We start from the raw sequence: 57,671 nt of genomic DNA on the forward strand, positions 1-57,671 counted from the left end.
GGTCGCGCCGGCCGGGGCCCCGACCGCGGAACGCACTGCCTTCGTCTACGCGCTGGAGGCGAGCGCATCCGGCTCCTCCGGCTCGTACAAGGCGACCGATCTGCTGAACTCGGCAGACTGGTCAGTGAGCGGAAACTCCGGAGCCTTCACGTACACCTATCCGCTGTCCGCGCCTCCGGCGCCGGGCGGGGACCCGCTGAAGCTGGCACTGCACTACAACTCGCAGTCCGTGGACGGCCGTACCTCGGCTCAGAACGCCCAGCCGTCCTGGGTGGGCCAGGGATGGGACATCGCGCCGGGCTTCATCGAACGCCGCTACCACTCCTGCACGAGCGACGGGCAAAGCTCCGCTGACCTGTGCTGGAAGGACTACGACCAGGTTGCGATCAGCCTGGGAGGACGCTCCACCCAGCTCATACCCCTGGACGCGGGCCGGACCAAATGGCGGCTGCGGGACGACCCGGGATGGTCGGTGACCCGGGAAACGGGCACCACCAACGGTGACAACGACGGCGAGTTCTGGTGGGTGAAAGCACCGGACGGGACCCAGTACCGGTTCGGCGGCGAGACCGACTTCGGCGGCGGAGACCTGAACTCCGCCTGGACCGTACCGGTCTACGGCGACGACTCCGGCGAGCCCTGCCACACCAGCACCTTCAGCGGCAGCTGGTGCAACCAGGCATGGCGCTGGAACCTGGACATGGTGGTCGACCCCAACAACAACATGACCGTGCTCCACTGGGGAGAAGCCGTCGACGGCTACGGGAGGAACGGCTCCACCACCCGCACGGACTACGTACGGGGAGGCTGGCTCAACGCCGTGGAGTACGGACGGAAGTGGGGCGACAGCCCCACCACCACCCCGGCCACCGGCAAGCTCGCCTTCACGACCGACTTCCGGTGCACGGAGAACACAACCTGCCCATCGATCGAAAACAACCCCGGCTCCTACCCAGACGTGCCGACCGACCTCATCTGCTGGCGCGAGCCCTGTACTGAGCACGCGCCGACATTCTTCAGCACGATCCGACTGAAGCACATCACCCTGACCTCCGGCGGCAGGGCCATCGCCAAGTGGGAGCTCGGCAAACAGTTCCCCGCACCCGGCGACGGCAGCGACCCCTCACTGTGGCTAAGCAAGATCCAGCGCTACGGCAGCAGCGACGGCGGCGCGACCTGGCAGGCCACGCCGGCCCTCTCCACCTACGGCACCGCACTGGACAACCGGATGGACTACAACACGTCCGCCGGTGTGCTGCCCATGAAGATGTACCGGATCACCAAGCTCCAGACCGAACTGGGCGGCCTCATCGAGGTCGCCTACACCCGGCCGAACCCGTGCACCTCCGTGCCGTCGAACGCCGCGACCAACACCAAGGACTGCTTCCCGCAGTACCACGTGCCTGAGTCCGGCCCCGCGGGATGGGGCTGGTTCCACAAGTACCTGGTGGACAAGGTCACCGTCCGCGACCCGCACACAAGCTCACCGGACCAGGTCACCGACTACGTCTACTACGGAACCCCGGCCTGGCACCACGACGAGTTCTCCCTCGCGCCCGCGAGCGCCCAGTCCTGGTCCCAGTGGCGAGGCTACCCGCAGGTCACAGTGGTCAAGGGCAGCGGCTCCACCCGCACCACCACCTCCTCCACCTACTTCCGAGGCATGCACGGCGACAGCGACGGCTCCGGCGGAACGAAAACCGTGAAAGTCACCGACTCCGAAGGCAACGCCCTCTACGACCATATCTACCTGACCGGCCGCGTCCGGGAGACCACCACCTGGGGGCTGGACACCAACAACGCCCCCACCGTCCCGCTGACCAAGGACTTCTCCACATACACCGGTCCGCGCACCATCGACCACGCCGGCGGTGACGCCAGAGACGCGATCATGCTCGCCGAGACCACCCACGAGACCTGGGCGAAGACCTCCACAGGTGGGCGGTGGACCAAGACCGTACGGGCCTTCGACGACACGTACAACCAGCTGACCAGCGAGTACGAGTACGGTGACATGGCGGTCACCGGCGACGAGCGGTGCACCACCACCGGCTACATCCACGGCGGCGCGGCCTACATGTACTACCCGTACCAGTCCGAGGTCCACGGCGGTGACTGTGCCGCCACAGTCGTCTCGCGCACCCAGACCTGGTACGACGGACACACCTCACTGACCACCGACCCGGTGACCGACGGCAACCCGACCCAGGTGCGCACCTTCACCAGCGACACCGCCTACGTGGACACCAAGGCCACATACGACACCTACGGACGTGCCCTCACCCAGACCGACGGGCGCGGCCACACCACGACCACGGCCTACAGCCCGGCGAAGGGCAACCCCACCACGGTCACCGTGACCAACCCCAAGGGGCACACGGTCACCACCAGCATGGACCCGGCCTTCGCCGTCCCCACCAAGGTGACGGACGCCAACGGCAGGGTCACCACCAGCGGTTACGATGAGTTCGGTCGGCTTACCACCGTGCGGCTCCCCGGCACCGCCGCAAGCGATGCCGCCGACTGGGTCTTCACCTACCAGGTGAACCAGGGCGCGCCCAGCCGGATCTCGACCAGCCGCATCACCGACCGGGCCACTGGCACGTACATACCGGAGTACACCTTCCTGGACGGACTCGGCCGGACCACCGAGACGCAGACCCTTTCCCCGTCCGGCTCCGGGCGGATCGTCACACAGACCCGCTACGACAACCAGGGACGCACGGCCGCGGTCACCGCGCCGATGCACATGGCCGGCACGGCCGGATCGACACTCGCTGTCCCGGTGGTGTCGGAGATCCACTCCGAGACCCGCACCGGCTACGACACGCTCGGCCGGACCATCGAAACCGCGCTATGGTCCGGAGGCGTCAAGAAGCACGCCACCACCACGGCCTGGTACGCCGACCTGTCCACGGTCAACCCTCCGGTCGGTCAACCCACGACCTACCACCTGGACGCGCTCGGCCGCACCGCCAAAGTCGTGGAAACGCTCGACTCCGGCACGGCCACGACCACCTACGGCTACGACCGACAGGACCGCCTCACCCGCATCACCGACGCGAAAGGCAACATCACCGACTACACCTATGACTGGCTCGGCCGCCGCCTGACCGGCGACGACCCGGACACGGGCCTGACCACCACTGCGTACGACGGCAACGGCAACCCCACCAAGTCCACCGACGCCCGCGGCCAGACCGTAGTCTCGGCATACGACGAGCTGAACCGGCGCACCCAGCTTCGCAAGGACTCCGCCACCGGTACCCTGCTCGCTGAATGGCTCTACGACCCCCTCGGCGACAAGGGCGCACTCGACCGGACGATCCGTCACACCAACGGCGGCGACTACGCAGTGGCCCACGTCTACGACACCGTCCGGGGCCAACTCGCCTCCACCACTTGGACGCTCCCGGCAGGCGAGGGCGCACTGGCTGGCGCGTACATCCAGACCTACGAGTACGACGACGCGGATCGCCTGAAGTCCACCACCTACCCGGCCGCCGGGGGGCTCCCCGCCGAGACGGTAACCCAGACCTACACCGCTCTCGGCCTGCCGGCCCGGCTCTCCTCACCCCTGAGCACATACGTAGACGGCACCGGCTTCGCCGCCGACGGCAAGCTCACCAGCCGCACCCTCGGCTCGAGCAGCGGCACCCACCGCGTCGACCGCAGCTACGCCTACGACCCGGCGACGCTCAAGGTCACCAACGTCAAGGCCACCCTCGGAGCCGCCGCCACGGTGATCCAGGACGACACCTACAGCCACGACGCCATCGGCAACGTCCTGCGGATCACCGACAACAGCCCCTCGGGCGCCGGCCAGTCCCAGTGCTACGACCACGACGGACGCAACCGTCTCCTCTCCGCCTGGACCACCCCGATCAGCACCTGCTCCGCCGCCACGAGAGTCGGATGGAACGCACCGCCGGGACCGGCCCGATACCGACAGGACTTCACGTACGACACCATCGGCAACATCACGTCCCGGGCCGACAACGGCGGCACCGCCACAGCGTACGGATACCCGGCCTCCGGCCCCACGTCGGTCCGCCCACACGCCGTCACATCCGTCGGTGGCGACAGCTACGGCTACGACGCGGCAGGCAACATGACCAGCCGCACTGTCGCCGGTGCTGCCTCCACCTACACCTGGGACGAGACCGGACAGCTCGTCAAGGCCATCGTCGATGGCCAGAGCACCGACTTCGTCTACGACGCCGACGGCAACCGGCTCATCCGCCGAACCCCCGACGGCGACCGCACCGCCTACATCGCCGGCACCGAGGTCACCGCGGACGCCGCAGGGCCGGTCACCGCGCGCCGCTACTACACCAGCGGCGGCACGACGGTCGCGATCCGCACCACGGACGGCGGCGACGGCACCGTGCACTGGCTACTCGGCGACACCCAGGGCTCCGCGCACCTCGCGGTCAACGCCGACACCGGCACCGTCTCGCGCCAGCGCTACCTGCCGTTCGGTGCACACCGCGGCACCCCCGACGCCCTGGGATCGACCACCGACCGCGGCTTCCTCGGCAAGACCGAGGACGACAGCACCGGCCTGGTCCACCTCGGCGCCCGCTTCTACGACCCGACCATCGGGCGGTTCCTCAGCCCCGACCCCGTCAACCGGCCCTACGAGCCGCACGGCCTCAACGCGTACACCTACAGCGCAAACAACCCCGCGACCTTCTCCGACCCGAACGGTCTCCGTGAGTGCCAGGACCGCTGCGCGCCGGGCGAGGACTGGGTTGGCGGCCCCAACGCCACTGTCCACCACATCGACACCTGGGCGGAGGCCGAACAGAAGCGCAAGCGTGGCAGCGCGGCGGGCAAGTCCCCCGCTGGCAAGGCCAGGTCCGCCAGCAAGGGCAGGCCCGGAGTGCAAGGCGCGGGCAAGGCCGAAAAGCCTGCGGTCCCCAGCGCGAAGGAGGTTCTCAAGAAGGTGTTTGCGGACACTCCAGACGGCGACATCGTACGTTCCTTCGGCATCTGCCAGTCGTTCGGCGGGTTCTTCGGGACACTGCTCGGCGGGACGGGCTCCTGCCTCGTCGTCACACCGACCGACTGGGGAATGACCATCGGATACGGAGGCGGGTTCGCCGCGCCCGGCATCGGCTCCGACGCCTCCGTCAGCTTCATGTGGTCCAACGCCGAGAAACTGGAGCATTTCGACGGCACGGACATGGAGGTCAGCCTCTCGGGCGGTGAGGGGATCATCGGCGGTGTGAGCCACTCCTGGAGCGTCGGGACGGGGGGCGGCAAGCCCACGAGAACGTCGACTGGCCACCGGGTCTGGGCCAGTCAGGCCTCAGTGGGCCTCGGCTTCGAGTCCACCACGCTCGGGCCGATCCCGGCCCTGCCGATCTCGGTCGGCTGGCGCCTGGTTCAGGGAACGGTCCTGCGCCTGGGCACGATCGGGCCTGTCAAGGAGGGCGCTTCGGCCGGAGTTCTGAGACACACAGCTCCGCAATGACCCGGAAGGCAACAGCAGCGGTCCTGGACACCCGGTCGGGCGCCAGGGCCGCCGCCTTCAAGGTCGCCGGGCGCAAGGCTTCCGGCCGCATCGCGATGCCTTTGCCGTCGGGCCTGAGGTGTCACACCAAAGGAGTTGCCTGGAAGAGTCATTCGACCAAGTCGAATACTGCGCTGCACCAGATACTGGAGCCGGACACGGGCGCGGCTTGCCTGCCCGGCGGCACTCCCGAACTCCAGGACCGCGGCGACCCTGTGCTCACACTGCGCCGGGAGACCCGCGAGGAGGCCGCAGCCGAGGTCGGGGAACCGCTGTTCATCGGGCACCTTGCCGCCCCCGACGAAACGTGCTCCCGTCTGCGGTACGCCGCCGCCCTCACCCGCCTGGGGCCTGCGCCTGTCGATCCGGCCACCGGCCGCACCTACATCCGCATCCTGGCTATACCTGAACAGGCTCTGGAGCTCTTCGACTGGGGCGAGTCGGCCGCCGACCAGCTCGCCGCCCTCCACCAGGCCCGCACCCGGCTCGGCATCCCCAAGGCCGTACGCCAGCCCCTCACCGAACCGGCAGCTGACGCGTTCACCCTCTGATAGCCCCCGCCCGGTCCCAGGAGGGTCGGGCCCACATCGAAGCGAGGACCCCAATGACCAGCTCATCACCTACCCTCGGCAAGCCGCCCACGCCCACTTCGCCGCTGCCGGCCGAGCCTGCCCACAGCCTGTCGCCGAACACCGCCTCCGCCACCGGTCCCCAGGCGCCGGTCCGGACGGGGCACTGCGCGTGCGGCCGCCTCTTCTACCAGGTCAGCGGCGTTCCGGACGATCCGCACTTGTGCTCCTGTGAGCGAGACACTCGGGTGTCCGGCGGGCCCGCCGTGCTGTGGGTGGGGTTCCCCAAGGACTCCCTCATCTGGACGAAGTCCGGCGAGGAGCCGAAATGGTGGTACCCCTACCCCACCCTTCGCTGCGGTTTCTGCCCCGACTGCGCATCACAGCTGGTATCCGAAGCTGAAGGGTCCGACATGGTGATGGTGAACGGGTTCAGTCTCACCGACCAGAGCGGCATCGAGCCGGTCGGCCACTCCTACCGTGAGAGGGCCGCGCCCTGGATGCATGTCGCTCTCGCCTCGGCCCCCATCCTCGGCCCTGGCCCCAACCCCGTCCTCGACTAGGTTTCCCCTCCCGAGCTCGACGGGGCGTCGTGCCGTACGAGGCGTCCGTGTCCAGCAGCGTCAAGCTGCCGCAGCAGTGCGTGCCGTGGCGATTCAGCGAGCCCGTGCCGAGCGTGCCGGACGGCCGGTGCTGGCTGCGCCCACGCTTTGCGTCAGGCAGGGTAAGTACTCCTGCCGCCCGCGTACGACGGGGGCGAACGTGGTGATCGGCTGCGAAGCCGACGAGTCTGGTGGCACGCTGAGTTGAGAAGAAAGGTGGGGGTTCGTGCGTGGTGACAGGCGCCAGATTCAGACGGCGGTTCTGGGCAACGCGGCCTCGGAAGAGCCGCTGATGCTGCCGTTGGAGGCGATCGAGCTGGACGCCTTTCGCCGACGGCACGAGCACGACACGTACTGGTGCGGACTGCTGCTCGGAGGCTGCGGCATGCAGCTGACCACCAAGCTGTACACCGATCGCGTCTGCCACTTCGCACACCACCCCGGCCCCGACGGTCACCCTCACCTGTGCGGACGCCGCGCCCGGGGCGTGGCGAGCGCCGACCACCTGTATGTGAAGTCTGCCGCCCGGTCCTGGCTCCATGCCCGCGGAGAAGAGGCCGACTTCGATTTCGCCCGGCCGGACGGTGCGGCAATCGGATCAGTGCTCGACATCCGCTTCAAGGCGCGCGGGCTGCGCGTGCACCTGGACCAGACGGTGGTGCCCGTGTGGGACGAGGACGGCGTGGAGCCGGTGCTGGGGGTGTCCGTGCCGGTGGACCGGGACACCCTGATCCGGCGTTGGTATGTCCACCGGGTCCGTCTGGACAGCGAGGGTACCGCCCGCCGGGTGCGGATCGGTACGGAGGCGTTCGCGCGGCCCACCGAGTGGTTCACGCTGGATGAGTGCAAGATGACCGAGCGAGGGTTGTCGACGCCGGCGGTGGAGCAGATCGTGCGCTCCCGCAGCACCCGCCCCACCTCCACGTGGAGTGCGGTCAAGACGGTGAAGGTGCCGCCCGCGCAGGCGCGGGCCCAGACACTGCTGCGCAAGCTGGACGAAGCCCGCCTGGTGGGATCCGTGGTCGTCGTGGCCCGGGTGCGCCGCGAGATCGCCGCCCTCACAGGGGTGGAAGGAGAGCTTCAGGACCAGCTGGTTGCCGCCATCGCGGACGCGGACCGTTGGCTGGAGGAACAGGCGCAGGCGCGGCAGGAGCTGTTTCACGACCTGGAGCAAGCCGTTGCCGAGCAGGAGGCTGGCCTGGTCCGGCCTCTGCTGGTGCGTGCCAACGCCGTCGCGAGTCACGACCGTACCGAAGCCGAAACGGCCATCGCTGATGCCGCAGCCGAGTGCCTGGCCTCCCACGCGCGCCAGCGGCAGGCCGAGGTGGCAGTTGTGCGGGCCGCGCAGGCGGAGGAGCGGGCACGGGGCGAAGCGGAGCGTGTCAAGGAACTGCTGGCCGCTTTGGAGAGCCGTGGGATCGGGCAGCCGCGGCGGGCGATGCGCGAGATGGTGCAGAACCTCGTCCGCGCAGCCGCCGGAGCCGGAGCGTATGTGGACGCTCAGCAGCGCAGGCAGATCGAGGTCTGGACAAGGCGCGCGGAGGGCGCCGGGGCGCTGGCGCAGATCGCCCGCCAGAAGAAAGCCCCGCTCCCGCCGCGTGCGGCACGGCCGAAACGGACCTCGCTGCTGCATGAACAGGTGGGGCGCCGCTCCTGGTTCAAAGAACCCTGCCCCCGCTGCCAAGCCCCCAAGGGCAGGTACTGCTTCAACGACGACGACAGCGGCGGCAGGGACCGGCGGCCGCTCCCTCACGAAGAACGGCTCAAGCTGATCATCAGCACGCGGAACGCACGTCCCAAACAGACCGCGCAGCGACTCCCTGCGCAGCCGCAGCCCGCCTCTCCCACATGGCAGGTCAGGGATGTCGCCTGTCCTGAGTGTGATGCCGCGCCTGGGAGAAATTGCACGACCTCGGACGGCCGCCCGCACCAGTGCCGCACAGAGCACTTCCGGCGCCGTTTCCCTTCAGCCTGACCCGCGCTCCTGAGCATTCCAAAGCTATCCATGATGTTGTGATCGGCACAGGGCTGGTGGACCGGGCAAACCCGGCATCGAGGAACACGCGAAGGCGGCGGAGGCAACATGCGAGCTCGCGGACACTCGGGGCGGCGGTCATTGGCAGGGCGCCTGCGGTGTGAGACGGCGACGCGTACGGCGGCCGGTGCAGATGGTGGGGGGCCCACGATCAGGCGTGGGTATTGAGCCACGCTGCCGACCGAGCATCAGTCCGCGTCTACATGGCGAGCAGGTCTCCCCTGTCGAGGGCCCGACGCAGCACGGTGGAGATCTCCTGGGGCAGCAGGTTCAGGTTGGCGATGGCCTTGGTGGTGAGCGAACGGCCACGGCCCCTGGGCCTGAGGCGGGCTACACGAGCAGGCCAGTGTGGGGGTGGGACGCCGGCTGCTGCCGGATGACCGGGGACGTACGAGCGGATCGGCTCGTAGCCGCAAGCGGTGTACAGGCCGAGGGCGGCGACGTTGCGTATGCCGGTTTCCAGCAGGACCTCGGTGGGGCCGCGGCCGCGCACGTCCTGTTCCAGAGCGGCGAGGATCCGGCGCCCGAGCCCCTGCCCGCGAGCGGGTGGCGCGACGTACATCCGTTTGATCTCGGCGGCCGAGGTGTTGAGGGTGCGCCAGCCCCCGCAGGCCAGTGCCGGTCCGTCCCCGAGCCGGGCGACGAGGAACAGGCCGTTGGGGCGTCGAATTCTGCGTCCTCGGTGGCTTCGGGGTCGTCGGCGGTGCCGTAGGTGGCCAGCTGCTCCTGGTGGAGGGCTTGGGCGAGGGTTCGGGCGTTGGGGCTGCCGTAGGGGACGGCGGTGAGCGTCCATTGGGGGGCGGCCTGGAGCAGCGAGGTCATGGTGTCGATAGTGCCGTGCGGAGGGCGTCCAGCGCATCGCTGTGTCCGGCGGCGCGCAGTTGCCAGCCGGCGGCTCACCGCTCGTTGCCTGCCGTCCCTGAGCCAGGCCGCCCTACCGTACGCCGGCCGCGACCTGCTCGATGTACGTCTCCAGCGGCGCGAACCCCCACGCCGCCCGCAGCTCCTCAACCTCGTCCGGGTTTGCAACGGGGTACGGGACGAGCGTGCCGTCGGATCCCTGGGTCAGCTGGGTGCCGAAGATCTGCTGCTGTCCTCGGGCGATCCGTACCCGGTCCTCCAGCAGGGCGCCGTGCTGCGGTTCGGCGTCACCTGCGGTCACGGCGGCCGAGAGCAGCTCCAGGCACTCCTGCTGGAAGTCGGGCTGCCGGTCGGCATGCTGGGCGATCAGCCAGGCGGCCCCGGCGGCCTGCCGCCCGACCATCGCCTCGCCCGGCCACCCGCGCGCGGTGATCAGCTCTCGCAGCCAGGCTGTGTTCGCCTCGTCGACGGCCCGCCACCGCTCCATCAGCTCCGGCGTCCGTTCGGCCACCGGGACCAGCCGTACGGCTTGATCTTCCTCCTGGCGCCGGAGCAGCTCGGCAGCCAGGCGCTTGTCGACCGCTGGTCGGGGACGCGCGGCCGCAACGCGGTCGATCATCTCGAACAGCTCGCCGGCCAACACCCGCGTGTCCTCGGCAAGGTTCAGCCGGTCGAGCGCACCATGCTCCACCCAGCGGACCGTGTGCTCGGGCGTCCCGTGCACGGCGAACGGCCGGTCGATAGCACCGACGACGATGTGGTCCCGGTGTACGTGGTTCCGACCGCAGCGGTTGTCCGGGGCGGCTGGCATCGACGCGACATGCCACACCGACGCTTCCGCCGGGTGCGGATACCCCTCGGGAAGCGGTGGCGGCAGCAGGCGCACTCGGTGCCCCGTCTCCTCCAACACCTCCCGTACCGCAGTCGCAAGCGCATCCTCTCCAGCCTCGGCGTGCCCACCGGGGACGAGTTCACCCCCGAGGCGCGGGTGCTCGATCACGCACAGCCGCCACTGCCGGCCGAACCGCGCGAAGGCGTAGCAGCTCGCCGTCTCATGCACCACCAGATCACTCATGCACCCGATTCTCAGCTCCATAGGCCATCCGCTGAACCGCTTCCGGACAAACTCCGTCGGATCAGCGTCGGTCCGGACCCGCGATCGCTGCTGCCCCTGCCCTACTCGTACGTCAAGCACTCTCCGGCGGCCTGCGGCCACCGAAAGGCCACCTCGCGGAGACTCGCGCCTTCTCCGTTCGCAGGGTCGGAAAGCGCGCCAGTCAGGCAGGCTCCGGGCCGTTCCCGCTCAGGAACTCGCGGGCGCCGCGGAGCCGGGTGCGCAGCTTCTGCTGGGTGGCGCGGCTGTCGAGTCGTACGTCGAGCCCGCCGGGCAGTCCCGTATCGGAGCGGCGCGCCGAGGGCAGCCGGGCAGGGTCGAGGCCGTCGCGGCGGGCGATGAGCTCGCCCAGCTCGTAGCGGCTCAGGGCGTCCGGGCCGGCCAGGTGGAACACGCCGGCGGCGTCGGATCGAGTGATCTCCCACAGGGCGGCGGCCAGGTCCTCCACGTGTACGGGGCAGCGGATGTCGTCGGTGTACAAGGCGCCCTGCCGGGTGCCGGCGGCCAGCGCGTGCACCAGCTGCTCGTGCTCGGAGCGGCCATTGCCGATGATCAGCGAGGTGCGGGCGACGGCCGCGTGGGTGCACAGGAGGCGTACGGCGGTCTCGGCGGCCGCCTTCGCGGCCCCGTACGGGGTGAGGGGGTCCGGAAGGCACGACTCGTCGTACCAGTCGCGGCCCGTGCCGGAGAAGACGGCGTCGCTGGAGACGTGCACCAGGCGGATGCTGCGCTTGGCCGCGGCTTGGGCGAGGTGGATCCCGCCTTCGGCGGTGATCGCCCAGTCCGCGCCGCCGCTCGTCGCGTTGATCACCGCGGCCGGAGCCACCGTGTCGAGGACCTCCCCCAGGCGGAAGGAATCACGAAGGTCGAGGTGATGCCATGCCGCTCCGTCGTCGCTGCCGGGGCGGGAGTGGAAGGTGGCGGCCGGGCGACGGCCTGCGGACACTGCCTGGCGTACCAGCTCGGCACCCAGGAAGCCGTTGCCGCCGATGATCAGCACAGTCATGCCGCTTCACGTTACGGGCGACGGGTGCCGCCCAGAGCGGCTTTGGCGGGATCCGCTGGTGCCCTGGAGCCGGGCAACTCGGCCGAGTCGGGAGGCGGGGGCGGTCCATGACCCAGAGGCGCAAGTAGAGGCTTCGAAGACCGCGCACGTAAGGGTTGCCGTCCGGCTGACTGGCCGGCGGCGCCTCCCCCCGGGGAGTGGACACCTTGATCCGGCCTCTGACCTGGGGCCGTGGAGGAGATGTCCCTTATGGTGATGAAGTTCTACTCGCTGGAGTTCAAGGCGGATGCCGTCGCGCTGTACCTGTCTGATCCGGACCTGACCCTGGCCGGGGTCGCGGAGGACCTGGGCGTGAGCCGGGGCACACTGCGGGACTGGGTGCGGGCCGAGCGGTCCCGCCGCAGCGAGCTGGGCACGACCATGAGCACGACGAGGAAGACCAAGGAGCCGGCCACGGTGAGCGAGCCCACCCGCGAAGAACTACAGGCCGAGATAGCGGCCCTGCGCACCGAGCTGAAGCAGGTGCGCAAGCAGAACGCGACGCTCGCAGAGGAACGCGACATCCTGCGCAAGGCCACGAAGTTTTTCGCGACCGAGATGACCTGGTGAACCGCTGCCAGTTCATCGAGGACCACCGGCAGACCCACGAGGTCCAGCGGTTGTGCCGACTCCTTGAGGTGGCCCGCTCCAGCTACTACAAGTGGCGAGACGGGCGTGACGCCCGCGCCGAGCGCGAGCAGGCCGACGAGGATCTGGCCGAGAAGATCCGGGCCATCCACACAGACTCCGACGGGACGTATGGCGCCCCGCGGATCACGGCCGAGCTCCGTGACACCCACGGCATGGTGATCAACGAGAAGAAGGTCGCGCGCGTCATGCGCAAGTTCCGCATCACCGGCGTGCGCCTGCGCAAGCGCGTGCGTACGACCGTGCCGGAACCGTCACAGACGCCGGTACCGGACCTGTTCAAGCGGGACTTCACCGCTCACGCGCCGAACTTGAAGTACATGGGCGACGTGACGTACCTGCCGGTCGGCGACGGCGAGCATCTCTATCTCGCGACGGTCCTGGACTGCTTCTCACGCCGGATCGTGGGCTGGTCGATCGCCGATCACATGCGCACCGACCTGGTCGCCGACGCGCTGACGATGGCTGCCGCCACCCGCGGCAGCCTCGATGGCGCCATCTTCCACAGCGATCACGGAGCGCAATACGGATCACGACAATTCGCTGATCTGTGCGCCGAGTTGGGCGTCATCCAATCCATGGGCGCGGTCGGCACCAGCGCGGACAACGCCGCCTGCGAGTCCTTCCACGCCTCCCTGAAACGCGAGACACTCCAAGGCGCCCGCCGCTTCGGCGGGCCCGGCGCCTGCCGGCGCCGCGTCTTCAAATGGCTGACGCGTTACAACATCAGACGCCGTCACTCGGCGAACGGGCAACTCAGCCCCGTCGCCTACGAGCAGCGATCAGCTACTCTGACACTCGCCGCATAACCACACGAACTGGTGTCCACTTTCCGGGTGGAAGGCCCGGCCTGTCGACAGCGCGTTCAACCAGTCTCCCGACGTGCTGCGGGTGACACTGACGGTATGCCCGACCGATCGACGCTCCACCAGGTTCCCTACTACTCGCAGTGGGAATCACCCGGTCTCGTCCCGGAGTTCGTCGCCGGGACGAGACCGGTCCGTGACGACCCCCTGTGGCAGAAGTCCGGCGCCGCCGACCCTGACGAGTACGCGTTCTGGGCCGACCGCACCTGCGGCATCGCCTGCCTGCGCATGGCCCTGGACTACTTCGGTGAGCAGGTCCCGCCCGTCATGCCGCTCGTGACTGACCTGTGCGAGGTCGGGGCCTATGCACGCGCCGACGACACCGTGAGGGGTCTGATCTACCGGCCCTTCGCCGTGTACGTCACCCGCCGATGGCCTGCGATTACCGCCACCGTCCACACCGACCTGGGTGAGACGCAGATCGCCGACGCTCTTCACGCCGGATCCCTCGTCGTCATCTCGGTCCACAAGACGATCCGGACACTTGCCCCGCACCCCGCCTCCCGGGGCGGCCACCTTGTCCTGGCCGTCGGCGCCGACAAGACGGCCCTGCGCATCAACAACCCCAGCGGTCTTCCCGACCACAGCCAGCGCGCCCACCGCGTCCCCTGGGCCGACCTGCCCCGCTTCTACGCCCGCCGCGGCATCGTCCTGTCGCACACCGAGGAGCCGGTCCGATGATCCCCATGACCCTCGCCGAGATCGCCGCCGCCACCGGGGGCGTACTCGACACCACCGACGGCACCCCCGTGGTCGACGCGCCGCTCGCGTTCGACTCCCGCCATCCCGCCCCCGGCGCCCTGTTCGCCTGCCTCACCGGCGCTCTGGTCGACGGCCACGACTTCGCCGCCCTCGCCGTCGAGCAGGGAGCCGTCGCCGCGCTCGCCCAACGCCCGGTGCACGTCCCGGCCGTCCTTGTCCCCGACGTCCTGACCGCCATGTCCGACCTCGCCCGCGCCGTCCACCAGCGCTACGACGGCGTCACCATCGGCATCACCGGCTCGGCGGGCAAGACCACCACCAAGGACCTCCTCGCCCACGTCCTGGCCGCTCACGCCCCCACCGTCGCCAACCGGGCCTCCTTCAACAACGAGATCGGCTTCCCTGTCACCGTGAGCTCCGTCCGGCCCGGTACCCGGTACCTCGTGCTGGAGATGGGCGCGCGCGGCAAGGGCCACATCCAGGCCCTGTGCGTCATCGCCCGCCCCGGTATCTCCACTGTCCTGGGTATCGGTTCCGCGCATGTCGGGGAGTTCGGCTCCCGGGATGCCATCGCGGATGCCAAGGCCGAGATCGTCCGCGCCCTCCCGGCGACTGGCACAGCCGTTCTCAACGCCGACGACCCGCTCGTGGCCGCCATGCGCCGGGAACACGACGGCCGGATCCTCACCTTCGGAACCGACGAGGGCGCCGACGTGCGCGCCACCGACATCACCACCGACAAGGGCCGCCCGACCTTCACCCTCCACCACCAGGGCCAGACCGCGCCCGTCCAACTCACCGTCTACGGCAGGCACAACGTCACAAACGCGCTGGCCGCCGCCGCGACCGCGCTCGCCGCCGGAGTGTCCTTCGACACCGTCGCCACGGCCCTGTCCGAGGCCCGGATGGCCACCGGAGGACGCATGGCCGTCACCACCCGCACCGACGGTGTCAGCGTCATCAACGACGCCTTCAACGCCTCCCCCGAGTCCGTCCTGGCCGCCCTCGACGCCCTGACCGAAGTGGGGCGCGGTCGTCGACGGATCGCGGTCCTGGGCGAGATGGCCGAGCTCGGCGACGCCTCCGTCGAGTGGCACCGGCGCGTCGCTGACGCCGCCGCCCGCGCCGGCCTCGCCCACCTCCTTGTCGTCGGCACCGGAGAGGACGCCGACGTCCTGACCGACACCTACACCGCCGCCACCGGTACCGCCCCCGACCGGCATACCGCCGACACGGTCAGCGCCGCCGTCCGCGCCATCCTCCTCCCAGGCGACGTCCTGCTCGTCAAGGGCGCCCACGCCCTGGGCCTGGACGCCGTCGCCGACCAGCTCCTCACCGTCTGATCCACCACAGGGTCCGCAGGCACCCGTTCGGATGGCCATCTGCCGCCGGCCCCGGCCCGCTCGGAGCTGCGGGTGGCCGGTGTCGAGGCCGGTTCTCCTGGGCGAGTGCGGTCGCCAGGCCGGAACGGCCGGTCGGATCCTCCACCTCGTTCACCTGTGGGAACGGATGTCCGGACGGTAACCGGACAGCGTCCGGCGACGTTCCGCCAACGTTCACCGACCCGCTGCGATCCGGCCGCCTGATCGGCTGCACTGTTCCCCGGCCCCTTCAGGGCAGCCAGAACAGTGCAGGAGACGAGGGCGGGGCGGGAGCGGAATTCGCATGATGACGATCAACGTGGGGGTGCTGCTCGCGGTCATCGTGGTGATGCGGTTACGCCGCAGGACCCAGGCCAGAAGCCGCGTCGAGGAACGCAACACCGCCCTCTTCGTCCTGGCCCTGGGCATCGTGATCGCGCCAACCCCGCTGGGCCAGAGCATCTTCAACGTGATCAAGCAGCTGGTGACCGGCATCTCGCAGGCCGGCACATGAGCCCACGACCCCGGCAGGGCACTCGCCGCTCCCCCGCCCGACGCCCAAGCCGTACGTCTCCCGCCTCTCAACGCCGGTCCGCGCCGAGGCGTCGCCCCGCTTCCTACCGCCGAAGGCGGACGCCTGGCTGGGAGCAGGCTGGCCTGCTGCTCCTCGTGCTCGCCGTGGTGTGGAGCCTGCCCGTCGGCGCGTTGCAGTGGCTGGCCGCACACCCCTGGGTGCCGATCGTCCTGCTGTTGATCGCGGCGGCAGCCGGTGGGGTGTGGCTGCACCGGCGCCGGGAGACCGCCCGCTGGAACCGGGTGCGGGAGCGGGGCCTGCGCTACGCGCTGCCGCAGATCGACGCCCTGCACCACCGGCAGTTCGAGGAAGCCGTACGGGATCTGATGCGCCGCGACGGCTGCCCCGAGGCGATCCGGGTCGGCGACAACGGCGCCGACGTGAAGGCCACGGACCCCTTCGGCCGCCTGTGGGTGATCCAATGTAAGCACCGCAAGGCCGGACTGGCCGGCTCCGCAGTCGGAACCCCGGACCTGCACGTCCTCAATGGCACCGGCAGGCCCGTCCACAACGGCGATGTCGTCGTGCTGGTCACCAACGGCCGCTTCACGGACAAAGCCGTCGCCTTCGCCCGCTCCCAGCGACTCCACCTGGTCGACCGCCACCTGCTCGCCCAGTGGGCCGCCGGCTCCCCACCGCTGTGGGAACTCCTGAGCGCGGTACCCTCCCCTCGCCGTCCCACCTCCGGGTCCTGATCCCTGCCGAGGCACGGCGGCGTCAGGCGGCCGCACGGCCAGACTGGCGGCGCCGTCTGACTTCCTCAACGCTCCATCCCACCACTGCGGCCACGTCCTCGACCGGGGCGCTCACAGGCACAGCCAGTCCAGCAGTGCCTTGGGCAGGCCATCGGGTCGTCCCCAACCGGATCCGGATCCGGCGCAGTAATCGGATGCATCGCAGCGAGGTAGGAAGCAGTTGGTCGGACCGTCGCCCTCGATATCGCGGCCACAGCCGTCTAGCTACCGGAAGCCTCTGGAGCAGCACGTAGGGCCCCTGCCCGGGCCATGAGCGCTCGTAGACGTTGACCGGCTCGGTGGAGCCGTCTTTGGTGCCGGTGAGCTGGACGATGGGGTGCGCGACAGAACATCTTCCACCGCAGCCAGCGGCCGGGCAAGGTGGTGAAGCCGGTGATCATCCACGCCACGAGGGCGAGAGTAAGCACGATCTGGACAACGGACAGCGCGGATTCGCGCATAGCGAGGACCTCCGTGTCGGGAGGGCAAAGGCGACGGCGGCAGACCCCCAGGGCCGGGGGCGCCGCGGGGGTCAGCGCTCGGGCTTGGGGGGCCGCTGCAACAGCGCGGACGCGGCCTCGTCGAGCGTGACCTTCTCGTGCAACAGGTCGGAGACGATCTCGGTGATCGGCATCTCGACGTCGTGGGCGCGTGCCAGGGCGAGGATTGCCTCGGCGCTCTTGACGCCCTCGGTGGTCTGGCGGGTGGCCGCGGTCGCCTCGGCCACGGTCAGGCCATGGCCGAGGTGGGTGCCGAAGGTGCGTTCTTCACGCTCAACATGTCTCATGAGACATCCGGCGAGAAGTGAGGGGGGTGTGACCTGGGGCCTGAGGTTCGCCTCGTGCGGCTATGGCACTGCCCGCAGCGTAATTGTTGCCTGGCAGAAGTGGAATGCGCTTCTGCCAGTTCGCCACGGGACAGGTAGTCAGATACGTTCCCGCCGTAGGAGAAGAGAGAAGAAGGGGGCTGCGATGAGCGACGCAGACCGTGCGGAGCAGGATGGGATGGACCTGACGGACGCAATCACGCTGCTACGAGATCAGATCGCCGTAGCGCAGAAGCGGATCGCTACTCCTCCCGGTACTGGGGACGACCCCACCAAGCAGGTGCTATTCACTCTTGGGGAGATCACGGTAGAGCTCGGTATGGAGCTGGCGCACACCCGAGAGAAGAACGGTGGGCTGAGGTGGAGCGTTGTCAGCTTGGGAGGGAAGAAGAGCACCGCAGACCGGGCGACCCACACGGTCACGGTGAAGTTGCAGCCGCACCAGCCAGGCGGCGGCGACATCGACGTTAGCGACGAGGAGTAGATCCGGCCTACTGATGATCTTCGTGTGATGTCGCGTTGCGGTTGCCCTTCTTTGCAGGTCAGGGGGCGCGCTCCAGCGACATCACGCGGCGACACTCAGTAGTTCGGCATCTATGGGAATCTGAGGGGCGAGGGCTGTGGTGGAGCTAGACCGCAGGGTTCAGATCCGGGTCCGCAAGCCCGGCAAGGATAAGCGAGGCTTCGGCACTGGCTATCTGCTGGCGCCGCGCCTGGTACTGACAGCCGCACATGTCCTTGACGGCATGTCCACGATGGAGCGAGACGCGGTGACTGTGTCTCGCCCGGACGTGGGAGACGAAGAGTTTTCCGCGGCCGTTTGCTGGCAGCGAAACGATGACATGGTGGATGCCGCGCTGATCGAAGTCAACAACGGTCACGGCTGGCATACGCCTGAGTCGCTAAGTGATCTACTCGCCCGGCCGCCCCAGCGGTTCGGCCGCCTGATCGGCACGCGCCCGCACCCGGTCACCCTGGTCGGGTTTCCCCGCATGCAGAAAGCCCCTGGCGACGGGCGCCGCTTGGATGAACAGCTTGTCGGGCACATTCTTCCTGGCACTGGTTCCCTCGCCGGCCGCTACGAAGTCTCTAGCACCGTGCCCACCTTGCCCGCCGCCGTGAGCGACAGCCGTTGGTCCGGGGTATCGGGAGCCGCAGTCCTTAGCGACGACCCCTTCGGGGAGGAGCTGTTGTGCGGGGTCATCCGTCGCGACCGACAGAGCGACGACGGAACCCGTCTGTCTGCCACTCCCACTGCCCACCTCTTGGCCGACGAGGACTTCTACGCACTGATCACCCGGCATACCGGCTGGGAACCGGTTCTGGAACCGGCCGAGGCAGTCAGCCTGTTCGCTCCGGCCGCCTCTGAACGCGATCTAAACTCAACGGCCGCTCTGCTGCGCGCGGATGCTGAAGTCGTGGCCTTCCACGGCCGTGAGAGTGAACTCGCCGACCTGCGCACTTGGTGCGAGACAGGGTCGGTCTCCCTGTCGGTGCGGGTGTTGACCGGTCCCGGCGGCCAGGGCAAGACCCGCCTGGCCCGCCGCCTAGCCGACATCCTCAGTCAACAGGGCTGGGCCACTGGACATCTGCGTTCCGAGCTCGTGGACCATGACACCCCGCCCGACTTCTCCACGCTAGCCACGGCCTTGCCCCTGCTGGTCGTCGTCGACTATGCCGAAACCCGTCCCCGGTTGATCCGCCGCCTCGCGGACCAGCTGCGGCGCTCCCGTCACCGCGTGCGGCTGCTGCTAATCGCCCGCTCCGACGGCGAGTGGCGCACAGACGCGCTCAACGCTGCCCCGGCTGTCCGTACTCTGCTCACTACGGCCGTCACGACGCCACTCGCTCCCCTCATCCCTCGCACTCAGCCTGTCAAAGAACGTCTGAGCGCCTTCACTCGCGCCGCCCGAGATCTTGCCCGTTTGTTGCCCCGCGTCCGCACTGTTCCCGCGTATGACTGGGAAGCTCTGGCTTCCGCTCTACAGCCACCTGACGACCTGGGCGATCCTCGCTACGACAACGCCCTTACCCTGCAGATGACGGCACTGGTCACCCTGTTGCAGCGTGGCCCCAATCCCGCCGACACCGCACCAGAGGCTCCCGCGGAAGAGATCCTCCTGCTGCACGAAGAAAGTTTCTGGGAGGAGAGCGCCGAAGCCCCCGCTCACAAGCTGGGCCTGGCTACCCCTGCCCTGGCCGCAGCCGTTGCCGTCGCTGCTATGTGCGGGGCCACCAGCGAGGAGGAGGCTGCCGCCGTCATCAACACGGTTCCGGGCCTGCCCGCCGACAGGACGCTCCGTACCGCGTACTGGCTTTCCAAGCTCTACCCGGCCGATGCCAGCCGCTACTGGGGTTCCTTGCAGCCTGACCGTATCGCGGAATACCACGCTTCGTGCACTCTGGCCCGGGGTGGCATTCGCCTGCCCGCTCTCCTCGAAGCGGCCACATCGAGGCAACAGATCCAACTCATCACAGTGCTGGCTCGTGCCGCCGTCGCCCACCACAACGTCGGCCGCATCATCGACAGCAGCCAGCTCCTCCAAACCGTCGACGCTGCCCTGGACAAAGCCACGCTCACCTATCAAACCGTTGAGGCTACAACAGTCGCATTGCCCGACTCGTCCCGCGTCATTGCCCTGCTCGCACTGAGATTCACCGCCAGCCTCGTCGAAGCTGACCGACAGCTCGCACGGGATGACCCGGGCCAGTACGAGCCCTACCTGGCTGCCGCACTGTGCAACTTCGCCATGCGGTTGTCGAATGTGGGGCGTAGGGCTGAGGCTTTGACCATTGGACAGGAGGCGGTGGATATCCAGCGTCGCTTGGTCTCGGACAACCCGTCCGAGTACGAGCCCGACCTTGCCGTGTCACTCTCCAGTCTTGGTCTTAAGTTGTCGGATGTGGGGCGTGAGGCCGAAGCTGTGACCATTGGACAGGAGGCGGTGGATATCCGGCGTCGGTTGGTTGAGGATAACCCAGCCGAATACGCGTCTCACCTGGCCTCCGCCCTGTCCAACCTCGGCATCCCCCTATCGAGATTGGGGCGGCATATCGAAGCGGCCGCCGCTGAGCAGGAGGCGGTGGATATCCGGCGTCGGATGGTTGAGGATAACCCAGCCGCGTACGAGCCCGACCTCGCCCGGTCGTTGTCCAATCTCAGCAACCGTCTCTGTGAGTTGGGACGTGGGGCCGAAGCTCTCGCCGCCGTGAAGGAGGCGGTGGATATTCAGCATCGGTTGGCAGCGGATAACCCGGATGCGTACGAGCCTGAACTCGCCCGGTCGCTGTCCAACCTCAGCCTTCGGTTGGGTGAGGCGCAGTTGGAAGGCGAAGGGCTCACCGCTGCAGAACAGGCGGTGAAGATCTACCGCCGGTTGGCAGCGGATAGCCCGGGCTTGTACGCAGCCACCTTCGCCGTTTCGCTGTCCAACCTTGGCATCCGGTTCTCGGCAGCAGACCGTGGGACCGAAGCTCTCGCCGTCTTGAAGGAAGCGGTAAGGATCCAGCGTGGGTTGGTCGAGGATAATCCCGCTGCGTACGAGTCTCACCTCGCCGCCTCCCTGACCAATCTGAGTGCTGAGCTATCGGGTGCCGAAGGGCTCACCGTTGCAGAACAGGCCGTGGAGATCTATCACCGGTTGGCGGTGAATAACCCGGCGACATATGAGCCTTACCTCGCCACCTCGCTGACCGCTCTTTTCCAGCGATTGTCGGAGATGGGGCGAAGAGGCGAGGCCCTCATCGTCGCGGAGCGCGTTATGGAAATTAGAAGTCGACTGACGACAGATAACCCCAATGCGTGAGAGTCTGATCTTGCCCGTCACTGGCCCTCCTGACATTCACTTCGGGAAAGGAAAAGGCAGCCGATACGATGCCCCGACCCGACGGCCATCCCGACCAGAGGACCTCGCAGTGACCCAGCACGATTCCGCCCGCGCGGCAGTGTTCTCGGCCGGGTCCTGGGGCACCGCCGTCGCCAAGATTTTGGCCGACGCCGGCACTAGCGTCATCGTGCACGCCGGCGCGGCGAGATCGCCGACGCGATCAACACGCAGCACTGCAACCCCGGCTACTTTCCGGACCACGAACTGCCCGCCTCTCTGACCGCGACGACCAACCCGGCCGCCGCGCTGGACGGCGCGGACTTCCTGGTGCTGTCCATCCCCGCGCAGACCCTGCGGGCCAACCACGAACAGGTCGTGGGCCTTGCGCTCCAGGGTCCGGGCCGCCCTGCGAACGATGTCCGGACGCTCAAGCAGGCAGAAGAGGTCGGCGGACGCGACGGCGTCCTCGGGGACATAGATCGGGCGGGCTTTGCCGTATTTCGCGACGGCTTGGACGGTGTACTCGGCTGCCCCTCCCGGCATTCCTGGCCAGAGTCCGATCTCGGGAAGCAGCACGGTCGCCCACTCCCGCCAGCGTGCCCCCGTGCCCAGGGCGATGTCGCTGCCCGCGCGGCCGCGCAGCGGGGACCATCCGCGGAAGGCCGGATCCACCTGGGCGTTGGGCAGTTGCCCGCCCAGCCCGACGTCCCGGAGGTAGCGGTACTGCTCGAACGTGAGGTGTCGGATGTCCATGCCCGACCGGACCCGTGGCGCCAGCGCGTTGCGTCCCCGCGCAGCCAGCCTCGCCGGGCGGTGCGGCAAGATCTTCCGGTCGACGAGGAAGCCGTAGAAGTCGTCCAGGACGAACGATTCCCGGCTCCAGACCGACGCTCCGACCGGCTTCTTCTGCCGCTGAGTCCGGTGGCCCCGGTACGAGACGAGATCAGACTCCGACGCTGACAGCACATCGCTGTCCAGACCGGCAACATGGTCGTCCAGCCGGCCGATCACCCGCCCGTAGTCCTTCAGCGTGGTCTCGTCCAGCAGTGCCGTCGACAGATACCTGCCGAACTCGCACAGGGGCGGGACCGGCATCTGTGTCTCCTCGTCGAGGTACACCGGCGTCCCATCGAGGACGCCCCGCCGTTCCAGCAAGGCGGTCACCCTCGCAGCGGAGATCACATCAGAATCCAGGTACTTCCCCAGCAGCCCGGACTGCACAAAGGCAAGATCCACACTCGCCCCTCCCCAGGGGCTGGAGAGGAACTCCCATCAGCTCACCTGTCTCGTGTCGACGATCAAGTTTTTCCCCAGGTTGGGCGGTTTGAGCGTCATGTAATTCCCCATCCGGAATTCTCCTAATTGGCCATGGGTAGCGCGGAGGTCGGGATCGAGGGACCTGGTCGTCGCGGAGCTGCTCACGTTCCTCGTCCCTTGGTTCGGATGGCCGATGGGCAGCCCGGATGGCGAGGAGAACGTTCGTCGTGGTCGACATCACCGAGATCTACGTCCACTGGTACGCAGGCCGCTCGAAGAGCGAGCTGGCCGCGTCACTGGGGGTGGACCGCAAGACGGTCAGGAAGTACCTGGCCCCAGCGGAAGCGGCCGGGATCAGCCCCGGCGGGCCGCCAATGAGCGAGGCCGACTGGTCGAAGCTCATCAAGGAGTGGTTCCCCGGACTCATCGACAGAAGGCTCAGGCAGGTGACCTGGCCGGAGATCGACCAGCACCGCGACTACATCCAGAGCCTGCTCGGGACGGTCACCGTCTCGACGATCCACCAGCGGCTTCGTGACGAGCACAAGCTTCAGGTGTCGATCTCCTCGTTCCGCCGGTGGATGCATGCGACGCTGCCGGACGAGGTGGCAAAGTCGCAGGTCACCGTGTTGCGCGACGAGATCGAGCCCGGATCGGAGGCCCAGATCGACTACGGCTTCCTCGGACAGTGGATCGATCCGCGGTCCGGCAAACGCCACCGGGTCTGGGCGTTCGTCATGGTCCTGCCGTGTTCGCGGCACATGTTCGTCCGGCCGGTGCTGCATCTGGACCAGCATGCGTGGACGGAAGCGCACGTCGCGGCCTTCCGCTACTTCGGCGGCGTCCCGCGCCGGCTCGTCCCGGACAACCTGAAGACCGGGGTCGACAAGCCCGACCTCTACGACCCGAAGATCAACAAAGCCTATGCGGAACTGGCCACTCACTACGGCGCGTTGGTCGATCCGGCCCGGGCGGCGAAGCCGAAGGACAAGCCGCGGGTCGAACGGCCGATGCCCTATGTCCGCGACTCGTTCTGGCGAGGCCGCGAGTTCACCTCGATCGAGCACATGCAGGTCGAAGCCGTGACCTGGAGCCAACAGGTCGCCGGGCGGCGGAAGTGCCGGCCGCTGAGCGGAGCTGCCCCGATGACCGTGTTCGACGCGCTGGAGGCATCCGAGCTGCTGCCTTTGCCGCCGACTCCGTTCGTGCTGGCCCGCTGGTCGACGGCCACGGTCGGACCGGACATCCACATCAAGGTCGCCCGGACCCTCTACTCGGTTCCGTGGAAGCTGATCGGCCGCCGGGTCGATGTCCGCTCGACCGCCACGATGGTCCAGGTCTTCCACGACGGCCAGCTCGTCAAGACTCACACCGCCCTTGACCAGGGGAAACGCACGGACAAGAGCGACTATCCGCCGGAGAAGATCGCCTTCCAGATGCGGACGCCAGTCTGGTGCCGCAGCCAGGCATCCGAGGTCGGCGATGCCTGCCGCGAGGTGGTCGACCAGCTGTTGGAGGTCAATGTCCTCTATCGGCTCCGCGCTGCCCAGGGGGTCCTCGGGCTGCGGAAGAAGTACGGCGACATGCGGCTGGAGGCCGCCTGCGCGAGGGCCATCGCGGTCGGCGACCCGTCCTACCGGACCATCAAGGGCATCCTCATTGCCGGCACCGAGACCGATCCTGAGCCCGAGTCCAGCGGAGACGCGGGGGCTGCGGCCTTCCTCCACGGTCCCGCCCGGCTTTTCGCCACCGTCGCGACCCCCGACACGACGGATGACGACCACGACGACCAGGTCCACGACGAAGCCGAGGTGGAAGCCCGATGACCGTGATGGACGCCGCCCTGCGGGAGTCTCTCAAGGCCCTGCGACTGTCCGGCATGCTGGAAACCCTCGACGCCCGCCTCGCCCAGGCCCACGGCGGTGAGCTCGGCCACCTCGACTTCCTCCAGGTCCTCTGCCAGGACGAGATCACCCGCCGCGAGACCGTCGCCTTCCAACGCCGCCTGCAACGAGCAAAGTTCGAGCAGCAGGTCACCCTGGAGGAGTTCGATTTCACGGCCTCCTCGAAACTGCCCGCCGCCCAGATCCGCGACCTCGGAGCCCTGCGCTGGCTGCATGCCGGCGAGTCGGTCATCCTCTTCGGTCCGGTCGGCGTCGGAAAGACCCACATCGCCCAGGCCCTGGGCCACCTCGCCGTCCGCCAGGGCGCCCACGTCCGCTTCGCCAAGACCAGCCGCATCCTCGCCGACCTCGCCGGCGGCCACGCGGACCGCACCTGGGACAAACGGATCCGCGAACTCGTCCGACCCGACGTCCTCGTCCTCGACGACTTTGCCATGCGACAGCTGTCCGCGGCCCAGGCGGATGACCTTTACGAGCTCGTCTCCGAGCGGCAGGGACGCTCGCTGATCATCACCAGCAACCGGGCGCCCAGCGACTGGTATCCCCTCTTTCCCAACCCCGTCGTGGCCGAGTCCCTCCTGGACCGCCTCATCAACACCAGCCACCAGGTGATCATGAACGGGCCCAGTTACCGCCCGAACAAGCGGCCCAGGAATCCCACCGACAAGACCAAATAGGGAAACCGGTGGACGTCGTCGGGATACTGCCGTCATGGCCGTCACTCAGCAACTCGCCCGCATCCCGGCGGAGTATCTCGCCTCCTGCCGCCAGTCAGCCGACGTATCGACGGATGGAGATCCTCTCTGGGATCCGCCGTCGGCGAATGTCCTGGACCTGGATTGGGCGCCGTTCCTGCTTGAACGGGTTTGTGAGCTGGGAGGTCTCGATGACGTCCATCGGAGTGCTCTCCGGCAGGCTTTCGACGGCGACACTGCCATCGACCTCGCCTTCCTCAACACCCCTCCGCATGCAATCGGCCCCTTTGGGCCGGCACCCACGGCCCTCTCTGCAGGTCAGGTGGCTCGTGTTGCGGAACTGCTCGGGCAGATCGATTTTCCGGCCCTCCTGGCCGCCCTGCCGACAGACGAAGCAGAGGCCGCCTCCTTGATCGGCAACGGCGCAGACAAGATCGTCGGTGGCCCGAAGAAGTACGTGTTGGGGCACTTCAACGCCCTGCGCGAGTTCTATCGTGTTGCATCCCAACGGCAGCTTCTCGTCGTGCTCTGGTGGGACTGACACGGACCGCGTCACCGTCGGCTCGCGTCAGCAGCTGGGGAATTGCGTGAACTTCCGCCTGAGGAATTACGTGAGCGTCCACACGGCTGCTCAGCTGCTCGGCCAGCAGCGCGGTGCGCTCGGGCACCCGGGCCCCCAGGGCTTCGTGGAACGTACGCAGCAGGGCCGTGGTCGGCGCGTACACACGCGTGTGCCGGTCGAGATCCTCGAAGGCGGCGACGATCTGGGGCGCCACTGTGTCCGTGGCCGCCGGGCGGCTCGGGGCCGGCGCGATCGGCCGCACGGGCAGGGCGCAGGCCATCTCGCGCAGCAGGCCGACGGCGGCCGGCACGACGTCCTCGCCGAGCGCGTCCGGGGCGCAGCGGGCCCGCTGGACCAGGGCCGCAAGCCGGGTCGCCGGGCCCTGGGCCGGGTCGGCGGCGAGCCCGGCGAGCCAGTTCGTCACCTGGTGCCAGGCCGCCGTCAGGCGCAGTGCCAGGGTGGCCGCCGCCTGAACGATCCGCAGCCGCGCCGCGATGCCGCGCTCGGCGGCCAGCCGCTCGCGCAGCACCGCGGCGGCCCGGTCGGCGTCGTCGAGGAAGAGCCCGAGCCCGCCGATCGCGGCCAGGCGCACGTCCGGGTCGTTGTCGCGGGCGAGTTCGGCGAACTCCCCACCCAGCTCGCACAGAAGGCCGACGGCCTGCGCGCAGCCCGTCGGTGGGTAGTACTCGATCTCGGTGCCGTCGTCCTCGAAGCCCCGCTCCAGGGACTCCCGGCCGATGCTGACCAGCAGCGCGACGACGGCCGGCCGGTCGGGCGTGGCACCGTCGGCGGCCAGCTCGAACAGGAAGGGCAGGCTGGCTGCCGTGGGCGGGTACACGCTGCCCTGGTGGTGGATCGCACCGTAGAAGCGGTCGAGCGCCTTTCGGCGTTCCTCCGTGTCCGGGGAGCGCAGCGCCCACAGCAGCGCCGGTACCTCCTCGGCCGAGCCGTATGCGTGCTCCATCGAAGCCCAGTCGATGTCATGAAGTCCGTCGAACATAATCAGAACCATTCCAGGCGGCACTGACAGCAGGAGCTGTTCCCGGGCGGGCCTGCGACGCCATCGGCACGGGCTGGGACCGGCGGGGCCGGGCGGACTGCGCTGGAAGGGGCGTACGGACAGCGACCGCCGCGAGCGCGGGCTACTCAACACCGGTCCCTGCCCCTCGAGTTCGGGCAAGGACTCCGGTCCCTCGACCGGAAGGAGGCCACACTGTTTGTGATCACGCCAATTCGCCGCGTGAGAAGTCGAGTTGACGACCGGTCAAATTGAGATGCTGCCACATTGCGATCAGATCACGACATCCTTAAATGGGACTAGACCGCAGCGACTCAACGCGTGTAACTCCCTTGAATACAGGGCCAGTTGACTGATCATCAATTCCAGAGCACTGATAACGGAAACAACTTCGGAAACGACGATCCCATTTGTCTGAAATTTCCGCTCATTTGGTCTGGCAAGCTTTCGCGCACCCATCCCCTGACCAAGGAAGAGGTGTAGTTTGTCCGGACGCAGAAGACTCAAGAAGCCTCCGCGTCGCACGTCCCGCCGACTCATACTCGGCACGGCCGCGGTCGCCGTCATGGCGGTCGTGGCCGGAGTGGCTCACCAGGCGACCCAGCAGGGGTCGGACGCACCCCGACCGCTGCCGCTCGCCCAGCAGGAGGCGCTCGCAGCAACCCCGGAGCCGGCCAAGGAGCCGGCTCGCGACAAGGACCCCGAGCCGCTCAAGGAACTCCCCAAGAGCGAGCCCAAGCGGGGCCTCATCTACGACGGGCTGAAGCCCGCGCACGAGGGGGATCCGTGCGCGGGGGTGTACCGCACGGCCGCCGGTCACTGCACTCATGGCCCTGACGCCCCTCCGAAGGGCGTTGACGTCAAGAAGGACACCCCTCCCGCGGTGAAGGCCGCCGCACCCGCCGAGGATCCGACCACGGCGGAGAGCGCCAAGCCGTCCGAGGGAGAGCTTCCGCGCACCGGCGCGCCCGCGCTCGACGCCGCGGCCGGAAAGGCGAGCAACCCTCCCGCTGCCGGGGGTTCCGCCTCGCAGGCCCCCGCGGCGAACGGGCCCGCCGGGCAGACCGTGCGCTGCGAAGGCGACGGCAACAGCGGCAACCGTGTCCAGGTGGTGTACGTGCACGCCCCCGGACGAGACCGGTACGCGCAGTACTTCCCGTCGTTCCGCAAGTGGGCCGCCGACGCCGACCTCATCTACTCGGAGAGCGCCAAGGACACCGGCGGTGTGCGGAACATCCGCTACGTGACGGCCGCCGACTGTACACCCACCGTGCTCAACATCGAGCTCCCGGCCTCCGCGCTGTCCGAGTTCAGCGCCACGAACAGGGCGCTCGCGGCCAAGGGCCTCGATCGCCGTGACCGCAAGTACATGATCTTCGCGGACACGCAGGTCTACTGCGGCATCGGCACCTTCGCCGGGGACGAGCGTCCCGGTCAGAACAACCTCAGCAACTTCGGCCCGTCCTACGGCCGTACAGACACCGGCTGCTGGGGCGGACACACCGCGGCGCACGAACTGGGCCACAACCTCGGCGCGGTGAACAACAGCGCACCCAACACCAGCCGGGGTGCGCACTGCACGGACGAGTACGACGTCATGTGCTACTCGGACACCCCGTACTACCCGAGGATGCGCTACGTCTGCCAGGGCCAGGAGTACGAGAACCGTCTGGACTGCAACCACGACGACTACTTCCACACCAACCCCAGGAAGGGCAGCTATCTCGACACGCACTGGAACGTCGCGGACAACCAGTTCCTGATCAAGGGCAACACCGGGCCCGAGCCGAACCCCGGTCCCACGCCGACGACCCCGACGCCCAAGCCCACCCCGACGAACGGCTCCGGCAGCGGGCCCGCCGTCACCGTCGGGCAGATCGGCCCGGACTCCGCAGTCGCCGGCTGGAGCGCGGTCAGAGGCGCGGCCTGGTACCAGATCTTCCTGAACGACCAGGCCATCGGCTGGGTACAGGCAACCAGCGCCCGTATCTACAACCTGAAGCCGGGAACCGACTACACCGTCTCCGTCTCGGTGCGTGACTCCTCGGGCCGCGACAGCGGCCGGGGCAAGGCGGCCTCATTCCGCACCTCAGGCGGTGGTGACGGCGGTGGTACGACTCCCACGCCCAACACGCGCCATCTGCTCACCAACGGCGCCACCGGGAACGCCGCCGAGATCTGGGGCGGCAGGAGCGGCGACGGCACTGTCCTCGTCGGCTCGCAGCGCAACGGATACGCCCAGCAGCAGTGGTACTTCGACAACGCGGGCAACGGCTACACCCGTATCCGTTCCGCCGTCTCCGGCAAGTGCCTCCAGGTCGGCGGCGCCGCCTCCGCCGGCATGTATGTGGTGCAGCAGCCCTGCGCAGACACCGCTGCCCAACGGTGGAGGATCGCCCGCAGCGGCAACGGGGTGACGGTGACGGCCGGTGACAGCCGATACGTCCTCGGCGTCAGCAACCGCCCGTACTACGGGTCGTGGCTGATCGAGCTGCAGCACGCGGCAGGCGCGCCGGCCCAGGTGTGGACGGTCCAGAAGGCCGCCTGAGCCCGAGGACCCCGCATCAGTTCCCAAGACGGCCGGCGGGCCGGTGGCCCGCCGGCCGTCCCCATTCCACCCCCACATTCCATTCATGGAGGACATCGTCATGCGCCGAGCCCTCGTCCCGGCCGTCGCCACCGCGTTGGCGGGCGCGGCCCTGTCCCTGACCACCGCCACCGGCGCCCTGGCCCACGGTGACACCTTGAAGGTGGAGATCACCGGACACGACTTCGGTCGCGTGCGAACGACCGTCACCTGGGAGAACGACAACGACCCGGTCGACGAGCGGGTCGCTGCCACGGTGAACGCTTTCAGCGCCGACGGAAGCAGGGCTCTCGGCCCGTGGAAGCTTGCCCGCGACCCCGACTCGGCGACCGGCTACACCACCGCGGAAGCGCTGCCCCCGGGGCGCTGGAGGGTCACCGTGGAGGCGGGCCATCCGGGGCTCGGCCGTGACGAGGAGGAGATCACGGTCTCTCCCGGGACCCCTGCCTCGCCCACGGCCGGACCAAGCACGGTACGGCCCACGGCCGGAGAAGGTCCGGCACAGCCCGAGTCCGCCACGCCCCCCGAGTCTGCGGGACGCGACGGCAAGGGGCCGACCACCGCGGCTGCCGCCAGGGAGACAGCGGCCCGTTCCGGTACGGGGGGATCCGGCACCCTCCTGCTGGCAGGGGGAGTCCTGTTGGCGTGTGCGGTCGGCGCCGGTGTCGTCTGGCGCATCCGCCGCACCGGGGCGCGGGGCGCCCGCTGACCTGAGGGGTCCGGCGGGGAGCGGGGGCGGGTGCAGGAGGATGCCTCGTCTCCCCTGTTCGGGTACGGCGTGGGCGGCTCAGCCGCCCACGCCGGCCTGGATTTCCGAGGAGTTGTCGTCAAATGTCACGCTCGCATCTGGAACGATGCGGGGGTGAAGGCTGCTTGGCAGGTCGGCGACTTCCCGCTTGCCATGGCCCAACGCGTGCTCGAAAGCTCCCGGCTCTCCGGCTCATCACGCCTCCCCTCCACCGCCACCGCCAATGGAGGCCTGCTGACCAGATGCGCCACCGGCGTTGTCGGCGGGGTCGACGGGATTCTTCCAGTGGCTGTAACTGCCGTGGTCACGCTCACGCCGCACGTCGATGGCCCACTGGACCGCTCCGTAAAGCACGACGACCGCCGCGAAACCACCGATCACCAACCACATCTCCACTGGTGCCACCTCGCCTCGGCCCGAGGTCCGCGGACAACCGCGGACTCATGTCCTGGTTCATGCGGTCAGCGTCCCCCGCAGGCCACCGTGTTACTGCCTATTTGAGCAACCCCAGAGGTGGCCCACGGGGGCCGCCCCCGCGGGCCGCGCCACATGCGGGGTGCTGGGCGCCGTGTGAGTACGCCCGCCGCGCCTTGACCGATCCGCCCCCCTGCTCCGCTCACGACGCTCTGGCGCGAGGCCTGTTCCACCCCCGGCTGACGGCTTGATCAACAGGTGCCACCCCTCGCCGGAACGCTTCCGTCTTGGGGTACCGCCCGCGGCCGGTTCGCCGGAACTACTACCGGGTGGTGCCGGCACCCGGGCGGGACGGGCTGCCGGGGCGGGGGTACACCCTGGACTGCTTGACGCTTCCGAACGCGAAGCTGGACTCGATCGACGCGATGCCGGGAATGGCGTGGATCCGGGTGCGCACCAGGACCTCGTACGCCTCAAGACTCTCGATGACGACCCTGAGCAGGTAGTCGCTGCTGCCCGCCATCAGGTAGCAGTCCTGGATGTGCTCGATGAATCCGATGTGTTCTTCGAACGCGTTGACGGCCTCGGCGGTGTGGCGTTCCAGCCGGACCCGTACGAAGACAGTGATCGGAAGACCGAAGGCGACCTGGTCCACCATGGCCGTGTAGCCGCTGATCAGCCCGGCATCCTCGAGGCGTCGGACCCGGCGCAGGCAGGGCGACGGGGACAGCCGGACCCGGTCGGCGAGGTCCTGGTTGGAGAGGCGGCCGTCCGCCTGCAACTCGTGAATGATCTGGAGATCGACTGCATCCATGGGCACTCCTTGGCAGATTATGCCTCAAACCTAGGGGTGAGGAGCACAACTGGCAATCGGCTGCCCTTGCAACTGATCTAACGTTGCTCTCAGGTCAGGGGCGACATGAGTTCCGGCCGATCGGTTCACGGGCGGAAGGATTCTTTGGTGGTCGCGACGCACACGGCCGTGGCGGCTACGCCACCCGGGGCGGGGAGCACGTCACCCGCGCTCCGTGCCCCTCACAGCGGAAAGCTCTCGCCTCAGGCGCTGGGCATGTCGGCGCTTCTGCTGACCGTGATGATCTGGGCCGGGTTCGCCTTGAGCGCCCGCGCCCTCAGCGCCTCCACGCTGCTGCCCGCTGACGCGGCTCTGCTGCGGTTCGGCGTGCCCGTCGTGGTGCTGGCGCCTGCCCTGTGGCGGCGTCGGCGGCTGCTGACCGCGGTGCGGCCGGGCCCCGCCGCCAAGATCATCTGTGGTGCGGGGGTGCCGTTCTTCCTCGCGGCGATGTTCGGCGGCTCGCTGACGTCCGCGGCATTCGTCGGCGCGATCGTCCCGGGGATGGTCCCGTTGTTCGTCTCCGTCGTCCTCGTTGCCGGCGGGGGTCGTGCCCCGCGGGGAACGAGGACTGCCGGGCTGGTGATGATCGTCGTCGGAGTCGTCGCACTGGTCTGTCGTCACACCGTCGCTCTGGACCGGGACGTCCTGCTCGGCTCGGGCACCCTGCTCGTCGCCAGCGGACTGTGGGCCCTGTACACGGTGGGGCTGCGGGAGGTGGACCTCGATCCCGTCGGCTCCATCGGGCTGCTGTGCATTCCGTCGTTCGCCGTCATCGCGTTGCTCGTCCTGACCGGTGTACTGCCAACCAACCTCGCCCGGGCGGCCGGAGGTGACGTCCTGACGTTCCTCGTCGTCCAGGGGCTGGGCGTCGGCCTGTGCGCAGGACTGCTGTACGCCTTCGCGATCCGACGGCTCGGGCCGGAGCGGAGTTCGGTCGTCGGCAGCCTCAGTCCAGTCGTCGTGGTTCTGCTCGCCGTCCCCCTCCTGGGCGAGTCGCCGACCCTGCCGGTGGTGGTCGGTGTCCCCCTCATCACCGTCGGCGTCGTGCTCGCCAATCGCCGCTCTCGACACAAGGTTTCCTCGGATGCTTGAACTGCTCGCTCCCCCGCCCGCCGACCCGCTGTGGGATCTCGCCGCCGAGTTCGCGGCCGACCCGCGGCCGGAACGGCTGAACCTCGTCCTCGGTGTGTACCGGGACCACACAGGCGCCACGCCTGTCATGTCGGCGGTCAGGGAGGCCGAGACACGCCTGGCGGAGCGTTCCGCCTCCAAGGAGTACCGCGGCCTCTCCGGTAACACCGCCTTCAACCGCGCCATGCTGTCGACGGTGCTGGGGACCGAGGCCCGGACCGCACGGGCCGCGGCCGTCCAGACCGTGGCGGGCACCGGTGCCCTGCGGCTGCTCGCCGACCTGGTGCGCCAGACCCGCCGGGGTGCGACGGTGTGGATCAGCGACCCTGCCTATGTCAACCACCGGCCGATCCTCGAGGCCGCCGGCCTGAACGTGAGGTCCTACCGGACGCGTGACGCCGAAGGGCTTCCGGACGAGGCGGGTCTTCTCGACGACCTGCGCGCCGCCGGACGCCACGACGTGGTCCTCCTCCAGGGGTGCTGCCACAACCCCACCGGGGTCGACCCCTCCTTCGCGGCCTGGGAGGCGCTCGCCGAACTCGCTGCGAGGAAGGGCTGGGTGCCCTTCGTCGACCTGGCGTACCACGGACTCGGCGACGGGTTCGAGGCCGACCTGCGGGCCACCCGGATGCTGGCCGACCGGCTTCCGGAGATGCTGATCGCGGTCAGCTGCTCCAAGAACTTCGGCCTGTACAGCGAACGCACCGGCTGCGCGATCATCCTCGGACGGAGCGGGCAGGCACTGCGCCACGTCGAGACGGCACTGCAGAACGCGGCGCGGACCCTGTACTCCATGCCGCCGGAGCACGGTGCCGCCATCGTCACCACCATCCTCGAGGACGAGGCGCTGCGGACCTCTTGGCGGACCGAGCTCGACGCCATGCTCGGCCGGATCACGGCCAACCGGTCGGATGTGGTGGGCAACCTTGAAGCGCTGGGATGCGCAGCCCTGGCGGAGTCGCTCGCGCGGCAGAAGGGCATGTTCTCGATGCTGCCGCTGGGGCCGGACGGGATGCGCCGCCTGCGCAGGCAATTCGCCGTCTACGGCACGGCTTCGGGCCGCATCAACATCGCGGGGATTCCGGCGCACCGGATCCCGTACCTGGCGCAGAGCGTCGCCGCGGTGTGCGGCACCGCGGCAACGGCTCGGGCGGTGTCGGCCGCGCCGGCGCCGCATTGACGGAGCGGCTCCCCGAGGGGTGGCCGAACGGGCCCGCAGGACGCGGGCACGAATCTGGCAGGGCAGGGGCGAGGATGCCACGCCCCTGCCCGTACGAGCACGGTTGCAGCGGTCGACGGTGCGTACCGCCCTGACGTGACGTGCCCGACGGATGGCGAGAGACCCGCCGGTGGATGCGACGACCGCGTGCACGGGGGCTTTGAGCCCGGACCCCAGACCGGCACGCTCCAGGGCTGGTCACCGCCGATGACGCCGCTGCCTTCGGGGCTCCGCGTCGAGCCGGGAAAGTCATGGCATGCCGCGGGATGCTATCCGGCCGGCGTTGCACGGGCCCACGACCCTTCAGCGGGAGGAGCGGGCGGTGCGCGGCTGGGATCACCGGCTCCCGCTGTAGTCCGCATGAGTGGCTTCGTTGATGTCCGGGAACAGCGTTTGTCGACTGGTTCCGGAGTCAGTTGGTGATCACGCGGTTCGTGAATGTCGAGCAGAAATGACAGCGTCCCCGTGGGGCGGCGAGAAAAGGGAAGGCGGAAGCCAACTGGCCGTTGGCAGGATGTCCGCGCTCAACATCCGATGGGAAAGGACCCCACGACCGTGGCTCGTGCCATCACTTTGATCCGCTCCGCCTCCCTGTCCGACGTCGCCGAGTACGCCTACGCGGCCACGGCGCCCGCCGAGTCACGCCTGATCTTCCTCGCTGGGGCATGTCCGCTGAACGATGACGGCTCCACAGCAGCGATCGGGGACTACGCGGGTCAGGCAGCCAAAGCCATCGAGAACATGCAGGCCGCTCTTGCTGCATCAGGCGCGTCACTCCAGGACGTCATCAGCACACGGGTTCTCGTCGCATCGACCCGGCGAGAGGACCTGGTGGCCGCCTGGCAGGTAGTCCGGAACTCGTTCGCTGACCATGACGTTCCCAGCACGTTGATGGGCGTCACCGTGCTCGGCTACAAGGACCAACTCGTCGAAATCGAGGCCGTCGCCGCCGTGCTCGATTCTTGAGACCTTTTCCAAGGACACCGCGAACGAGGGACAGCTGGGCGTCCGCCAGGACGGCCTTCACGTGTGAAGACGTCTCCTGCGGGCGGCGGACGTTCGTCGAGCAGGTCGCGGCCTGACCCGGCGGTACAGCCAACGGACCGAACGAATGCGATCGCTATTGGCCGAGGTCGGCCTCGCTTTGGCCGGTCGAGCCGGTGCCCGGCTGGCCGACGTCTGCGGGGCGAGCGTCAGCCGGAATACGGTACTGCGGCTGGTCGACGCTCTCCCGGAGCCCCGGCCACAGGCCCCGCGTGTGGTCGGCGTCGATGAGTACGCGATGCGCAGGGGCCGTGTCTACGGGACCGTGCTGGCCGACGTCGAGACCCGCAGACCGGTGGACCTGCTGCCAGATCGCGAGGCGGGCCCGCTCGCGGCCTGGCTGACTCAGCACCCGGGGATTGAGGTCGGCTGTCGCGACCGCGCCCCGTTCTTCGCCGAGGGCGCCAGCATCAGGGCACCCACCGCGGTCCAGGTCGCCGACCGGTTCCACCTCTGGCGCAACCTCAGCGAAGCGGCCGAGCGGTGCGTCTCCCGCCACCGCTCGTGCCTCCGCGCGACCTTCGCCGAGTCGGTGCCGGAGAAGGCACCGACACCGGCCGAGCGCGGGTCGCCATGGCCCACCGGGCACCGGTTCGCAGACCGCACCCGCGCCAAACACGCCGCTGTCCACGCGCTGCTGGCCGCTGGCCACAGCCGACGCGCAATCCAGCGACAACTCGGCATGACCTACCGCACCGTCCAACGGCTGGCCGACGCCACCAGGCCGGAAGACCTGTTCTAGGGACAGTGACAGAACCGCCAGACCAAGCTCGACGACTTCAAGCCCTACCTGCACGAGCGATGGGCCGAGGGCTGCACGAACGCCTGGACCCTCTGGGAAGAGATCAAGACGCACGGCTACACCGGCGGCTACGGAGCCGTCCGCGCCTACCTCCAGCCATTTCGCACAACCCCGGCCGCACCGGCGGCCCGTCCTCCGTCTCCACGCACGGTCGCCGGATGGATCCTCACCCACCCCGACACCCTGCCGGAGAGCGAGCACCTGAAGCTCAAGGCTGTCCTCGCCGGCTGCCCCGAACTGGATTCCCTCACCGGGCACGTCCGCGCGTTCGGGAAGATACTCACCCAGCTCCAGGGCGACCGGCTCCCGCAATGGATCAAGGCGGTCCGCACCGACGACCTGCCCAGCCTCCACACTTCGTCAACGGGCTCGAACGGGACCTCGCCGCCGTCACCGCCGGTCTCACGCTGCCCTGGAACTCCGGAGTCGTCGAAGGCCACGTCAACCGGATCAAATGATCAAGCGCCAGATGTACGGCCGGGCCGGCTTCAGCCTCTTGCGGAAGCGAGTCCTCCTTGCCTGACCGCAGCTCTGTCGCTCGACGAGCGGGTCCGTTCAGCTGATCCCAAACGGCACAGGATCCAGGCCCAGCTTGCTCCGGCATGAGTCGACGGCCCGCGTGACCCAGGCGGTCACGGGGTCGCGATCTGCCGCGATCGCGTGAAGCTCACGCGCTTTCTCCTGGGCATCGACCATCCATGGGGCCAGTGCGTCCTCGCGAAGTACTCGTTCGAAGTGATCGCGGGCCGTGTCCGGGTCACCAACCAGGGCGGCTGCGATCCCAGAGTCGAAGCTGTCCCAGAGGAATCCCCGCCGCACCGGCCTGGATATCAGGTATCGGGCGACAATCGGCAGAGCCGGGAACTTCTCCCTCAGCGCGGTCACGTTCGCAGCCGCCTGGCGACTGAGTTCGAGTGCCAGCGGCGTGAACTGGTCCTCGGTGCGAAACAGCTCGGAGCCGACCCGGACTGCGTCCACGTGGAAGGCCAGGTGGTCCACGTCGTGCCACGGCCACATCGCACCGACGTACAGACCACTGCCGGCAATCCGCGGCGGGGTGAACTCCACAACCCCGAGCGACCTGCGAGAAGTCGAAAGCGAAGTGACGCAGATCACGCCCTTCGCCCTTGTTTCGCCAGGGTTCGCCATCGCCCACCACCCCACGCCCGCGCCGAGGCGACTCCCTCCCAGCCTCGCAGTCGAAACCGGGCATCCTCGCCACTGGGCGCACGCGCGGCTGGACGAAAAGCCCAAAACAGGAAGTGAGGCGCGATATGCCCGGGAGGTGACGGTACGACCTCCGCTGGAGCCAATACAGGCCCAGGCCCTTCAACATGTCTCATGCCTCCCTGGGGAGGGGTAGTGCGGAGGCGCCACACACCTGATGACCTTGTTCCCTTCGACCGTTCGCAGCCACTCGGCGGACAGGTGGACGAAGCGGCTCGGGGGATCCAGTACGGCGAGGACCCGCCGTTCTGACGTCGTCGGCAGCAACTCTCGCCGCCTTGCGAGAGGGCTTCGTCCGCGTGGGCGGGGGCGATACTGATCGTGACAGTCGTTCCGCCGCCGGGTCGGCCTCGGACTCGGGCTCGCTCGGTGGGGTCGCACCTTTGTCGATGTCGGGCCTTCCACCCGGAAAGTGGACACCAGTTCGTGTGGTTATGCGGCGAGTGTCAGAGTAGCTGATCGCTGCTCGTAGGCGACGGGGCTGAGTTGCCCGTTCGCCGAGTGACGGCGTCTGATGTTGTAACGCGTCAGCCATTTGAAGACGCGGCGCCGGCAGGCGCCGGGCCCGCCGAAGCGGCGGGCGCCTTGGAGTGTCTCGCGTTTCAGGGAGGCGTGGAAGGACTCGCAGGCGGCGTTGTCCGCGCTGGTGCCGACCGCGCCCATGGATTGGATGACGCCCAACTCGGCGCACAGATCAGCGAATTGTCGTGATCCGTATTGCGCTCCGTGATCGCTGTGGAAGATGGCGCCATCGAGGCTGCCGCGGGTGGCGGCAGCCATCGTCAGCGCGTCGGCGACCAGGTCGGTGCGCATGTGATCGGCGATCGACCAGCCCACGATCCGGCGTGAGAAGCAGTCCAGGACCGTCGCGAGATAGAGATGCTCGCCGTCGCCGACCGGCAGGTACGTCACGTCGCCCATGTACTTCAAGTTCGGCGCGTGAGCGGTGAAGTCCCGCTTGAACAGGTCCGGTACCGGCGTCTGTGACGGTTCCGGCACGGTCGTACGCACGCGCTTGCGCAGGCGCACGCCGGTGATGCGGAACTTGCGCATGACGCGCGCGACCTTCTTCTCGTTGATCACCATGCCGTGGGTGTCACGGAGCTCGGCCGTGATCCGCGGGGCGCCATACGTCCCGTCGGAGTCTGTGTGGATGGCCCGGATCTTCTCGGCCAGATCCTCGTCGGCCTGCTCGCGCTCGGCGCGGGCGTCACGCCCGTCTCGCCACTTGTAGTAGCTGGAGCGGGCCACCTCAAGGAGTCGGCACAACCGCTGGACCTCGTGGGTCTGCCGGTGGTCCTCGATGAACTGGCAGCGGTTCACCAGGTCATCTCGGTCGCGAAAAACTTCGTGGCCTTGCGCAGGATGTCGCGTTCCTCTGCGAGCGTCGCGTTCTGCTTGCGCACCTGCTTCAGCTCGGTGCGCAGGGCCGCTATCTCGGCCTGTAGTTCTTCGCGGGTGGGCTCGCTCACCGTGGCCGGCTCCTTGGTCTTCCTCGTCGTGCTCATGGTCGTGCCCAGCTCGCTGCGGCGGGACCGCTCGGCCCGCACCCAGTCCCGCAGTGTGCCCCGGCTCACGCCCAGGTCCTCCGCGACCCCGGCCAGGGTCAGGTCCGGATCAGACAGGTACAGCGCGACGGCATCCGCCTTGAACTCCAGCGAGTAGAACTTCATCACCATAAGGGACATCTCCTCCACGGCCCCAGGTCAGAGGCCGGATCAAGGTGTCCACTCCCCGGGGGGAGGCGCCGTCTGCGAGGGGAGCCGTTCATGACCACGGCGAAAGACCTGTTCATCATCGCCATTGACCTGAAGCGTTCCGTGGGGCAGGGAGACCTGTCCCTCGCACTCGCGGGAGCCGAGCTCATCGATCTCATCGATGCGGGGGCGGTCGCCGTGGACGGCGACCGCATCGTGCCGGGTCAACCGCCGACGTTGGACGACCGGTTCATGGACGAGGCCGCGGCAGGGCTCACTCGACAGGCGCCCTACGAGCGGATCGAGGACTGGCTGTGGCGCCGGGGCCGAGACCTCTCGGCCGCGTACCAGGCCGCACTGGAGAAGAACGGTGAGCTGAAGCCGCAGCGAAGCGGCCGGTTGTCCTTCGGCACGGAACGCGTGGAACCGGCCGATACGCCCGCACGCCGCCGTGCAGCCGACCGCTGGAAAGAGAAGGAACCCGTCCTGGCCGCCCTCGCCTCGGTCGTGGGCATCGACGACGAACGCTCCGACGATGATGCCGGCCTCGATGACGAGGCGGTGACGACCGTGGTGGCTGCCGTCCACGACGCGGTGATGGAACTGGAGGCCGTACGCCAGAGGCGGACCATCGAGAACACGGCCTTCGCCAACCTCTGGCGCGGCCCCTGAGCCGAGCCCGCCTTCGGGGGGCGCGGTCAAGTCCGACGGCGACGGCGACGGCGAGCGGCCGCGCGACCGCCGGGCGGCGCTACGGCATGTCCGTGGACCAGTTCCGGTCAGGGTCGCGCGGCCTCCACCTGGAAACTGGGTGTACGTCCGGCCCACAGTCTGATCACGGTGTCCCATGAGACACCGCCAGTCTGGAGAACGACGGTTTTCGGATCCTGGTCTTTGCGCGCGGCGGTTCGGTGTTGCTGCAATCGCGGAACCAGCGCGGCCTCACCCCGGCGTTTCCGGAGATCGCTGAGGCTCGCCGGATCGGACGTAGTCTGCGGACTGTGACAGTGAGATGTGTGTTGGACGGCAGCCAGGTCAGGACCCTGGAGGACTTCTGGCGTGTTGCTGGCGAGAGCGTTGGCTGCGGCGGCTACTTCGGCCGGAACCTCGTTGCCTTCGCTGACTGTCTCCGTGGCGGCTTTGGGACACCGGAGGACGGCGACTTTGTGATCAAGTGGCGCGATCACGAGGCCTCTCGTCAGAGTCTTGGATACCCCATTCCGTAAGGGCAGCGGTCAGGAGGGCACGGGATCGGTGTCGTCCCATTTCCACCCGGTTTGAGGGAACTGATCCAGCAGGGCGGAGAGGGACGCTGCCTGGTGGATGGCCGATGACCAGTCTTCCGCGGAGACGTCGAGTGTCACCAGAGGTGGGGTGTCCTGGCGGAAGTCGTAGGCAAGCAGCTCGCGGCTTCCGTCTCCGCCGATGACGACGGCGCCGGGGAAGCGTTTCTGGAATTCACCGGCGTCGTTGATGCCGATGAGCTCGTCCAGCGCGTCGATCACCAGGAAGTCGTCAGCGGGAGGAACGAACTGACTCAGACTCCCTGTAGTACCCAGGAAGTCCCGGTAGTCCTGGGGAAACCGGACTCCGAAGTGGTGCTCGACCTGCGCGATCTGGTCCTCGTTCGAACTCATGAGGCAGTTCTATCAAGGGCAGAGGAGGTGACGGTGGCCGCTTTGTGCCGCGGTGAGGAGGACACGTTTGCGGAGTAGGGGCAGCTTGGCTCGTCCGAACAGCGTCCGGCAGTGACCGCCCCCGCGGGCAACCACCCCAGCCTCCGCGCCGCCGTCGTCCGGGACTTCACCGTTGCCACCTCGGCTCCATGACGGGGCCCAGCGTCACGCCGTCAGGGACGCGGGATGCGCCCCTCAGGACGATCTCCGGCCGCGGCGTCAGGTTGCCGTCAAACGTCCTTCGGCGAGGACGGGGCGGGCAGTAACGTACTGATCATGTCCACGCCTCCGCAGCAGCCGTATCCACCGGGTCCCCCGCATTCGCCGTACGGGCAGCAGCCCGGCCCGTACATACCGGCGCAGGCGCCCTATCCGGTGATGACAGGGGTGTGGGTGCCGCCGCAGCCAGTGCCGCGAAAGAAGCGAACCGAACTCATCGCCGGCATCATCGCCGGATCACTCGTAGTTCTCGGAGCCGTGGGCTACGGACTGGTCCAGGTCGTCGGCCCCGTCAAACTGCCGGACGGCAACTGGCCGGAGGCGACACACCAGCTCAGCGCGCCGGGCACCGTGCTCGAGGGTTCCTACGCCCTCGCCCAGGACGCCTCGGACACCGAGGGACAGCAGATCCGCAGGGGCATCAACGACCACCGGGTCCGCGACAGAGGCATGACAGTCACCTCCTACCTCACAAAGGATGGCGAGAACGCACTGCAGCTCAACGGGCTGTACGGCAAGATCAAAGAACCCGACTCGGTACGTGCCGAGGTCCTCACAGCACTGGAAGAGCCGTCGGAAGGCGACACCTTCTACCTTCCGCCGAACGACTTCCATCCGACCGGACACGACGTGACCGTGCTCTGCGCCGTCCGGGACATGGCACAGAACAAGCCGGTCACCCAGGTCGCTTGTGCGTGGGCGGACCCGAACACCACTGCCGTGGCACTGTTCACCAGCACCACGCTCGACGAGCAGAAGCCCGAACAGGTCGCCCTCGCCCCCTACGCCGACCTGACCGCTCGGCTCCGCGAGGACGTGCGACAACCTCTCGGCTGACGCCCGTTCAGGTCACGGGCGCAGGCTGGTTCAACGGAGCATGACAGACCGCAGTACCCATCCCGCCCGGCATGGTGGGGCGGCGGGCGCTCGCATCCGAGCCCTGATCTCCCGGACCCGGTCCGCGCTGGTGAACGACACCTCGGCGATCTTCACCACCGGCATCCCTTGTGCGGACAGCAGGACCAACTGGGCCCGACGCGCGGTCACCACCGACCCGGTACCCTGCGGATGATCCGTAGTAGACGTCTGCCCTCGTCATCGTCGATCTCGTGCACCCGCACCCGCTCAGCCACAGATCAGCAGCCTGACCGATCCGTCCAGCCCACACCAGGCCCATTGCCGCTGCCGGCATGCCGCCGCAACCACGCCGCCTCCCCAGGCGTCAGATTCGGGTCAGCCAACTTCACCCGGACCGCCTCCTGCATGCGCCCCGCCGGGTCGGTCCGGCAGCCGCTGCGCATACCGCGCAGCAACAACCCCCGCCCGAGGCGGGCGGCGAGTCCCGGCACCTCCGCACTGCCCACAGTCACCATGGTCATCGCCACATCGGCAGCCGGATCACCAGCGCCCGCATTGCACCAGTCGATCACTACCGGGCCCCGCCGGGTCAGAATGACGTTGCCTGGGTGCAGGTCGAGATGCAGCACCCGGTCACCATCTGCCGTGCTGAACCGCTTGGGCAGCCACTCCGGTGCCGGCAGCGCATGCAGCCGGTCGTGCAGGCGACCCAGCTCCCGGCCGAGAGAACCCACCCGCCACGGGTGCCGGGCCAGCACATCCAGCATCGTCGGCCCGGCCAGCCGCTCAAGAACCATGTCGGTGTCGGTGATCTCGTACACCCGCGGCACCGGATACCCACATGCCGCAAGGTGCGTCATCAAGCGTGACTCCAGACCGGTGGGCCCCCCGTGCCGGTATCGCCGCAGCACCCTGGACTCGTCCAGGGCATACACATCAGCATCCCGGCCCTGCGCGATCAACTCCATGCGGTTCAGTCTGCATTGACGGCTCAGCCCTCGCCAACAGGGCGAACGTTGCCTGAGGGAGTGTCTACTGAGGTTTTCGGGTCGTCGTCGGGTGGTGACGGTTCATGATCCTTGCGGTATGCCGGTGGTATGCGTTATCCGGAGGGTGGGGGCCTGACCGCTGAGCGTCGGGCGTTTCGTGAGGGGATCCGGCTGCAAGCCGGCGAGAGGTTCGCGGCCGGTGAAAAGACGGCGGTGATCGCGAAGGACCTGCGGGTGAGTGTGCGGTCGGTGGAACGCTGGCACCGTGCCTGGCGCGAGGGCGGCATGGAGGGCCTGCGTTCCGCGGGTCCGGCGAACTCCCCGACCGTCACCGATGCCCAGTTCGCCGTGCTCGAGGAAGAACTCGGCAAGGGCCCGTCGGCGCACGGTTTCGAAGACCAGCGCTGGGTGAGTCTGTCGGTGGCGACTGTGTGGCGGCTGCTGAAACGGCACGGATGGTCCTGGCAGGCCCCCGCCCGCAGGGCACTCGAACGCGACGAGCACGCGGTCGAGCTGTGGAAGAAGGAGGTGTGGCCCCGGGTAAAAGGCTCGCGGCGGAGCACGGAGCATGGATCGTCTTCGAGGACGAGGCCGGCTTCTCGATGACGCCGCCCCGTGCCCGCACCTGGGGCCGACGCGGACACACCCCCGTCATCACAGTGAGGGGCAGGTCCCGCCGCCGGACCTCGGTCGCCGCGCTGTGCTGCTATAAACCCGGTGAGAAGACCCGTCTCATCCACCGGCCCCGCACCCACCTCTTGCTCAAAGGAGCACGCAAAAGCTTCTCCTGGCAGGACTACCGCAACCTGCTCGTGCGCGCGCACATCCAGCTCGGCGGGCCGATCGTGGTGGTCTGGGACAACTGTGAGACTCGTGGGGCGCCGTCCGGGGCCAGGGTCTGACCCGTGGGACAACTGGCCCAGGCTGCCTTGTTGAGGATCTGTCGGCCCGTGGTCCCGGGCGGTGCTTGCTGCCGCCGGACCGGCGGGCATGTCCCGATAGGGGCCTTGCCGCACAAGGCACCGTCACAGTTCTGACCGCCCACCGGCCCGCCGTCGGCCACAGCCCCGTGCCGATCGAGGAGCCGCGTGACCATCACCAGCATGCCCCAGCCGACTTTGCCCGCACAGCGAGAAGAACCGCTGGCCGAGGACGTGATCCTGGGGGTGGACACCCACAAGGAGTTTCGCGTTCTGCCAGCAGCGCGGGATGAGCGGCGGCCAGATACGCAAGAACCCCGCCGACGGGGGAGGCGGCGGGGTGCATTCAGTGTGGCAGGAGAGCGCTACAAGCGTGCCCGTTTTGCCGCTTGGCTCGCCGCGCGTTGGCGAGCCTGGCATGACGGAAGAGCGGAGCCGGGGCAGGAAGGCGGGGCCGGCGGACGAGGCGCCGACGTGATGCGGAAGCAGAGGAGGGACGAGAGGAGGGACGACAGAGCGAGCAGGCCGCGCTGGGCCGCCAGAACAACAAGCCTCTTCCTCCGACTATCGCGGAGAAAGACACCTCATGGAGTTAAGCCGTCAAGGTGTCCGGCAGGGGCACCGGTCTGAAGACGTCGAATAGTTCATGATCACAGGGATGTGTCGGGCGTGAAGGCGTACGTCCGAAGCGGATCCAGGTGCAGCTCGTGCGGGCCCATGCAGTCCGCGGCAAGAGTTGCCACCCGCGCCCGGCACACGCACGTCATGTTGGGTCCTCCGGTTCCAAGAGGTCCGCAGCAACCGTGGTGAATACCCAGAGAGCTGGCCAGTTGCAGGTTCAGCGTGTCCTCCGGGTGCACGATGACAGAGTTTCGGGGGCCGGCGGGCGTCATGTCGGTCATGCCGGGTGGCATGAGAAGGGCCCGGCTCACAAGTGCGGACGGCGCCTGGGTGCCTGGGGCCACGAAGGGGGCGCCCCAGGGTTCGGGATCGATGGCGTAGCTGCCTCTCGGGACTGTCGAAGGCGCGAGCCGCGTCTTGCCGTGCCGGTCCCTGTCACGCACCGAGATGTCCGGGATGCTCTGAAGCTCCCGCAGGTCCGGGGTGAGTTCGGCACCGCACTTCGCGCAGTAGAAGACCGTCATACCAACCGTTGTATCCACCGACAGCCTCATTCACGACCGCGTTCGCCTGCTCAGTCCGCCTGTCCAACGGCGCAAACGGTGGGGAAGGCGATGGATTCGTCGAATGGGACTCGGGTCTGAAGGCAGTGATGCAGTTGCCCGAGCATCCGGTTGAACAGGTGCCGCAGGGCCTGCATGTGCCAGTCCCCGCCAGTCCGTCGTCGCCGGTAGTGGGCGTCGGCGCCGGCGAGCCGCTGAGGGAAGAGAAGGCCCATAGATGGCCGACGTGGTTGAGCCGGTTGTTCTTGACGAACCGGCGCCCGACGTAGTGGCGTTTGCCGGAGGCCCGAGTGATGGGGGCCGCGCCCGCGTATGCCTTCAGCCCTCCGGCGGTGGCGAACCGGGTGCGGTCGTCGCCGATCTCCGCGAGGATCCGTGCGCCGATCTGGGGGCCGATGCCGGGAAAGCTCAGCATGATCGGGGCGTCGGGATGGGCTCGAAAGGCTTCCTCAGCGGCCTGGCCAAGGTCGGCGACCGCTTCGCAGGAAGCGTCCAGCTGCAGCAGCAGGGCGAGGGCCTGCTTGCCCATCGCTCCTTCGACCAGCGGGGCCTGGTGCGGCGCCTCCCGGCGGAAGAGCTGCTGCAGACGCTCAGCATCGGCCTCGATGTTCCTGCGTCGGCCGGCTCGCTTCATCATGGCGCTCAGGCGCCAGAGCGGCAGTTTGGCAGCCAGCGCGGGCGTCGGTGCGACCGCCAGGAGTCGGCGGGCGTCGGGGCGGGCCAGGCCGCCCGGCTTGTCCTTGAACGCCTCCAGGAACGCCGGAAAGTACTCGCGCGGCAGCGAACGGAGTTGGTTGCAGATCTGTTGCCGGTTCCAGACCGCGTCCTGCTGGGCTCGGGCCAGAACAGCCACTGCCTGGGCCAGGTCGGTGTCGGCAGCCAGCGGCCTGTGCATCGGCATGTCCGTGCGGATGATGTTGGCGAGCATGAGGGCGTCGCCGGGGTCGGACTTCTTGCGGCTCACGCCGTGGCGGTCGCGGTAGCGGGAGGCCGCCATCGGGTTGACCGCGAAGATCTGCCGGGCACCCTGCCTCAGCGTGACAACCAGCAGGCCGCGGTTCTTCACCCCGCCCTCGAAGCGTTCCACGGCCTGCAGCCGGATCCGCTCCCGCGTGGCCCTCTCGGCGTCGGTCAGCCCGCCGCCCTGCGCGTACCTCACAGCCCCACAGCTACCGCAGCCGACAGGCCGGCGTCAGGCAAACATCCCCGACATCACCCAATCAAGTTCAGTACATCCTCGCTATGAGGTACGCGGATGGCGGCGGTCTGACCGCCATGGGCGGGCGAAGCGTGAGGCGGTGCGTTTTCGAGGCTGCGGAGATGTTCAGGCAGGGGGTGCGGCCGCCGGAGATGGCCGCAGGTTACGGGTGTCGCGGAAGTCGGCGTACGCCTGGCGTGAGGACGTTCAGGGGTACGGCTCCAAGCGCCGTCGGCAGGTTCCGGCGTGGCCGGACGGTCACGATTGTCATGGCCGTGTCGCGATGTTCCCCGCATGGGTGCCGGCCGCCCCGGCGGGCCCGTACGCTCCGGCCACGCCGATGATTTGGGGGAAACATGCGTATCGGAGCCCTGCCCGCCGTGCGGGCGGCCGTGGCGGCGGTGGCCGGCGCCCTGCTGGCCACGCTCGCCGTCGCACCACCCGCCCGGGCCGACAACCACAACCTGACCCCGCCCGAGATCCTCAGCGCCTCCGTCCACGGCGGCCGCACGATCGTCCTCGGGCCGAACCAGACGCTGACCTTCCAGGCGACCGTCACCGCCAGAGCCGCCGCCGGCATCCTCCGCTACGGCGTCGAGATGGAGCTCGTCGGGCCCGGCGGCCTGAGGTGGGACGCTGCGCCCGACCTGCCGGCGGTCTGCGAACCCATCAGCGTCACCACCTCGGTGTGCACCGAATGGTTCCGGATCGACACTGGCAGCGCCGAGGTGACCAACGGTTACGCCGGCGACTGGAAACTGTGGGCGACGGTGGCGAGCAACAACCTCCACACCCGCCCGGAGAGCAGCATCACCTCCGAGATCGATGCGGCCACGGCCAAGGTGCGGCGCAGCTCCAAGCTCACCTTCGCCGCCCTCCCCAACCCCGTCCGGCAAGGGCGCGACGTCAGCGCGCTCGGCCGCCTGCGGGTTGCCGACTGGGCGTCGAACTCCTACGTGGGCACACCGGGGCAGACCGTCGAGCTCGAGTTCTGCGCGACCCCGTGCCGGACCGTCGAGTCACTGCGCACTCTGCGCACCGGCACGTACGGGTTCACCGGGACGACGCATCCCGCCACCCGGGACGGTTCGTGGTGGCTGAGGTACGGGGGGACCGGGCAGAACGCCGCGACCTACTCGCCGGGGGTGTTCGTCGATGTCCTGGAAGGCTGAGCGACCGGCGCGGTTCGCGCTGCCCCTGCTGCTCGCGGCGGGGCTGCTCTCCGCGACCGCGCCCGCGGCCGAGGCCTCGCCCGCGCCGCCCGGCTACGGGTACGTGCACGCCGACCGGGCGTCCTGGCCGGAGGGCTGGGACTACACCCCGAGCCGCAGTGCCAACTCCTCGGGCGGCACCAACTGGGTCTCCCGGACCGCGACCGGCGAGTACTCGGTGTTCATGCCCGGGCTGGGCACCGACCTGGAATCGAACCGCGGGGTGGCGCACGTGACCGCCCACGGGACGTCGAACGCGTACTGCTCGATCCGCTACACCAGCCGCTACACGGAGAACGTCGGCAAGGGGGATCCGACGGCGTATGCCGGGGTGTGGCTCTCTCTTCGGTGCTACTCGCCGGACGGGGCGCTCACCGACTCGGAGTTCTCGGCCAGTTGGGCGAACGCCGAGGAGCCCGAGGGCCAGAGCGGCTTCGCGTACCTGACCACGAGGCAGCTAAACAGCCACATGCCGTATCCGGAGTATCGCTACAACTCCAGCGGCTACGGCATAAAGGTCACCCGTGTCGCCACCGGCCGCTACGAGGTGCAGCTGCCCGGGCAGGGCGGCGGCGGCTTCGATCCCACGGCCCAGCTGGGGCACGTCCAAGTGACCGCCGCCCAGGCGGCCTTCGGAGCCGAGCGCTGCATGGTCGAGGAGATCGAGAGTGCCTTCGATCCTGTGGTGATCGAGGTGAACTGCCATGACGTGGACGGCAGCCCCCGCGACACCCTCTTCTCCCTCACCTACGTACGGAAGGCCAGCCTGGTGCGGACGCCCGGGGGCGGCGCGTACGCCCGGGCCCGGGGCGGGGACGAGGAGCGTACGGACCGGCAGTGGACGTGGGACGCACTGGGCGAGCCCACCAGCGTGGCCGGCGAGTCCGGGGCGGACGAGGGGCGGTACTGGGTGAAGACCCCCATGATGGATCACTTCGACAAGGGGAACGTCCAGGTCACCGCCGAAGGCTCGGACGCGCGCTACTGCAAGGTGGCGAAGTGGAGTTCGGACGCGGGGATCGAGGTGCGCTGCTTCAACCACAAGGGCGATCCGGCCCGCGGTCCCTTCCTCGTGTCGTACGCGTACTGACCGGACCGTTACGCGACCGACTCCATCCGGCCCGTCCGGAGCGCTCGAGGCGGCCGGGCCGTCGTGGTGGGTGGGGGTGTGGGCACCGGTCAGGGAGACGCCGGTGCCACCGAGGCGGCCGGCCACGATCTCGGCGGCGATGGAGACGGCGGTCTCCTCCGGGGTGCGGGCGCCGAGGTCGAGGCCGATCGGCGAGCGGAGCCGGGTGAGTTCGGCGGTGGCTCCAGCGCAACCGTCAGCACTCTGCGTGGCAGGGCCTGATGCCCGGCCAGCGCGAGCTCCTGGAGGAGATCGGCCTCGTACCGCTGCCGCCTGCAGCAGAAAGCGCCCCCAAGGCCCGCAAGGCGGCATCTGGAGCCTTCGAGCGAGGCATGGGCGGCCCTAGTAGTACTTCGTTAGGTTGGGCTGGAGAGGGGCTGTTGTCTTCGCCTTCGGGTTGGTAACTGGCGGTGGCAGGTGGGGCATGCGCCGGTCCAGCAGAGCAACAGGTCCTGCATGGTGTGGAGGACCTGGTAGAAGGTCAGGCCGGCGCTGTTGCTTCTGGGTCCAGGCGGCGGAGGGTACAGAAGGCGTGGGCGGCGGTGACGAGGGTGGCGTGGTGGTGCCAGCCGCGCCAGGTGCGGCCTTCGAAGTGGTCCAGTCCCAGGCCGTGCTTCATCTCGCGGTGGTCGTGTTCGATCCGCCATCGCATCTTCGCGAGCCGGGCCAGGTGCCGCAGCGGGGTGTCGGCGGGCAGGCTGGTCAGCCAGTACTCGGTGGGCGCTTTCTCGCCGGTGGGCCACTCGCTCAGGAGTGTCGCCGTGGGCAGAACACCGTCCCAGGCGGTGGAGCCGCCAGCCCGGGCGATGGTGTGCCTGCGGACCGCGACGCCGGCCGGACGCACCGTCTCGACTTTGAACCTCGAGCGCATCGCACCGCGCGAACCGGTGCGCCAAGTGGCCTGCCGGTATGCCTTGCGTCCGGTCCCGGTGGCCAGGTCCTTCAGGGAGGAAGCCTTGGTGCGGTAGCGGACAGCGGGTTTGCGTCCGGTTCCGCTCCGGGCGGGGGCGGTGGGGATGGCGTCGGCCGGGTGAGCGGATTCATCCGCCCGGACGGCGACGACGAAGTCCAGACCACGCTCGGCCAGAGCCTGCCGGAAGGCGTTGTTCTGGCCGTACCCGGCATCCGCGACGATCACCTTGGGTTCCAGGCCCCAGCCGATCGCCTCGTCGATCAGGTCCAGGGCCAGACGCCACTTCTCCCGGTGCCCCACCTCCTCGGGCACCCCCGCCTTGACCCGGCGCGCGGTGTCGTCCTGCCACTCGGCCGGCAGGAACAGCCGCCACGAGATCGGCACCGAAGCGGTGTCGGACGCGGCGTGCAGGCTGACCGCGACCTGGCAGTTCGACTGCTTGCCCAACGCCCCGCACCACTGCCGGGCCACCCCCACCGACATCGTCCCGTCCTTGGGGAACGACACATCGTCGATCACCCACACCATCGGATCGACGACCGGAACCGTCTTGACGGCCACCGCCCGCAACACCGCCACGTGGTCCCACGGCGACTGATTCACAAACTGCTGCAAGGCCTGCATGTCACCGTCCGGCAGCCGCTCGGCCATCGGCTGGATCGACTTCCTGCGACCGTCCAGCATCAACCCCCGCAGATAGCAGTCACCCTTCGCCCGCTGATCCCTCCGTGTCACCGACGCGAACACCTCACCCACGAACTCGCCCAACTCACCACGGAGTTGCTCGATCTCCCCCAAGTCCACAAGAGCAGCATGCCCAACCCGGCAACCCGAGATCAAATCAACCTAACGGGTGGTTTCGGGGAATGTGCGGGCGCTGGATCCGGCGCCGGCGATGTTCGACGCGATGCTGACGGGGTGGGCTCGGCAGCAGCGGAGCCGTCTGCTGGAGAAGAAGACGATCGCGGACCGTCTGAGCCTGGTGCGCCGGTTCGCTCTGTTCAACGGGACGTATCCATGGCAATGGACCGCCGAGGACGTCGAGGCGTACTTCTCCGCCCAGTGTCCGGCCAGTCGCCGCTGGCGCACTCGACCGTGCGGGGGCAGCAGAGCGACTTGCGGATGTTCTGCTCATTCGTGACCGGCGGCCGGTACGGGTGGGCCGCTGCCTGCCTTGAGGAGTTCGGCCAGGCTCCGGTGCAGGTGTGCCACGACTGGAACACAGTCGACCACGTCGCCGAGTACGAAAGCCGTCCCAGCCGGCGGGCGCTGACGTACGACGAGCTCCAGGCGCTGTTTGACGCCGCGGACGAGCGGGTCGAGGACATTCGGCGTCGCGGCTGCAAGGGAGTGCTGTCGGCCTGGCGGGACGCGGTCATGCTCAAGTCGGTGTACGCGTACGGCACGCGGCGCCGCGAGGCGGTGATGCGGATCGCGCGGGTGATGCGGAGCATCGGCCTGGCGGGCGTGCGCTTGCGCCGCAGATACCGCACCACTGTCGCGGACCCGGCCGCGGCGAAGGCCCCGGACCTGATCGGCCGCGACTTCACGGCAAGCGAGCCGAACACGAAGTACGTCGGCGACATCACCTGTCTCCCGCTGGACGGCGGGAAGTTCCTGTATTTGGCCACCGTCATCGACCTCGCCTCACGCCGCCTGGCCGGCTGGGCAGCTGGGCGATCGCGGAGCACATGCGGAGTGACCTCGTCACCGACGCCCCTGGCCGCCGCAGAACGGACCCGCGGCAGTCTCGCCGGGGTGGTCATGCACACCGACCACGCGGCCCAGTACACCAGCCGGGCCTTCGCCGACGCCTGCCGCCAGGCCGGCGTCCGCCAGTCCATGAGCGCGATCGGCTCCAGCGCGGACAACGCACTCGCCGAGTCCTTCAACGCGACCTTCAAACGCGAGACGCTCCAGGGCCGAAAGCACTGGTCCAGCGAACGCGAGGCCCGCCTCGACGCGTTCCGCTGACTCAACCGCTACACCACCCGACGCCGTCACTCCCGCCTCGGACAACGCAGCCCGATCGCCTACGAAACAGCGACCGAAACAACATCAACTACGCTGACACCAGCCGCATCACCCGTGTCCAGGATTCGAGGTCGAGGCTCGTCATCTCGGTGGCGTCCGCCTTTCAGCTGTGCGGCTACTGGCAGGTGATCGGAAGCCTGTGGACCGTGGACGACAAGATGGGCCTGCTGCTCGCCCGCGAGGTCTACCGGAACCTGGCGGTACCGGACACCCCGGCTGCCGCATGTGCCCTGCACCGGGCCATCGGATGCCAGACGGCATGCGGATTCGTCAGCCCGTCGACCCCAAGGCTGTATTACGCGGTCCACTCCCTCCCAGAAGCACAGGGACCCGGGCTTGCCCGGCATGGGGTACTACCGGTGCAGCGACTCGGACGGAACGTAGTGGTTGCCCTCGACGATCACCGCGAACCGACTGGGCGGGCTCCCGGGCCGGTCAGAACGGGCGCAGCGGACCCCGGAGGGTTGACACGCGGGTAACGTACGCGCAAAATCGCGGCACCGCACGACAATGTCGAACGGTGTTCGGGTTCCTGTTCCCTCAAGGGGAGCCCGCCCTCTGGCCCCGGCGAACGGACGCCATCAGCGCCGTCCCCCGGGGACAGGCCGGAAACGCCGCCGACCACCGCAGCCACGACCTGTGGTTCACGCTCCCGCTCGCCTCAGGAGGACGCCCCGTGTCTAGACTGCGCCCGATCCTTGCCGCCGCCGCTCTGGCGGTCACCGCTGCCATCGCCCAGCCACTTCCGTCCGCCGTCGCCGACACCACCGATGTCTCTCCGCCCGGCGCCAATGACTGGTCGTGCAGACCCAGCGCCGAGCATCCCGACCCGGTCGTGCTCGTGCACGGAACGTTCGAGACCATGGCCAAGAACTGGCCGACGCTCAGCCCGACGCTCAAGAGCGCGGGATACTGCGTCTTCGCGTTGAATTACGGCGGCAACGCCATGGGCCCCATCGCCGAGTCGGCGGAGGAGCTCGACTCGTTCGTCGGCGCGGTGCTCGGGGCCACCGGTGCACGAAAAGTCGACCTCGTGGGACACAGCCAGGGCGGGATGATGCCCCGCTACTACATCAAGAACCTCGGCGGTGCGACGAGGGTCGACGATCTGCTCGGTATCGTTCCCTCCAACCACGGCACGGACGGCGTGATCCCCCTGCCTGACGGGTCCGAGAACAGCGCCTGTCCAGCATGCGACGAGCAGCAGGCCGGGTCACAGTTCCTGACCGACCTGAACGCCAAGGACGAGACGCCCCCCGGCCCCGACTACACCGTCGTGACCACCAGGTACGACGAGGTGGTCACGCCGTACACCAGCGCCTTCCTGGAAGGTTCCGCCCGCGAGGTCACCAATGTGACCCTCCAGGACGCCTGCCCGCTGAACACCATTGAGCACGACCAGGCACCCAACGACCCCGTGGTCCACCAGTGGGTCCTGCACGCGCTGGAGCGCACCGGTCCGGCTGACCCGGCCTTCCGGCCCTCCTGCGTCGTCTGAAGGCTCAGGCCGCCTGCCGCACTCGGTCCGCGACGCGAACCCTGGAGCGCGGATCCATGCCCGTCAGCCCCGGGGCCGGTTACCGGCACCGGGCTCAGTGGGGCCCGTCAGATACGCCGTCCGCTGCGACTGGAGCGGTCACGGCGAAGAGCGAGGGCGGCGGCCGGTCCGAAGTATTTCCTGCACGCGTCTTGCCGGCTTCCGACTACCCGGCAGTAATCTTTCGGTACCCCCGCACGGCACCAGTGCCTCATCCCTGCGGTCTCTGCGGACTTCTGCCGACCGCTCTGGTCTTTCCGTGACCCAGGACGACACGCTCTGGACAGTTTCCCCAGCGCCCCCACGCACTGCCCCGCTCGCCCGGAACTCCGTGAGGTGACCGTGAGAAAACACGTGATCGTGGCCGCTCCGGCCGCCCTGCTGCTGGTCCTGGGGTTCGGGACTCCGGCCGGCGCAGCCGGCACGTCGACGTTCAGCTCCTCCAGCCATCCCATCCTGTTCGTCCATGGCTACAACGGCAGCGGTTCGAACTGGGACACCATGGCGAGCCGGTTCAAGAACGACGGCTGGCCCGCCGCGTACCTCGATCAGTGGAGCTACGACTCGCGGCAGTCCAACGCCACCACGGCCGAGCAACTCGCCCGTGAGGTCGACCGGTTGCTCGGCGCCACGGGAGCCTCGCAGGTCGATGTCGTCACCCACTCCATGGGCGGGCTCTCCTCACGCCACTTCCTCAAGAACCTCGGCGGCGATTCAAGGACCGAGGCATGGGTATCGCTCGGCGGACCCAACCACGGCACCGACACGGCCAACGGCTGTTTCGACGCCTCATGTTACGAGATGCGCATCGGATCGAACTTCCTGACCGCCCTCAACTCCGGTGACGAGACACCAGGACGACTGCGGTACGCGACCTGGTGGTCGCCCTGCGACACGGTCATCAACCCCGACAGCAGCGTTGCCCTCACGGGTGCCGGCAACACTCAGACCGGGTGCCTGAGCCACAACGGCCTGCTCACCGACGCCACCGTCTACGCCCAGGTCCGCGACATGATTAACAGGTGAGCCGCCACGACGCCATCATGGATGGGGCGGACACCTCGTCGACGGCGGCCGACGACATCAGCACTGCTCCTTGGACCGCACCGGATGGGCAGGAAATCCTTCGATCGGCTCGGCAGGCAGCCTTCTGTGCCGGCAACCAGCAGAGGGAGTCGATCGGAGGCGCACACCCGTAGCCAAGGTCCCGTCGCCTCGCGAGCAACCGGCCTCCGCGGGATGGGCCTGGTGCCCCGCGGCTGCCGGGGCGCTCCTGCCGTGGACTTCCTGGAAGCAGGCGATATCCGCGGCAGCGCCGCGATCTGCGGCTTCATCAGCGTGATGCGTTCAGCCCGCGACGGGCGTGCGCGCGCAGCGGTCTCGTCGGAGTTCTCCAGGTTGAACGTGGGCGACCCGGATCTGTGTCACAGGTGCCACCAGGGGGCGCCATGGCCGGGATACGCAGCGTAATCAGGGCTTGCTGACGGAGGAGGTGAGGCGCACTCGACGTTGCGCCGGCTGCAGGGCGCTCCCGCTGCCGCGAGCACCTGGTGGCTCGGGAACCGGCTACGACCAGTAAGGATGGAGGGTGCCTGCACCCTCGGGAGGAGCAGCTCAGGGACCGACATGTACTCCGCCGATTCCGCGCCGGTTTCACCAGGTACGGCCGAGCTGCAGCAGGTGGTCACGGACGCGAGCAACGTGCGGGTTCTGTGTGCCGCCGGGCCGCTGTACGAGGTAGCCGGTGTTGATGGGCGGGTCGTCGGTTTCGTACAGAGGAACCAGAGCGCCGGAGGCGAGTTCGTTCAGGCACAGGAATCGGGGCAGGACGGTAAAGCCCGCGCCCGCCGTGACCGCGGACAGCACACCACGCAGGTCAGGGACCGTGACGGCGGCTCGGCAGACAAGGCGTTTGCCGAAGACATGGCGCCAGTACCGGCGCGCGATGGGCAGGTCCTCGGCGTAGGCGACCAGAGGCACAACATGCAGGGCCGATGGGCCCTCGGCAGCCAGCCGCTCCTTGAGCCGGTCTGCCCAAACGGGGGCGGCGACCAGGACGAACTCCTCGTCCATCAGCGGGACGGCGGTGAGCGTCCGGCCGCGCGGACGGGTGGTCGCGATGACCAGGTCGTGGCGGCCGGCGCGCAGGTCATCGAGCAGGGTGTCGGTCAGGCCCGTGGTCACACGCAGCCGTACGCCGTCGGCGACGAGGGGTGCGAGCCCGGGAAGGGCTCGCGTGCAGAGCAGTTCGGCGGGGCCCGCAAGGTGGACGGGCTCGGCGTGGCTGTCCTCGGGCGAAGCGGAGGCGGTCGCGTCTGCCAGGGCGTCCAAAGGCGCGGCGATCCGTGTCGCGAACTCGTCTGCGACCGGTGTCGGGGCGACACCGCGCGGCAGCCGCTCGAACAGCGCGCGCCCGGTCTGCCGTTCCAGGGTGCGGATCTGCGTGGTCACCGTGGGCTGCGACAGGCCCAGCAGCGGGGCGGCAGCGGTGAAGGACCCGGCACGATAGACCGCGAGGAAGGTACGCAGGAGGTTCAGATCCGCCGGGTGCCGTGTCGTGACGGCATGCGGCGGCACTTGGTGGTTCGTATCGGAATTCCTATGTGTCACCCAAGCAACTGTAGGTGACTCCTATGGGGCTGGTGAGGCGCTCGAAAGCCTCCATGAGCCGCTGTCCCCGGCCGAGCTCGCCGATCACGCCCGCATGGGCCTGCGCACTTCGTCCGCCGCTTCGGTGAAGAGGTCGGCATGAGCCCGGGCCGGGGCTCATCCAGCGCGTCGCCCGGGCACGTCGCCCCTGGAATCCACTGACCTGGCATCGGCCGAGATCGCCGGGCAGGTCGGCTTCGCCACCGGGACCTCGCTGCGGCACCACCTGCATGCCGCCATCGGCGTGTCTCCGCTCGCCCAGCGGCGCACCTTCGGGGCCTGCAGTCGTCGAGTGTCCGACCATCACCACAGGTCATGGCCTGTCCAGGGATACTCCCCTCCATCCATAGAGGATCCAATGTCAGGCATCGGATTCCACATTGGATATCGGTGGGTCAGTGGACCTACCTTCGTGGACATCACCGCACTGACGATCTGGACTCGGAACGTCAGCGTTCACAGAACGTCGAAGCGCGCGATCCCATCCCCCGCGCTCGAGCGGGCCCCCACCCCCTCGGAGAGTGACTCACCATGTCGAAGATTCTTTTCGTGATGACCGGCGTCGACTACTGGACGCTGGCGGACGGCACCAAGCACTCCACCGGCTTCTGGGCCGAGGAGGCCGCCGCCCCGTACAAGGCGTTCAAGGCCGCAGGCCACGAGATCGTAGTCGCCACGCCCGGTGGCGTCGTACCGACCGTGGACAAGGGCAGCCTGGCGCCCGAGGTCAACGGCGGCCAGGAGGGCGCCGACCAGGTCGCCGCCGCACTCGCCTCATTCACCGAGCTGCAGCACCCCATCACGCTGGAGGACGTGGACCTCGACGACTACACGGCCGTCTTCTACCCCGGCGGCCACGGCCCCATGGAGGACCTCGCCGCCGACTCCACCTCCGGTCAGATCCTGATCGACACCCTCGACTCCGGCAAGCCGCTCGCCGTCGTCTGCCACGCCCCGGCCGCGCTCCTGGCCGCGGAGAAGGCCGACGGTTCCAACGCGTTCGCCGGCTACAAGGTGGCCGCCTTCACCAACGCCGAGGAGGCCCAGGCCGGTTTCGCCGGCAAGGCGAAGTGGCTCCTGGAGACCCGCCTCGTCGAGGCCGGTGTCGATGTCCAGGTCGGCGAGCCGTGGGCACCGAACGTCGTCGTGGACCGCAACCTGGTCACGGGTCAGAACCCGTCCTCCTCCGCCCTGATCGCGGTCGAGGTCCTCAAGAAGCTGACCTGACGATGGTTGCCGACCGGCTCGAAGAGGTCCTCGACGCCACCTACAGCTGCCTGACCCGGTACGGTGTGCGGCGCACCACGATGGACGACATTGCCACCACTATGGGCGTGTCCCGGTCAGCGGTCTACCAATACGTGCGGAGCAAGGACGACGCCTTCCGGCAGCTCGCCGCCCGTCTGCACGACCAGGCGCTCGCCCGGGCCCGGCAGGCGGCCGCGGACCAGGACGTCCCCCACGCCGACCGCGTCCGGGGCGTCCTGGCGGCCAAGCTCGATCTGGTCCTGCAACTCAGCGGTCCGTCACCGCACACCGCCGAACTCCTCGATGCCAAAGCCCGGTTGTTCGGCGGGATCTGTACCGCGTTCACGGGCGATCTACGGCACCTGCTGATCGGTCTCTTCCGGGAGGCGGGCGCACCGGACGGTGTGGAGCCGACCGACGCCGCCGACATCTGCATCGCCCTGGTCATCGGCCTGGAGGCCGTGCCTGCCGGCGAACGGCTCCTGGAGCCTTCCACTCGCGCGCTGCTCGCCGGGCTGCTGGATCCGCCCCTGGCCGCCGACCCCTGACCCGGCCGCCGTCACGCCTCTCTACTCACTCTCATCGACTCTCTCGCTCTCTCCGGAGCTCAGCCATGCCCTTTTCCAGCCGTGAACGGCGCCTCGCCGCCCGCCCGGCGGGTGAGCCGAAGCGGCGGAAGCCTCGGGGCTGTAGGCCCTGTCGGCGATGACCTGGTCGCGCCTGCAGCGTGGGCGGCCCTGACCGGTGCGCGGGACGCGGATGCGTTCCAGGAAGGGACGTGCGCAGATGCTGTCGTGGCGTTGGCCGGTGTCAGCAGGATCGCGAGGGGCCGACCACGGCCGTCGCAGGCGAGGTGGACTTTGGTGGTCAGTCCTCCCCGGGATCGGCCGAGGGTGTGATCGTCCCGTTCGTCCGGCCGGTGGATCGCGCTTTTCGGCCGGTGGCGGAGGCGTGCTGGTGGGCGCGGACGACCGTGGAGTCGGTCTGCACCAGTCAGTCAAGATGTCGCCGACCGCATCGGTGTGAGCGTGGATCTGCTGGAGAGCTCGAGTGAAAACGCCGTCCAGCGCATAGCGGCGGAAGCGGGTGTGGACCGTCTCCCACGGCCCGTAGAGTTCCGGCATGTCACGCCAGGAGATCCGGTCCGGATCTTGTATACCATCCCGTTGATGACCTGCCGGTCCGATACACGCGGCCGCCCCATCGCGGCACGCGGTATCAGCGGAGCCAGCAACTCCCACTCCTGATCGGTGAGTCATGACGGCGTCTCGCACCACCATGATCCACCATCCGGTGATCTCTCAGGACGGACCCTACTTCCTCCAGCTCGAAGGTCGGCGCGCTGCACCTCCTGAGGCGCCGCGGCTGCCTCGAACAGCGGACCTTGCCGCGCCGGTTCCACACTGACGTGGTCCGCGCACACCTGGAGCAGACCGAGCGGCACGGGCGCTGCCGCCGGCAGCCAT

General features: G+C 68.7%; 44 protein-coding genes and 9 pseudogenes (1 of these 53 cut by a window edge). 35 read left to right on the forward strand and 18 right to left on the reverse strand.

Translation table 11 applies throughout. The features are described 5' to 3' along the window. From OGH68_RS00265 to OGH68_RS00280, 4 genes are all read left to right on the forward strand, one after another. Positions 1-5,479: the 3' portion of an RHS repeat domain-containing protein gene (locus OGH68_RS00265; RefSeq protein WP_264241220.1), read on the forward strand. Its footprint begins 317 nt before the window's first position; the window shows 5,479 of its 5,796 coding nt (coding positions 318-5,796); its start codon lies off the left edge, out of view; its stop codon occupies positions 5,477-5,479. Beyond that, positions 5,476-6,069, forward strand: a complete 594-nt coding sequence (locus tag OGH68_RS00270) for a hypothetical protein (RefSeq protein WP_264250450.1) — start codon at positions 5,476-5,478, stop codon at positions 6,067-6,069. Before OGH68_RS00265 ends, OGH68_RS00270 begins: the two co-directional genes overlap by 4 nt. Positions 6,070-6,122: 53 nt before the next feature. Continuing rightward, positions 6,123-6,650 carry a GFA family protein gene (locus tag OGH68_RS00275; RefSeq protein WP_264241221.1) on the forward strand — a complete coding sequence of 176 codons (528 nt, stop codon included), beginning with the start codon at positions 6,123-6,125 and terminating at the stop codon, positions 6,648-6,650. Between the two features lie 331 nt (positions 6,651-6,981). After that, positions 6,982-8,664, forward strand: a complete 1,683-nt coding sequence (locus OGH68_RS00280) for a hypothetical protein (protein ID WP_264249832.1) — start codon at positions 6,982-6,984, stop codon at positions 8,662-8,664. A gap of 259 nt (positions 8,665-8,923) precedes the next feature. Here OGH68_RS00280 and OGH68_RS00285 read toward each other — a convergent pair whose 3' ends face one another. The 3 genes from OGH68_RS00285 to OGH68_RS00295 all read right to left on the reverse strand — a co-directional run bounded on the left by OGH68_RS00285 (position 8,924) and on the right by OGH68_RS00295 (position 11,705). Further along, the gene (locus tag OGH68_RS00285; protein ID WP_319020166.1) at positions 8,924-9,583 is read right to left on the reverse strand and encodes a GNAT family N-acetyltransferase; all 660 of its coding nucleotides are present in this window, start codon (positions 9,581-9,583) and stop codon (positions 8,924-8,926) included. Between the two features lie 75 nt (positions 9,584-9,658). Further along, positions 9,659-10,660 carry a DUF6624 domain-containing protein gene (locus tag OGH68_RS00290; protein WP_264241223.1) on the reverse strand — a complete coding sequence of 334 codons (1,002 nt, stop codon included), beginning with the start codon at positions 10,658-10,660 and terminating at the stop codon, positions 9,659-9,661. A gap of 202 nt (positions 10,661-10,862) precedes the next feature. Beyond that, positions 10,863-11,705, reverse strand: coding sequence for an SDR family oxidoreductase (locus tag OGH68_RS00295; RefSeq protein WP_264241224.1), 843 nt, complete (start codon positions 11,703-11,705; stop codon positions 10,863-10,865). 249 nt (positions 11,706-11,954) lie between these two features. Between OGH68_RS00295 and OGH68_RS00300 the strand changes: the two genes are divergently transcribed. The 5 genes from OGH68_RS00300 to OGH68_RS00320 all read left to right on the forward strand — a co-directional run bounded on the left by OGH68_RS00300 (position 11,955) and on the right by OGH68_RS00320 (position 16,590). Beyond that, positions 11,955-13,201, forward strand: a protein-coding gene (locus OGH68_RS00300; RefSeq protein ID WP_264241225.1) for an IS3 family transposase whose coding sequence is annotated in 2 segments (ribosomal slippage) — positions 11,955-12,288 and positions 12,288-13,201 — 1,248 coding nt in all. Because the reading frame shifts where the segments join, the coding sequence is not laid out codon by codon here. A 96-nt stretch (positions 13,202-13,297) separates the two neighbouring features. Beyond that, complete coding sequence (locus tag OGH68_RS00305; RefSeq protein ID WP_264241226.1) at positions 13,298-13,939, forward strand: C39 family peptidase; 642 nt, start codon at positions 13,298-13,300, stop codon at positions 13,937-13,939. Next, positions 13,936-15,303: a UDP-N-acetylmuramoyl-tripeptide--D-alanyl-D-alanine ligase gene (locus tag OGH68_RS00310; protein ID WP_264241227.1), complete on the forward strand. Its 1,368-nt coding sequence runs from the start codon at positions 13,936-13,938 to the stop codon at positions 15,301-15,303. Before OGH68_RS00305 ends, OGH68_RS00310 begins: the two co-directional genes overlap by 4 nt. A gap of 322 nt (positions 15,304-15,625) precedes the next feature. After that, complete coding sequence (locus OGH68_RS00315; protein WP_264241229.1) at positions 15,626-15,835, forward strand: hypothetical protein; 210 nt, start codon at positions 15,626-15,628, stop codon at positions 15,833-15,835. A gap of 146 nt (positions 15,836-15,981) precedes the next feature. Continuing rightward, positions 15,982-16,590, forward strand: coding sequence for a restriction endonuclease (locus OGH68_RS00320; RefSeq protein WP_319020265.1), 609 nt, complete (start codon positions 15,982-15,984; stop codon positions 16,588-16,590). A 571-nt stretch (positions 16,591-17,161) separates the two neighbouring features. Here OGH68_RS00320 and OGH68_RS00325 read toward each other — a convergent pair. Next, positions 17,162-17,392, reverse strand: a pseudogene (locus OGH68_RS00325) (NAD(P)H-dependent glycerol-3-phosphate dehydrogenase); the annotation flags it as partial. Between the two features lie 208 nt (positions 17,393-17,600). Between OGH68_RS00325 and OGH68_RS00330 the strand changes: the two are divergent. The 6 genes and pseudogenes from OGH68_RS00330 to OGH68_RS00355 all read left to right on the forward strand — a co-directional run bounded on the left by OGH68_RS00330 (position 17,601) and on the right by OGH68_RS00355 (position 25,679). Further along, positions 17,601-17,939 (forward strand): trypco2 family protein, encoded by a 339-nt coding sequence (locus OGH68_RS00330; protein ID WP_264241231.1) that lies wholly within the window; start codon positions 17,601-17,603, stop codon positions 17,937-17,939. Positions 17,940-18,075: 136 nt separating this feature from the next. Next, positions 18,076-21,261 (forward strand): tetratricopeptide repeat protein, encoded by a 3,186-nt coding sequence (locus tag OGH68_RS00335; protein ID WP_264241232.1) that lies wholly within the window; start codon positions 18,076-18,078, stop codon positions 21,259-21,261. A gap of 109 nt (positions 21,262-21,370) precedes the next feature. Further along, positions 21,371-21,645 (forward strand): annotated as a pseudogene (locus OGH68_RS00340) (glycerol-3-phosphate acyltransferase); the annotation flags it as partial. A gap of 1,121 nt (positions 21,646-22,766) precedes the next feature. Then, entirely contained in the window at positions 22,767-24,365 is a 1,599-nt protein-coding gene (gene istA, locus OGH68_RS00345; protein ID WP_264241233.1) for an IS21 family transposase, read from the forward strand. Then, entirely contained in the window at positions 24,362-25,120 is a 759-nt protein-coding gene (gene istB / locus OGH68_RS00350) for an IS21-like element helper ATPase IstB (RefSeq protein ID WP_264241234.1), read from the forward strand. The genes istA and istB overlap by 4 nt, the downstream gene beginning before the upstream one ends. 34 nt (positions 25,121-25,154) lie before the next feature. Beyond that, entirely contained in the window at positions 25,155-25,679 is a 525-nt protein-coding gene (locus OGH68_RS00355; protein ID WP_264241235.1) for a YfbM family protein, read from the forward strand. On the opposite strand, the gene OGH68_RS00360 is transcribed toward OGH68_RS00355, so the two are convergent. Further along, positions 25,609-26,700: a hypothetical protein gene (locus tag OGH68_RS00360; RefSeq protein WP_264241236.1), complete on the reverse strand. Its 1,092-nt coding sequence runs from the start codon at positions 26,698-26,700 to the stop codon at positions 25,609-25,611. The genes OGH68_RS00355 and OGH68_RS00360 overlap by 71 nt on opposite strands. Before the next feature lie 502 nt (positions 26,701-27,202). Here OGH68_RS00360 and OGH68_RS00365 point away from each other — a divergent pair. Next, the gene (locus OGH68_RS00365) at positions 27,203-29,266 is read left to right on the forward strand and encodes an RICIN domain-containing protein (protein WP_264241237.1); all 2,064 of its coding nucleotides are present in this window, start codon (positions 27,203-27,205) and stop codon (positions 29,264-29,266) included. A gap of 85 nt (positions 29,267-29,351) precedes the next feature. Beyond that, positions 29,352-30,014: a hypothetical protein gene (locus OGH68_RS00370; protein WP_264241238.1), complete on the forward strand. Its 663-nt coding sequence runs from the start codon at positions 29,352-29,354 to the stop codon at positions 30,012-30,014. A 234-nt stretch (positions 30,015-30,248) separates the two neighbouring features. On the opposite strand, the gene OGH68_RS00375 is transcribed toward OGH68_RS00370, so the two are convergent. Then, positions 30,249-30,449 (reverse strand): hypothetical protein, encoded by a 201-nt coding sequence (locus tag OGH68_RS00375; RefSeq protein WP_264241239.1) that lies wholly within the window; start codon positions 30,447-30,449, stop codon positions 30,249-30,251. A 340-nt stretch (positions 30,450-30,789) separates the two neighbouring features. Beyond that, entirely contained in the window at positions 30,790-31,281 is a 492-nt protein-coding gene (locus OGH68_RS00380) for an Lrp/AsnC family transcriptional regulator (RefSeq protein ID WP_264241240.1), read from the reverse strand. Positions 31,282-31,536: 255 nt separating this feature from the next. Between OGH68_RS00380 and OGH68_RS00385 the strand changes: the two genes are divergently transcribed. From OGH68_RS00385 to OGH68_RS36285, 5 genes and pseudogenes are all read left to right on the forward strand, one after another. After that, the gene (locus tag OGH68_RS00385; protein WP_264241241.1) at positions 31,537-32,412 is read left to right on the forward strand and encodes a DMT family transporter; all 876 of its coding nucleotides are present in this window, start codon (positions 31,537-31,539) and stop codon (positions 32,410-32,412) included. Further along, on the forward strand, positions 32,405-33,631 hold the full coding sequence (locus tag OGH68_RS00390) for an aromatic amino acid transaminase (protein WP_264241242.1): 1,227 nt from the start codon (positions 32,405-32,407) through the stop codon (positions 33,629-33,631). Before OGH68_RS00385 ends, OGH68_RS00390 begins: the two co-directional genes overlap by 8 nt. A gap of 594 nt (positions 33,632-34,225) precedes the next feature. After that, complete coding sequence (locus OGH68_RS00395) at positions 34,226-34,636, forward strand: RidA family protein (protein WP_264241243.1); 411 nt, start codon at positions 34,226-34,228, stop codon at positions 34,634-34,636. 145 nt (positions 34,637-34,781) lie between these two features. Continuing rightward, on the forward strand, positions 34,782-35,456 hold the full coding sequence (locus OGH68_RS36280) for an ISL3 family transposase (RefSeq protein WP_413470908.1): 675 nt from the start codon (positions 34,782-34,784) through the stop codon (positions 35,454-35,456). 425 nt (positions 35,457-35,881) lie between these two features. Further along, a pseudogene (locus tag OGH68_RS36285) lies at positions 35,882-36,039 on the forward strand (ISL3 family transposase); the annotation flags it as partial. A gap of 32 nt (positions 36,040-36,071) precedes the next feature. Here OGH68_RS36285 and OGH68_RS00410 read toward each other — a convergent pair. Beyond that, a complete protein-coding gene (locus tag OGH68_RS00410; protein ID WP_264241244.1) occupies positions 36,072-36,665 on the reverse strand; it encodes a hypothetical protein in 594 nt (197 codons plus the stop codon). A 510-nt stretch (positions 36,666-37,175) separates the two neighbouring features. Then, positions 37,176-38,422, reverse strand: a protein-coding gene (locus OGH68_RS00415) for an IS3 family transposase (RefSeq protein ID WP_264241225.1) whose coding sequence is annotated in 2 segments (ribosomal slippage) — positions 37,176-38,089 and positions 38,089-38,422 — 1,248 coding nt in all. Because the reading frame shifts where the segments join, the coding sequence is not laid out codon by codon here. A 90-nt stretch (positions 38,423-38,512) separates the two neighbouring features. On the opposite strand from OGH68_RS00415, the gene OGH68_RS00420 reads away from it, so the two are divergent. Together OGH68_RS00420 and OGH68_RS00425 are read left to right on the forward strand one after the other, a co-directional pair. Beyond that, entirely contained in the window at positions 38,513-39,112 is a 600-nt protein-coding gene (locus OGH68_RS00420; RefSeq protein WP_264241246.1) for a GOLPH3/VPS74 family protein, read from the forward strand. A 329-nt stretch (positions 39,113-39,441) separates the two neighbouring features. Next, a pseudogene (locus tag OGH68_RS00425) lies at positions 39,442-39,654 on the forward strand (barstar family protein); the annotation flags it as partial. 21 nt (positions 39,655-39,675) lie between these two features. Here the strand turns inward: OGH68_RS00425 and OGH68_RS00430 are convergent. Beyond that, complete coding sequence (locus OGH68_RS00430) at positions 39,676-40,077, reverse strand: SMI1/KNR4 family protein (protein ID WP_264241247.1); 402 nt, start codon at positions 40,075-40,077, stop codon at positions 39,676-39,678. Between the two features lie 315 nt (positions 40,078-40,392). On the opposite strand from OGH68_RS00430, the gene OGH68_RS00435 reads away from it, so the two are divergent. Beyond that, a complete protein-coding gene (locus tag OGH68_RS00435; protein WP_264241248.1) occupies positions 40,393-41,172 on the forward strand; it encodes a hypothetical protein in 780 nt (259 codons plus the stop codon). A gap of 105 nt (positions 41,173-41,277) precedes the next feature. On the opposite strand, the pseudogene OGH68_RS36090 reads toward OGH68_RS00435, so the two are convergent. Both OGH68_RS36090 and OGH68_RS00440 read right to left on the reverse strand, forming a co-directional pair. Next, a pseudogene (locus OGH68_RS36090) lies at positions 41,278-41,468 on the reverse strand (IS630 family transposase); the annotation flags it as partial. A gap of 3 nt (positions 41,469-41,471) precedes the next feature. After that, complete coding sequence (locus tag OGH68_RS00440) at positions 41,472-42,161, reverse strand: phosphotransferase (protein ID WP_264241249.1); 690 nt, start codon at positions 42,159-42,161, stop codon at positions 41,472-41,474. Between the two features lie 129 nt (positions 42,162-42,290). Here OGH68_RS00440 and OGH68_RS00445 point away from each other — a divergent pair, with 129 nt between their 5' ends. Continuing rightward, on the forward strand, positions 42,291-42,788 hold the full coding sequence (locus OGH68_RS00445) for a winged helix-turn-helix domain-containing protein (protein ID WP_264241250.1): 498 nt from the start codon (positions 42,291-42,293) through the stop codon (positions 42,786-42,788). 964 nt (positions 42,789-43,752) lie between these two features. On the opposite strand, the gene OGH68_RS00455 is transcribed toward OGH68_RS00445, so the two are convergent. Then, complete coding sequence (locus tag OGH68_RS00455; protein ID WP_264241251.1) at positions 43,753-44,247, reverse strand: hypothetical protein; 495 nt, start codon at positions 44,245-44,247, stop codon at positions 43,753-43,755. A gap of 50 nt (positions 44,248-44,297) precedes the next feature. After that, positions 44,298-45,346: pseudogene (locus OGH68_RS00460) on the reverse strand (IS110 family transposase); the annotation flags it as partial. Positions 45,347-45,840: 494 nt separating this feature from the next. Between OGH68_RS00460 and OGH68_RS00465 the strand changes: the two are divergent. Then, positions 45,841-46,656 carry a hypothetical protein gene (locus OGH68_RS00465; RefSeq protein ID WP_264241252.1) on the forward strand — a complete coding sequence of 272 codons (816 nt, stop codon included), beginning with the start codon at positions 45,841-45,843 and terminating at the stop codon, positions 46,654-46,656. Then, positions 46,640-47,785 (forward strand): hypothetical protein, encoded by a 1,146-nt coding sequence (locus OGH68_RS00470; RefSeq protein WP_264241254.1) that lies wholly within the window; start codon positions 46,640-46,642, stop codon positions 47,783-47,785. The genes OGH68_RS00465 and OGH68_RS00470 overlap by 17 nt, the downstream gene beginning before the upstream one ends. Positions 47,786-47,845: 60 nt before the next feature. On the opposite strand, the pseudogene OGH68_RS00475 reads toward OGH68_RS00470, so the two are convergent. After that, positions 47,846-47,998 (reverse strand): annotated as a pseudogene (locus tag OGH68_RS00475) (XdhC family protein); the annotation flags it as partial. A 307-nt stretch (positions 47,999-48,305) separates the two neighbouring features. Then, positions 48,306-49,541, reverse strand: coding sequence for an IS701 family transposase (locus OGH68_RS00480; protein ID WP_264241255.1), 1,236 nt, complete (start codon positions 49,539-49,541; stop codon positions 48,306-48,308). Between the two features lie 258 nt (positions 49,542-49,799). Here OGH68_RS00480 and OGH68_RS00485 point away from each other — a divergent pair, with 258 nt between their 5' ends. From OGH68_RS00485 to OGH68_RS00500, 4 genes are all read left to right on the forward strand, one after another. Beyond that, positions 49,800-50,711 (forward strand): DDE-type integrase/transposase/recombinase, encoded by a 912-nt coding sequence (locus OGH68_RS00485; RefSeq protein WP_264241256.1) that lies wholly within the window; start codon positions 49,800-49,802, stop codon positions 50,709-50,711. Positions 50,712-50,818: 107 nt separating this feature from the next. After that, positions 50,819-51,250: a CHAT domain-containing protein gene (locus OGH68_RS00490; protein ID WP_264249833.1), complete on the forward strand. Its 432-nt coding sequence runs from the start codon at positions 50,819-50,821 to the stop codon at positions 51,248-51,250. Between the two features lie 197 nt (positions 51,251-51,447). After that, the gene (locus OGH68_RS00495; protein ID WP_319020167.1) at positions 51,448-52,269 is read left to right on the forward strand and encodes an alpha/beta fold hydrolase; all 822 of its coding nucleotides are present in this window, start codon (positions 51,448-51,450) and stop codon (positions 52,267-52,269) included. Positions 52,270-52,650: 381 nt separating this feature from the next. Continuing rightward, positions 52,651-53,334 carry an esterase/lipase family protein gene (locus OGH68_RS00500; protein ID WP_264241257.1) on the forward strand — a complete coding sequence of 228 codons (684 nt, stop codon included), beginning with the start codon at positions 52,651-52,653 and terminating at the stop codon, positions 53,332-53,334. Between the two features lie 627 nt (positions 53,335-53,961). Here OGH68_RS00500 and OGH68_RS00505 read toward each other — a convergent pair. Beyond that, positions 53,962-54,885, reverse strand: coding sequence for a LysR family transcriptional regulator (locus OGH68_RS00505; RefSeq protein ID WP_264241259.1), 924 nt, complete (start codon positions 54,883-54,885; stop codon positions 53,962-53,964). A 70-nt stretch (positions 54,886-54,955) separates the two neighbouring features. Here OGH68_RS00505 and OGH68_RS00510 point away from each other — a divergent pair. The 3 genes and pseudogenes from OGH68_RS00510 to OGH68_RS00520 form a co-directional block, all read left to right on the forward strand. Further along, a pseudogene (locus tag OGH68_RS00510) lies at positions 54,956-55,237 on the forward strand (helix-turn-helix domain-containing protein); the annotation flags it as partial. A 251-nt stretch (positions 55,238-55,488) separates the two neighbouring features. Continuing rightward, on the forward strand, positions 55,489-56,184 hold the full coding sequence (locus tag OGH68_RS00515; protein WP_264241260.1) for a type 1 glutamine amidotransferase domain-containing protein: 696 nt from the start codon (positions 55,489-55,491) through the stop codon (positions 56,182-56,184). A gap of 2 nt (positions 56,185-56,186) precedes the next feature. Further along, positions 56,187-56,753: a TetR/AcrR family transcriptional regulator gene (locus OGH68_RS00520; RefSeq protein ID WP_264241261.1), complete on the forward strand. Its 567-nt coding sequence runs from the start codon at positions 56,187-56,189 to the stop codon at positions 56,751-56,753. Positions 56,754-56,774: 21 nt separating this feature from the next. On the opposite strand, the pseudogene OGH68_RS36290 reads toward OGH68_RS00520, so the two are convergent. Further along, a pseudogene (locus tag OGH68_RS36290) lies at positions 56,775-57,448 on the reverse strand (transposase); the annotation flags it as partial. Positions 57,449-57,671 lie beyond the last annotated feature (223 nt).

Source organism: Streptomyces peucetius, assembly GCF_025854275.1.
GTDB lineage: Bacteria > Actinomycetota > Actinomycetes > Streptomycetales > Streptomycetaceae > Streptomyces > Streptomyces peucetius_A.

Bases quoted from the DNA above. Each gene is read 5' to 3' on its own strand.
- OGH68_RS00465 (WP_264241252.1), top strand. From the start codon at position 45,841: ATGCGTATCGGAGCCCTGCCCGCCGTGCGGGCGGCCGTGGCGGCGGTG.
- OGH68_RS00470 (WP_264241254.1), top strand. From the start codon at position 46,640: ATGTCCTGGAAGGCTGAGCGACCGGCGCGGTTCGCGCTGCCCCTGCTG.
- OGH68_RS00355 (WP_264241235.1), top strand. From the start codon at position 25,155: ATGGCCGTCACTCAGCAACTCGCCCGCATCCCGGCGGAGTATCTCGCC.
- OGH68_RS00520 (WP_264241261.1), top strand. From the start codon at position 56,187: ATGGTTGCCGACCGGCTCGAAGAGGTCCTCGACGCCACCTACAGCTGC.
- OGH68_RS00285 (WP_319020166.1), bottom strand. From the start codon at position 9,583: ATGCGCTGGACGCCCTCCGCACGGCACTATCGACACCATGACCTCGCT.
- OGH68_RS00380 (WP_264241240.1), bottom strand. From the start codon at position 31,281: ATGGATGCAGTCGATCTCCAGATCATTCACGAGTTGCAGGCGGACGGC.
- OGH68_RS00390 (WP_264241242.1), top strand. From the start codon at position 32,405: ATGCTTGAACTGCTCGCTCCCCCGCCCGCCGACCCGCTGTGGGATCTC.
- OGH68_RS00420 (WP_264241246.1), top strand. From the start codon at position 38,513: ATGACCACGGCGAAAGACCTGTTCATCATCGCCATTGACCTGAAGCGT.
- istB (WP_264241234.1), top strand. From the start codon at position 24,362: ATGACCGTGATGGACGCCGCCCTGCGGGAGTCTCTCAAGGCCCTGCGA.
- OGH68_RS00290 (WP_264241223.1), bottom strand. From the start codon at position 10,660: ATGAGTGATCTGGTGGTGCATGAGACGGCGAGCTGCTACGCCTTCGCG.
- OGH68_RS00270 (WP_264250450.1), top strand. From the start codon at position 5,476: ATGACCCGGAAGGCAACAGCAGCGGTCCTGGACACCCGGTCGGGCGCC.
- OGH68_RS00315 (WP_264241229.1), top strand. From the start codon at position 15,626: ATGATGACGATCAACGTGGGGGTGCTGCTCGCGGTCATCGTGGTGATG.
- OGH68_RS00295 (WP_264241224.1), bottom strand. From the start codon at position 11,705: ATGACTGTGCTGATCATCGGCGGCAACGGCTTCCTGGGTGCCGAGCTG.
- OGH68_RS00410 (WP_264241244.1), bottom strand. From the start codon at position 36,665: ATGGCGAACCCTGGCGAAACAAGGGCGAAGGGCGTGATCTGCGTCACT.
- OGH68_RS00360 (WP_264241236.1), bottom strand. From the start codon at position 26,700: ATGTTCGACGGACTTCATGACATCGACTGGGCTTCGATGGAGCACGCA.
- OGH68_RS00305 (WP_264241226.1), top strand. From the start codon at position 13,298: ATGCCCGACCGATCGACGCTCCACCAGGTTCCCTACTACTCGCAGTGG.
- OGH68_RS00275 (WP_264241221.1), top strand. From the start codon at position 6,123: ATGACCAGCTCATCACCTACCCTCGGCAAGCCGCCCACGCCCACTTCG.
- OGH68_RS00310 (WP_264241227.1), top strand. From the start codon at position 13,936: ATGATCCCCATGACCCTCGCCGAGATCGCCGCCGCCACCGGGGGCGTA.
- OGH68_RS00440 (WP_264241249.1), bottom strand. From the start codon at position 42,161: ATGGAGTTGATCGCGCAGGGCCGGGATGCTGATGTGTATGCCCTGGAC.
- OGH68_RS00330 (WP_264241231.1), top strand. From the start codon at position 17,601: ATGAGCGACGCAGACCGTGCGGAGCAGGATGGGATGGACCTGACGGAC.
- OGH68_RS00515 (WP_264241260.1), top strand. From the start codon at position 55,489: ATGTCGAAGATTCTTTTCGTGATGACCGGCGTCGACTACTGGACGCTG.
- OGH68_RS00370 (WP_264241238.1), top strand. From the start codon at position 29,352: ATGGAGGACATCGTCATGCGCCGAGCCCTCGTCCCGGCCGTCGCCACC.
- OGH68_RS00445 (WP_264241250.1), top strand. From the start codon at position 42,291: ATGCGTTATCCGGAGGGTGGGGGCCTGACCGCTGAGCGTCGGGCGTTT.
- OGH68_RS36280 (WP_413470908.1), top strand. From the start codon at position 34,782: ATGCGATCGCTATTGGCCGAGGTCGGCCTCGCTTTGGCCGGTCGAGCC.
- OGH68_RS00430 (WP_264241247.1), bottom strand. From the start codon at position 40,077: ATGAGTTCGAACGAGGACCAGATCGCGCAGGTCGAGCACCACTTCGGA.
- OGH68_RS00455 (WP_264241251.1), bottom strand. From the start codon at position 44,247: ATGACGGTCTTCTACTGCGCGAAGTGCGGTGCCGAACTCACCCCGGAC.
- OGH68_RS00435 (WP_264241248.1), top strand. From the start codon at position 40,393: ATGTCCACGCCTCCGCAGCAGCCGTATCCACCGGGTCCCCCGCATTCG.
- OGH68_RS00385 (WP_264241241.1), top strand. From the start codon at position 31,537: ATGTCGGCGCTTCTGCTGACCGTGATGATCTGGGCCGGGTTCGCCTTG.
- OGH68_RS00280 (WP_264249832.1), top strand. From the start codon at position 6,982: ATGCTGCCGTTGGAGGCGATCGAGCTGGACGCCTTTCGCCGACGGCAC.